This window comes from Bacillus sp. DC4300-2b2 (assembly GCF_049895685.1).
Lineage (GTDB): Bacteria > Bacillota > Bacilli > Bacillales > Bacillaceae > Bacillus > Bacillus safensis.
The window spans coordinates 1-55,378 of sequence record NZ_JAFCSW010000009.1 but is presented as its reverse complement, the minus strand read 5'-3'; the positions used below and the strand labels follow the sequence as shown (position 1 = coordinate 55,378).

Annotated in this window: 58 protein-coding genes, 2 tRNA genes, 2 rRNA genes and 1 pseudogene; 62 read left to right on the top strand and 1 reads right to left on the bottom strand. The window is 41.6% G+C overall.

From position 1 onward, the window contains the following. The 14 genes from rrf to rsmI all read left to right on the top strand — a co-directional run. Window positions 1-78, top strand: a 5S ribosomal RNA gene (gene rrf / locus ACP69X_RS18690); the annotation flags it as partial. A 171-nt stretch (window positions 79-249) separates the two neighbouring features. Next, entirely contained in the window at window positions 250-441 is a 192-nt protein-coding gene (locus ACP69X_RS18685; protein WP_024425620.1) for a sigma factor G inhibitor Gin, read from the top strand. 129 nt (window positions 442-570) lie between these two features. After that, on the top strand, window positions 571-1,185 hold the full coding sequence (locus ACP69X_RS18680) for a 5-bromo-4-chloroindolyl phosphate hydrolysis family protein (protein ID WP_024425621.1): 615 nt from the start codon (window positions 571-573) through the stop codon (window positions 1,183-1,185). 18 nt (window positions 1,186-1,203) lie between these two features. Then, the gene (locus tag ACP69X_RS18675; protein ID WP_305961035.1) at window positions 1,204-2,268 is read left to right on the top strand and encodes a toxic anion resistance protein; all 1,065 of its coding nucleotides are present in this window, start codon (window positions 1,204-1,206) and stop codon (window positions 2,266-2,268) included. 75 nt (window positions 2,269-2,343) lie between these two features. Next, window positions 2,344-3,753 (top strand): aminotransferase class I/II-fold pyridoxal phosphate-dependent enzyme, encoded by a 1,410-nt coding sequence (locus ACP69X_RS18670; protein ID WP_073979328.1) that lies wholly within the window; start codon window positions 2,344-2,346, stop codon window positions 3,751-3,753. Further along, entirely contained in the window at window positions 3,750-4,388 is a 639-nt protein-coding gene (gene tmk / locus ACP69X_RS18665; RefSeq protein ID WP_039175875.1) for a dTMP kinase, read from the top strand. The genes ACP69X_RS18670 and tmk overlap by 4 nt, the downstream gene beginning before the upstream one ends. Window positions 4,389-4,467: 79 nt before the next feature. Further along, window positions 4,468-4,797 (top strand): cyclic-di-AMP receptor, encoded by a 330-nt coding sequence (locus tag ACP69X_RS18660; RefSeq protein WP_024425625.1) that lies wholly within the window; start codon window positions 4,468-4,470, stop codon window positions 4,795-4,797. Between the two features lie 12 nt (window positions 4,798-4,809). Beyond that, window positions 4,810-5,250 (top strand): YaaR family protein, encoded by a 441-nt coding sequence (locus tag ACP69X_RS18655; protein ID WP_073979327.1) that lies wholly within the window; start codon window positions 4,810-4,812, stop codon window positions 5,248-5,250. An 11-nt stretch (window positions 5,251-5,261) separates the two neighbouring features. Next, entirely contained in the window at window positions 5,262-6,251 is a 990-nt protein-coding gene (holB, locus tag ACP69X_RS18650) for a DNA polymerase III subunit delta' (protein WP_041085337.1), read from the top strand. Between the two features lie 2 nt (window positions 6,252-6,253). After that, complete coding sequence (locus ACP69X_RS18645; protein ID WP_024425628.1) at window positions 6,254-7,081, top strand: PSP1 domain-containing protein; 828 nt, start codon at window positions 6,254-6,256, stop codon at window positions 7,079-7,081. Between the two features lie 14 nt (window positions 7,082-7,095). Then, the gene (gene yabA, locus ACP69X_RS18640) at window positions 7,096-7,449 is read left to right on the top strand and encodes a DNA replication initiation control protein YabA (RefSeq protein WP_024425629.1); all 354 of its coding nucleotides are present in this window, start codon (window positions 7,096-7,098) and stop codon (window positions 7,447-7,449) included. A 55-nt stretch (window positions 7,450-7,504) separates the two neighbouring features. Continuing rightward, complete coding sequence (locus tag ACP69X_RS18635; protein ID WP_269104269.1) at window positions 7,505-8,248, top strand: tRNA1(Val) (adenine(37)-N6)-methyltransferase; 744 nt, start codon at window positions 7,505-7,507, stop codon at window positions 8,246-8,248. Then, the gene (locus ACP69X_RS18630) at window positions 8,235-8,534 is read left to right on the top strand and encodes a GIY-YIG nuclease family protein (protein ID WP_426052963.1); all 300 of its coding nucleotides are present in this window, start codon (window positions 8,235-8,237) and stop codon (window positions 8,532-8,534) included. The genes ACP69X_RS18635 and ACP69X_RS18630 overlap by 14 nt, the downstream gene beginning before the upstream one ends. Beyond that, window positions 8,509-9,390 (top strand): 16S rRNA (cytidine(1402)-2'-O)-methyltransferase, encoded by an 882-nt coding sequence (gene rsmI, locus ACP69X_RS18625; RefSeq protein WP_073979324.1) that lies wholly within the window; start codon window positions 8,509-8,511, stop codon window positions 9,388-9,390. Before ACP69X_RS18630 ends, rsmI begins: the two co-directional genes overlap by 26 nt. A gap of 45 nt (window positions 9,391-9,435) precedes the next feature. Here the strand turns inward: rsmI and ACP69X_RS18620 are convergent, their stop codons facing one another. Then, window positions 9,436-9,726 (bottom strand): AbrB/MazE/SpoVT family DNA-binding domain-containing protein, encoded by a 291-nt coding sequence (locus ACP69X_RS18620; RefSeq protein ID WP_087975202.1) that lies wholly within the window; start codon window positions 9,724-9,726, stop codon window positions 9,436-9,438. A gap of 514 nt (window positions 9,727-10,240) precedes the next feature. Between ACP69X_RS18620 and metG the strand changes: the two genes are divergently transcribed. The 48 genes and pseudogenes from metG to ACP69X_RS18380 all read left to right on the top strand — a co-directional run. Further along, on the top strand, window positions 10,241-12,241 hold the full coding sequence (metG, locus tag ACP69X_RS18615) for a methionine--tRNA ligase (protein WP_073979322.1): 2,001 nt from the start codon (window positions 10,241-10,243) through the stop codon (window positions 12,239-12,241). Window positions 12,242-12,322: 81 nt separating this feature from the next. Further along, entirely contained in the window at window positions 12,323-13,090 is a 768-nt protein-coding gene (locus ACP69X_RS18610; RefSeq protein ID WP_426052962.1) for a TatD family hydrolase, read from the top strand. A gap of 244 nt (window positions 13,091-13,334) precedes the next feature. Further along, window positions 13,335-14,537, top strand: coding sequence for a G5 and 3D domain-containing protein (locus tag ACP69X_RS18605; RefSeq protein WP_073979321.1), 1,203 nt, complete (start codon window positions 13,335-13,337; stop codon window positions 14,535-14,537). A gap of 161 nt (window positions 14,538-14,698) precedes the next feature. After that, window positions 14,699-15,259 (top strand): ribonuclease M5, encoded by a 561-nt coding sequence (gene rnmV / locus ACP69X_RS18600; RefSeq protein ID WP_411243262.1) that lies wholly within the window; start codon window positions 14,699-14,701, stop codon window positions 15,257-15,259. Then, the gene (gene rsmA, locus ACP69X_RS18595; protein WP_039175905.1) at window positions 15,252-16,130 is read left to right on the top strand and encodes a 16S rRNA (adenine(1518)-N(6)/adenine(1519)-N(6))-dimethyltransferase RsmA; all 879 of its coding nucleotides are present in this window, start codon (window positions 15,252-15,254) and stop codon (window positions 16,128-16,130) included. Before rnmV ends, rsmA begins: the two co-directional genes overlap by 8 nt. Before the next feature lie 134 nt (window positions 16,131-16,264). Beyond that, window positions 16,265-17,149, top strand: a complete 885-nt coding sequence (yabG, locus tag ACP69X_RS18590; protein WP_041085323.1) for a sporulation peptidase YabG — start codon at window positions 16,265-16,267, stop codon at window positions 17,147-17,149. Between the two features lie 212 nt (window positions 17,150-17,361). Further along, a complete protein-coding gene (gene veg, locus ACP69X_RS18585) occupies window positions 17,362-17,619 on the top strand; it encodes a biofilm formation stimulator Veg (protein WP_024425637.1) in 258 nt (85 codons plus the stop codon). A gap of 163 nt (window positions 17,620-17,782) precedes the next feature. Further along, entirely contained in the window at window positions 17,783-17,968 is a 186-nt protein-coding gene (locus ACP69X_RS18580) for a small, acid-soluble spore protein, alpha/beta type (protein ID WP_012008653.1), read from the top strand. A 146-nt stretch (window positions 17,969-18,114) separates the two neighbouring features. Further along, complete coding sequence (gene ispE, locus ACP69X_RS18575; RefSeq protein ID WP_041085320.1) at window positions 18,115-18,984, top strand: 4-(cytidine 5'-diphospho)-2-C-methyl-D-erythritol kinase; 870 nt, start codon at window positions 18,115-18,117, stop codon at window positions 18,982-18,984. A 55-nt stretch (window positions 18,985-19,039) separates the two neighbouring features. Beyond that, window positions 19,040-19,873 carry a pur operon repressor gene (purR, locus tag ACP69X_RS18570; RefSeq protein ID WP_024425638.1) on the top strand — a complete coding sequence of 278 codons (834 nt, stop codon included), beginning with the start codon at window positions 19,040-19,042 and terminating at the stop codon, window positions 19,871-19,873. 38 nt (window positions 19,874-19,911) lie between these two features. Then, window positions 19,912-20,289, top strand: coding sequence for a 2-iminobutanoate/2-iminopropanoate deaminase (ridA, locus tag ACP69X_RS18565; protein WP_024425639.1), 378 nt, complete (start codon window positions 19,912-19,914; stop codon window positions 20,287-20,289). A gap of 225 nt (window positions 20,290-20,514) precedes the next feature. Then, complete coding sequence (gene spoVG / locus ACP69X_RS18560; protein WP_008357439.1) at window positions 20,515-20,811, top strand: septation regulator SpoVG; 297 nt, start codon at window positions 20,515-20,517, stop codon at window positions 20,809-20,811. 198 nt (window positions 20,812-21,009) lie between these two features. Beyond that, on the top strand, window positions 21,010-22,380 hold the full coding sequence (glmU, locus tag ACP69X_RS18555; protein ID WP_426052961.1) for a bifunctional UDP-N-acetylglucosamine diphosphorylase/glucosamine-1-phosphate N-acetyltransferase GlmU: 1,371 nt from the start codon (window positions 21,010-21,012) through the stop codon (window positions 22,378-22,380). Window positions 22,381-22,402: 22 nt separating this feature from the next. Continuing rightward, window positions 22,403-23,356 carry a ribose-phosphate diphosphokinase gene (locus tag ACP69X_RS18550; protein ID WP_024425641.1) on the top strand — a complete coding sequence of 318 codons (954 nt, stop codon included), beginning with the start codon at window positions 22,403-22,405 and terminating at the stop codon, window positions 23,354-23,356. Between the two features lie 137 nt (window positions 23,357-23,493). Beyond that, on the top strand, window positions 23,494-24,120 hold the full coding sequence (locus ACP69X_RS18545) for a 50S ribosomal protein L25/general stress protein Ctc (protein ID WP_426052960.1): 627 nt from the start codon (window positions 23,494-23,496) through the stop codon (window positions 24,118-24,120). Between the two features lie 140 nt (window positions 24,121-24,260). Beyond that, window positions 24,261-24,827 carry an aminoacyl-tRNA hydrolase gene (gene pth, locus ACP69X_RS18540; RefSeq protein WP_024425643.1) on the top strand — a complete coding sequence of 189 codons (567 nt, stop codon included), beginning with the start codon at window positions 24,261-24,263 and terminating at the stop codon, window positions 24,825-24,827. Window positions 24,828-24,882: 55 nt separating this feature from the next. Next, the gene (locus ACP69X_RS18535; protein WP_003217967.1) at window positions 24,883-25,113 is read left to right on the top strand and encodes an anti-sigma-F factor Fin family protein; all 231 of its coding nucleotides are present in this window, start codon (window positions 24,883-24,885) and stop codon (window positions 25,111-25,113) included. Between the two features lie 68 nt (window positions 25,114-25,181). Then, a complete protein-coding gene (mfd, locus tag ACP69X_RS18530; protein WP_041085314.1) occupies window positions 25,182-28,715 on the top strand; it encodes a transcription-repair coupling factor in 3,534 nt (1,177 codons plus the stop codon). Between the two features lie 139 nt (window positions 28,716-28,854). Continuing rightward, window positions 28,855-29,391 (top strand): stage V sporulation protein T, encoded by a 537-nt coding sequence (spoVT, locus tag ACP69X_RS18525; protein WP_003217990.1) that lies wholly within the window; start codon window positions 28,855-28,857, stop codon window positions 29,389-29,391. Window positions 29,392-29,581: 190 nt separating this feature from the next. Next, window positions 29,582-31,186 carry a putative polysaccharide biosynthesis protein gene (locus tag ACP69X_RS18520; protein ID WP_426052959.1) on the top strand — a complete coding sequence of 535 codons (1,605 nt, stop codon included), beginning with the start codon at window positions 29,582-29,584 and terminating at the stop codon, window positions 31,184-31,186. Continuing rightward, a complete protein-coding gene (mazG, locus tag ACP69X_RS18515; RefSeq protein WP_426052958.1) occupies window positions 31,176-32,660 on the top strand; it encodes a nucleoside triphosphate pyrophosphohydrolase in 1,485 nt (494 codons plus the stop codon). Before ACP69X_RS18520 ends, mazG begins: the two co-directional genes overlap by 11 nt. Continuing rightward, a complete protein-coding gene (locus ACP69X_RS18510) occupies window positions 32,657-32,917 on the top strand; it encodes an RNA-binding S4 domain-containing protein (protein ID WP_008341839.1) in 261 nt (86 codons plus the stop codon). Before mazG ends, ACP69X_RS18510 begins: the two co-directional genes overlap by 4 nt. A gap of 73 nt (window positions 32,918-32,990) precedes the next feature. After that, window positions 32,991-33,299 carry a sporulation protein YabP gene (gene yabP / locus ACP69X_RS18505; RefSeq protein WP_024425646.1) on the top strand — a complete coding sequence of 103 codons (309 nt, stop codon included), beginning with the start codon at window positions 32,991-32,993 and terminating at the stop codon, window positions 33,297-33,299. Then, window positions 33,296-33,934: a spore cortex biosynthesis protein YabQ gene (gene yabQ, locus ACP69X_RS18500; protein WP_041085305.1), complete on the top strand. Its 639-nt coding sequence runs from the start codon at window positions 33,296-33,298 to the stop codon at window positions 33,932-33,934. The genes yabP and yabQ overlap by 4 nt, the downstream gene beginning before the upstream one ends. Window positions 33,935-33,952: 18 nt before the next feature. Continuing rightward, window positions 33,953-34,327: an FtsB family cell division protein gene (locus ACP69X_RS18495; RefSeq protein WP_003217952.1), complete on the top strand. Its 375-nt coding sequence runs from the start codon at window positions 33,953-33,955 to the stop codon at window positions 34,325-34,327. A gap of 82 nt (window positions 34,328-34,409) precedes the next feature. Further along, window positions 34,410-34,805 carry a S1 domain-containing RNA-binding protein gene (locus ACP69X_RS18490; protein WP_008357409.1) on the top strand — a complete coding sequence of 132 codons (396 nt, stop codon included), beginning with the start codon at window positions 34,410-34,412 and terminating at the stop codon, window positions 34,803-34,805. A 177-nt stretch (window positions 34,806-34,982) separates the two neighbouring features. Then, a tRNA-Met gene (locus tag ACP69X_RS18485) sits at window positions 34,983-35,056 on the top strand. Window positions 35,057-35,081: 25 nt separating this feature from the next. Continuing rightward, window positions 35,082-35,153, top strand: a tRNA-Glu gene (locus ACP69X_RS18480). Between the two features lie 203 nt (window positions 35,154-35,356). Beyond that, entirely contained in the window at window positions 35,357-37,840 is a 2,484-nt protein-coding gene (gene spoIIE / locus ACP69X_RS18475; RefSeq protein WP_041085302.1) for a stage II sporulation protein E, read from the top strand. A gap of 76 nt (window positions 37,841-37,916) precedes the next feature. Further along, window positions 37,917-38,654, top strand: a complete 738-nt coding sequence (locus ACP69X_RS18470) for a vWA domain-containing protein (protein ID WP_034325063.1) — start codon at window positions 37,917-37,919, stop codon at window positions 38,652-38,654. Beyond that, the gene (locus ACP69X_RS18465; RefSeq protein ID WP_041085345.1) at window positions 38,638-39,645 is read left to right on the top strand and encodes a protein kinase domain-containing protein; all 1,008 of its coding nucleotides are present in this window, start codon (window positions 38,638-38,640) and stop codon (window positions 39,643-39,645) included. The genes ACP69X_RS18470 and ACP69X_RS18465 overlap by 17 nt, the downstream gene beginning before the upstream one ends. A 96-nt stretch (window positions 39,646-39,741) precedes the next feature. Continuing rightward, a pseudogene (tilS, locus tag ACP69X_RS18460) lies at window positions 39,742-41,164 on the top strand (tRNA lysidine(34) synthetase TilS). Next, window positions 41,161-41,700: a hypoxanthine phosphoribosyltransferase gene (hpt, locus tag ACP69X_RS18455; RefSeq protein WP_008357399.1), complete on the top strand. Its 540-nt coding sequence runs from the start codon at window positions 41,161-41,163 to the stop codon at window positions 41,698-41,700. Before tilS ends, hpt begins: the two are co-directional and overlap by 4 nt. Window positions 41,701-41,795: 95 nt before the next feature. Then, entirely contained in the window at window positions 41,796-43,697 is a 1,902-nt protein-coding gene (gene ftsH / locus ACP69X_RS18450; RefSeq protein ID WP_034284252.1) for an ATP-dependent zinc metalloprotease FtsH, read from the top strand. Between the two features lie 161 nt (window positions 43,698-43,858). Then, entirely contained in the window at window positions 43,859-44,635 is a 777-nt protein-coding gene (locus ACP69X_RS18445) for a type III pantothenate kinase (protein ID WP_039175940.1), read from the top strand. Between the two features lie 14 nt (window positions 44,636-44,649). After that, window positions 44,650-45,525 carry an Hsp33 family molecular chaperone HslO gene (gene hslO, locus ACP69X_RS18440; protein WP_041085295.1) on the top strand — a complete coding sequence of 292 codons (876 nt, stop codon included), beginning with the start codon at window positions 44,650-44,652 and terminating at the stop codon, window positions 45,523-45,525. A gap of 46 nt (window positions 45,526-45,571) precedes the next feature. Continuing rightward, the gene (locus tag ACP69X_RS18435) at window positions 45,572-46,480 is read left to right on the top strand and encodes a peptidyl-prolyl cis-trans isomerase (protein WP_075612256.1); all 909 of its coding nucleotides are present in this window, start codon (window positions 45,572-45,574) and stop codon (window positions 46,478-46,480) included. A gap of 77 nt (window positions 46,481-46,557) precedes the next feature. Beyond that, entirely contained in the window at window positions 46,558-47,481 is a 924-nt protein-coding gene (gene cysK, locus ACP69X_RS18430; RefSeq protein ID WP_426052957.1) for a cysteine synthase A, read from the top strand. A gap of 124 nt (window positions 47,482-47,605) precedes the next feature. After that, on the top strand, window positions 47,606-49,024 hold the full coding sequence (locus tag ACP69X_RS18425; RefSeq protein WP_426052956.1) for an anthranilate synthase component I family protein: 1,419 nt from the start codon (window positions 47,606-47,608) through the stop codon (window positions 49,022-49,024). Window positions 49,025-49,037: 13 nt separating this feature from the next. Continuing rightward, entirely contained in the window at window positions 49,038-49,631 is a 594-nt protein-coding gene (pabA, locus tag ACP69X_RS18420; RefSeq protein WP_426052955.1) for an aminodeoxychorismate/anthranilate synthase component II, read from the top strand. Next, entirely contained in the window at window positions 49,628-50,476 is an 849-nt protein-coding gene (pabC, locus tag ACP69X_RS18415; protein ID WP_073980045.1) for an aminodeoxychorismate lyase, read from the top strand. Before pabA ends, pabC begins: the two co-directional genes overlap by 4 nt. A 9-nt stretch (window positions 50,477-50,485) precedes the next feature. Next, window positions 50,486-51,343, top strand: coding sequence for a dihydropteroate synthase (gene folP, locus ACP69X_RS18410; protein ID WP_024425658.1), 858 nt, complete (start codon window positions 50,486-50,488; stop codon window positions 51,341-51,343). Continuing rightward, on the top strand, window positions 51,336-51,698 hold the full coding sequence (gene folB, locus ACP69X_RS18405; protein ID WP_024425659.1) for a dihydroneopterin aldolase: 363 nt from the start codon (window positions 51,336-51,338) through the stop codon (window positions 51,696-51,698). Before folP ends, folB begins: the two co-directional genes overlap by 8 nt. After that, window positions 51,695-52,198, top strand: a complete 504-nt coding sequence (gene folK / locus ACP69X_RS18400; RefSeq protein WP_107164244.1) for a 2-amino-4-hydroxy-6-hydroxymethyldihydropteridine diphosphokinase — start codon at window positions 51,695-51,697, stop codon at window positions 52,196-52,198. Before folB ends, folK begins: the two co-directional genes overlap by 4 nt. Then, entirely contained in the window at window positions 52,150-52,383 is a 234-nt protein-coding gene (locus ACP69X_RS18395) for a helix-turn-helix domain-containing protein (protein WP_024425661.1), read from the top strand. Before folK ends, ACP69X_RS18395 begins: the two co-directional genes overlap by 49 nt. Next, window positions 52,376-53,377 carry a tRNA dihydrouridine synthase DusB gene (dusB, locus tag ACP69X_RS18390; RefSeq protein ID WP_041085283.1) on the top strand — a complete coding sequence of 334 codons (1,002 nt, stop codon included), beginning with the start codon at window positions 52,376-52,378 and terminating at the stop codon, window positions 53,375-53,377. The genes ACP69X_RS18395 and dusB overlap by 8 nt, the downstream gene beginning before the upstream one ends. Before the next feature lie 90 nt (window positions 53,378-53,467). Beyond that, window positions 53,468-54,967 carry a lysine--tRNA ligase gene (lysS, locus tag ACP69X_RS18385; protein ID WP_426052954.1) on the top strand — a complete coding sequence of 500 codons (1,500 nt, stop codon included), beginning with the start codon at window positions 53,468-53,470 and terminating at the stop codon, window positions 54,965-54,967. A gap of 344 nt (window positions 54,968-55,311) precedes the next feature. Further along, window positions 55,312-55,378: ribosomal RNA gene (locus ACP69X_RS18380) — 16S ribosomal RNA — on the top strand; the annotation flags it as partial.

The following is a 55,378-nucleotide window of genomic DNA, read 5'->3' as shown; positions in this document are numbered from 1 at the left end:
ACCGAACACGGAAGTTAAGCTCTTCAGCGCCGATGGTAGTTGGGGGTTTCCCCCTGTGAGAGTAGGACGCCGCCAAGCTTCTATAAGGATCAGTTCCAGTCGGAACTGGTCTTTTTTGTTTTTTAAGAAAAGGAACAAACACTCGATCTGACATGGATACATATACTAAACTACCATCTAAAACATTCTTAATTTTGTATACAATTGAAAGCGCTAGGGCATACTGAAGCTATAAGTGGAGGTGTCACAATGAGCAAAAAAGAGCGAGAAGCGATTTGTTTGATTTGTGAAGAGAAAAAAACAAAGGGAATTTATTTATATCATCAGTTTTTGTGCCGAGAATGTGAGCGAAAGTTAATTTCTACATCGACCTCGGATCCTAGCTATGCCGATTATGTTAGAAAGCTTAAAAATCTTCATACGCCGCCTTTGTATTCATAGACCATTAGATGGTCTTTTTTTATGAGCCATGAAGGATTGGGCCTGTTTTTTTGGAACTTAGTTTGGACATCATCCGTAATTAATAATAAGATAAACAGAGAGCCTGATTATTCATAGGAGTCGATGAACATGAAATCAATTTTTTATACATTTATATGGGCCATCCTCTCTACTTTTTTTTCGCTTGTTATTTTAACCGTCAGTATTGGGGTTTTCCATCATCATGTTGGATTATCGATACTGTATGCGATGATGGGATGGGGCGTGATGTTTGCAGGGAGCAGATGGGTTGCTTTCCAGTTGTTTTTAAAGAAACACGGACTGTCTCGTAGTGATTATGTATATATCAAACAGCATTTAAAAGAAGCAGGACAAAAGCTTGTACGTTTAAAGAAAGCTTTATTTGCTGTGAAAAACGTACAAACGATCAAACATAATTATGAAATTCTCCGACTTGCACGACGAATCTATACGATTACAAAAAAAGAGCCGACTCGGTTTTATGATGCACAGCGTTTTTATTTCGAAAGCTTGGATTCTGTTGTTGAACTAACTGAAAAATATGCACTATTGTATAATCAGCCTGATCGCAGTCACGAGCTGGAAATGACACTGAGCCAAACTCGAGTAACGCTGACAGAGCTGCAAAAGCAATTGACGAACGATTTGCAGCAAGTATTAGGAAGAGACATAGAAGCCCTTCATATTGAGCTTGAAGTGGCAGATAAAATGATAAAGAAATAATGAAAGGAGTCAAACGCAATGAAACCAGAAGATCACATACGATCATCACCTGCTTCCACTACAGATCTTCAGTTTCGGGTGTTTGATACCTTATCTGATGAGGAGAAACAAGAAGCCATACAGCGTGCCGAGCAGATCCCTGACAATCCGCAAAAGCTGCTTTTCTATGGTACACGTGTTCAGGAACGATTATTGAAACAATCACAACAAATGATGAAATATGTTGAGAAAAAAGATATCGATCAAATAGGAGATGTGCTTGAGGCCTTTTTGCACCAGCTGCATATAGTAGAACCTGAGGATTTACTGCCAAAGAAGCAGGGCTTTTTTTTGAAGTTGTTTCAGCGGGAGAAGCGTTCTACTCAGGAAATCATATCGCGTTTTCAACATGCAAAATCACAGATCGAGAGATTATCAGCAAGACTTCGTTACGCAAAAGGCGGATTAATCTCGGATCATATGTTATTAGAGCGTTTATTTGAAGAAAATCAAACTTATTTCCAAGAGATGACGATGCAGGTTGCAGCAGTTGAAGCGAAAATGACAACTTTAGAAAAGCAGATCATATCAGAAACTCAGCATATTGGTAATCGGACTATAGAGGAGCAATTGATGAGTCAGGAATTCAATGCAGAAGAGTATATGGAGAGGTTGAAGGAACGGAAATATGATTTGCTGTTAAGCCGGCAAATTGCGTTGCAATGTAATGCCCAAATTCGAATGATCCAGCATACGAATCATACATTGGCCAATCACATTCAATCAACTGTTTCTGCATCCATTCCTCTATGGATCAACCAAATGTCGATTGCGTTAACGCATATTCAGCAGCGTGCCAATTCAGCTCTTCAGAATCGTATCCAAAAAACATACGAAAAGGTATCAAAGCAGCAGGGAGAACTTCTTGAAGAAGCAGCTTTTGCACCTATAGATACGTTGAAAAAGGTTCAACGCCAATTAGCAGAAACCTTACAGGAAACGCTACAGGTGAAAGAGCATGGAAGCCAAGAGCGAGCTCAATTGAAAAATAGCATGTTTGAGGCAGAACAGCAGCTGACAAATCACCAGCCAATAAAGGAATGAGAATCCATCTTTCGGTTCCCTTGTATGAACGTTATAATAGACTTAAGATATCGAAAGTGAAAAGGATCGATTTGTTTGAAAACACCTTTATATACAGCATTAGTACAACATGCGGAAAAGAAACCTTATTCTTTCCACGTTCCAGGACATCACAATGGAGATGTCTTTTTTGATGAGGCACGGACTTATTATGACTCAATTCTTCAGCTGGATGTAACAGAGCTTGAAGGATTAGATGATCTTCATCATCCAACTGGTGTGATTCAAGAGGCTGAACATTTATTGGCAAAGCTATATGGATCAGATCAAAGCTTTTTCCTTGTGAATGGGACAACTGTCGGAAATTTAGCGATGGTGATGACAGCCTGTCGTGCGGGAGATGAGATTTTCGTCCAGCGAAATTGTCATAAGTCTGTTTACCATGCGATTGAGCTTGCAGGAGCAACGCCTATTATGGTAGAAGCTGAGATAGATCAACACCTGCATGTTCCAACACATGTGACAGATGAAACAGTCAAAAAAGCCATAGCCAAACATCCTAATTGCCGGGCGATCGTTTTGACTTATCCGAACTACTATGGTCATGCAGCTGATTTATCAAAACTGATTCACATGTGCCACGAAGCAGGCATGATCGTTTTGGTTGATGAGGCACATGGTGCACATTTTGTATTAGGCGGCGCTTTTCCTCCATCTGCTCTTTCCTATGGAGCTGACGTGGTGGTACAATCAGCACATAAAACCCTTCCAGCCATGACAATGGGTTCCTACCTTCATCTTCAGGGGGGGCGAATGGATGCAAAACGTTTGAAAACATTCCTCACGATGCTTCAAAGCAGTTCTCCATCCTATCCAATTATGGCCTCATTAGATGTGGCAAGGGCCTATGTCGAGGAGATCAAGAAAAAAGGGATCCTGGATGGAACGATGAAAGGGCTGGCAGAGCTGAAAAATGAGTTCAACCGTATACCTCAGCTTGAAGTAGTCGAGTCTGAATTGCTTTCTAACGATCCATTAAAATGTGTGATTCGATCAACAAAAGGGCTGACGGGTTATGAACTAAAACGAGTGCTTGAATCAGTGGAGGTTCACCCAGAGCTTGCGGACGAACATCAGGTTTTACTTGTCTTTGGTTTAGAACAGAAGAAGGATATTCCTTTTAACCGAATAGAGCAGGCCCTTAATCAAAGCAATTCATTTCTCAAAGGAAAAGATCATATCCAAAGAGAGGCACTGGCTATTGAGAACAATGAGCATAGACAGGATATAGAAGCCGTCCCATTTGAACATGCAGCAGGCCGGATTAGTGCAGAATCGGTTATACCATATCCACCGGGTATTCCTTTGATCGTAAAGGGAGAACGTATTGAAATCGATCAAATCGCGGCTTTAAGCCGTTTGCTTGGACATCAGGTTCATGTTCAAGCGAGTCAGGTGATTCATCAGAGAAAATTATATGTTTATATAGAAGAGGAGACACTATGAGCGGTATGTTTATTACGTTTGAAGGGCCAGAGGGTGCCGGAAAAACGACAGTGATTCGAAAAGTGTATGAAGAAATGGAACGCCAAGGATATGCAGTCATGGCGACACGTGAGCCCGGCGGCATTGACATTGCAGAGCAGATTCGTGAAGTCATTTTAAATGAAAAAAACACAAAAATGGATGCGAAAACGGAAGCTTTGCTATATGCAGCGGCGAGAAGGCAGCATTTGGCTGAGAAGGTAGAACCGGCATTACAGCGCGGGCAGACAGTTTTATGTGATCGTTTTGTTGATAGCTCCCTTGCTTATCAAGGCTATGCGAGAGGGCTTGGGATTGAAGCAGTAAAATCAATTAATGATTTTGCTATCAATGGCACGATGCCGCAAATGACCATTTATTTTTCTATTACACCTGAGGAAGGGCTAAAGCGAATTGATGCCAACCAGGGAAGAGAAAAGAATCGATTAGACATGGAGACGCTGAATTTCCACCAGCTGGTCAGAGAAGGCTATGAACTGCTTATTGCACAATCACCAGAACGATTCCGTGTAGTGGATGCGTCTCAGCCGATGCAGGCTGTCTATGAAGAAGTCCTTCAATTGATTCAGGACACATTAAAACAAAATCAAATATGACCTAATTCCCAATCGTTGTTATAATATAGAGGAAGACATCGGCATGTCATCTGTGCCTAAAATAAAGGAGGCCAATCAAATGAAATTAATTGTTGCCGTTGTACAGGACCAAGATAGCAGCAAGTTGTTGAAAATATTGACTGAACATCATTTCGGCGTGACAAAATTAGCTTCAACTGGTGGGTTTTTAAAGTCTGGGAATACGACTTTTATTATTGGTTGTGATGATGTCCGAGTGGATAAAGCATTACAGCTTATAAAAGAAAATTGCCGTAAACGTGATCAGATGATCGCGCCTGTATCGCCAATGGGTGGAAATGCAGATTCATACGTACCATACCCTGTTGAGGTTGAAGTTGGCGGAGCTACTGTTTTTATTCTGCCAGTTGAACAATTTCATCAATTTTAAGGATGGGTTGCTGTGAAAATTAATCAAGATATGCGGCTGCGTTTAGAAAAGCGTGAACTTCAAGCGATGAAAGGAAACCAGACATCTGCTTCCTTTAAATCTTCGATGGAGACGCAAAGCGGCAAACTGCGCTTAGAACAGCTGACGGTCATGCTCAGTGATATCGAAGTGTTCGGTAAAAAGCTGGCGAAGTCACGAAACCTAAAGGATTTGGCAAGGTTTAAAGGACTGGTGAAGCGCTTTGTGAAAGAGACAGTCGATAATGGATTAAATATAGAAACATCAAGGAGCTTTGACATTTATGGCAACACACGTACACTTGCTTTAGTCAAAGCCTTAGATGAAAAGCTGATTGAATTAACCGAGGAAATGATGGATCAAGAGAAACCATCTATTGATTTGCTTGAACGTATTGGAGAAATAAAAGGTTTATTGATTAACCTTTACACATAGAGAGTGATAACATGGCAATTAGCTGGGATGACATGAATGATTTGCAGCCGCGCGTCATGCGGCTGATTTTTAATAGTATTGAAAAAGACCGACTTGCGCATGCCTACTTATTTGAAGGGAAAAAAGGAACCGGTAAGCTGGATGCAGCGATGCTTTTGGCTAAGAGCTTTTTTTGTATGGAATCAGGAGTGAAACCATGTGAATCCTGTCAAAACTGCAAAAGGATTGAATCAGGAAACCATCCCGATTTACATCTTGTGCAGCCCGATGGCCAATCAATTAAGAAGGCACAAGTGCAGGCACTGCAGGAGGAATTTACAAAAGCGGGTGTAGAATCTCACCGGAAAATGTATATTATTCTTCATGCGGACAAAATGACGGTCAATGCCGCGAACAGTTTATTGAAGTTCCTAGAGGAGCCCAATCGGGAAACGATGGCGGTTTTAATCACTGAGCAATCGCATAAAATGCTGGATACGATTATTTCAAGATGTCAGATGCTCAGCTTTCAGCCGCTGCAGCCACAATCCTTGGAGCAGCAGCTTTTACAAGAAGGCGTATCTCAGCATCTCGCAAGGCTTTTGTCGAATTTAACCAATAATTTAGCAGAAGCACTCGAATTAAGTCGAAATGATCAGTTTGCAGAGTCTAGAGCGAAAGTGATAAAATTGTATGAAGTCTTACACCAGCGAAAAGAACATGCATTTTTTTATATACAGGATCAATGGATGCCTTTTTTCAAAGAGAAAGACCTTCAAGAAACAGGTCTGGATATGCTTTTATTTATATATCGTGATGTATTGTCGATTCAAATAGGAAATGAAGATAAAGTCATTTATCAAGACTTATTCCAGACAATGAAGCAGCATGCGCTGCATTCCACACAGCAGATGGTGACCAGCCAGATCCTTGCTGTATTAGAAGCGAAAAAGAGACTTCAATCCAACGTGAATGCCCAAGGGCTGATGGAGCAATTGGTGTTGATGTTGCAGGAGGGATAAGCTTGTACAACGTAATTGGTGTTCGCTTTAAAAAAGCGGGCAAAATCTATTATTTCGATCCTAATGGATTTCATATAGAAAATGATAGTTGTGTCATTGTAGAAACGGTCAGAGGGGTTGAGTACGGACAAGTGGTCATCGCCAACAAAAAAGTAGATGAGCACGATGTGGTTCTCCCTCTGCGTAAAGTCATTCGTGTAGCAGACGAACGAGACCGGCTCATCGTTGAGGAAAACAAAGAAGCAGCGATGACAGCCTTTGATACTTGTCTTCAGAAGGTAAGTGAACATGGGCTGGAAATGAAACTGGTCGATGTTGAGTTTACATTTGACCGCAACAAGGTCATCTTCTACTTCACAGCAGATGGCAGAGTTGATTTCCGTGAGCTAGTGAAGGATCTTGCATCAATCTTCAAAACGAGAATTGAACTTCGCCAGATTGGTGTAAGAGACGAGGCAAAAATGCTTGGAGGCATTGGTCCTTGCGGGCGAATGCTCTGCTGTTCGACATTCTTAGGAGACTTTGAACCAGTGTCGATTAAGATGGCAAAGGATCAAAATCTATCGTTAAATCCTACAAAAATTTCAGGACTATGCGGCCGTTTGATGTGCTGCTTGAAATATGAGAATGATGAGTATGAAACAGCGAAGGAACAATTACCGGATATCGGCGAAACGATTCAGACGTCTAATGGCTCTGCAAAGGTAGTAGGGCTCAATATTTTAGAACGAATTTTGCAAGTTGAATTAACCGGGCAAGAAAAAGTGATAGAATATACATGGGAAGAATTATTACAAGAAGGCGTTGTATCTGCACAAACAACTGAGTAACGAGGTGTGCCACCTTGGATAAAAAGGAACTATTTGATACGGTGATTAATTTAGAAGAACAAATCGGTTCTCTTTATCGCCAGTTAGGTGATTTGAAAAATCATATCGGTGAAGTGATTGAAGAAAATCATCAGCTGCAGATGGAGAATCAGCACTTGCGTGAACGTCTGGATCAGTCCGATCGAGACAAATCGTCTGAGGCAGAGAATGATTCTGCCCAGAAGCCAAGTCATTCTGATATAGGAGAAGGTCATGATAACCTGGCTCGGTTATATCAGGAGGGCTTCCATATTTGTAATGTACATTATGGGAGCATTCGTAAAGAGGGAGACTGTTTGTTCTGTCTGTCATTTTTAAATAAAAAATGAGAAAAGGCTTCCGCTGAATCGGGAGCCTTTTTCACAGGAAAAGAAAGGATACATCATGGTTTCGTTAAGAGAAGATGAACGTTTAGATTACCTGCTCGCCGAAGATATGAAGATTATTCAAAGTAAAACTGTGTTTGCCTTTTCATTGGACGCAGTGTTATTAGCTAAATTTGCTTATGTGCCAATTCAAAAAGGGGAAATCATTGACCTTTGTACTGGAAATGGCATTGTGCCATTGCTGCTTTCGACTCGATCTAAGGCCTCGATTACGGGTGTTGAAATTCAAGAACGGCTGTTTGATATGGCAAAAAGAAGTGTGGAGTATAATCAACTTGCGCACCAGATCGAATTGATTCATGGTGACTTGAATGATATGCCGGAACGATACGGCAACCATAAAGTTGATGTGATTACATGTAACCCGCCATATTTTAAAACACCTTCTAAGGATGAAATCAATGAAAATGAGTATTTGGCGATTGCCCGGCATGAAATTCATTGTACATTAGAAGATGTCATTCGTGTTTCTTCCACGCTGCTAAAGCAAGGGGGGAAACTGGCGATGGTTCATCGACCAGGACGGCTGCTTGAGATTGTGGAATTAATGAAGAAATACCGAATTGAGCCAAAACGTATTCAATTTGTTTATCCCAAACAAGGGAAAGACGCCAATACCATCTTGGTAGAGGGCATAAAAGATGGAAAACCAGATCTGAAAATTCTCCCGCCTCTTTTTGTTTATGGGGAAGATCAGGAGTATACAGATGAAATCAGGACGATACTGTATGGAGAAGCATAATCATTACTTCTATGTATTAAAATGTGCAGATGGCAGTCTGTATGCAGGTTATACAAATGATTTACGAAAAAGACTGATGACTCACAATAGTGGAAAGGGAGCAAAGTATACAAGAGCGAGACGGCCGGTTGAGCTTTTTTATCATGAATGTTTTGCAACCAAAAGAGAAGCCATGCAGCAAGAATACCGTTTCAAAACGTGGACACGAAAAAAGAAAGACATGTATATAGAAGAAATGCGAATGGAAAAGGAGGCGGCACATGAAAAAGACACAGAAAAGCTTTGATGGTCAATCTAACATGGGCATTCTTTATCTCGTCCCAACCCCGATTGGAAATCTAGAAGATATGACGTTCCGAGCGATACAAACATTAAAAGATGTAGACTATATTGCCGCAGAAGATACAAGGCAAACGAAAAAGCTTTGTCATGTATACGAGATTGATACACCCTTAACGAGTTATCATGAGCATAACAAAGACAGCAGCGGCCACAAGTTAATCGAATGGCTAAAAGAAGGGAAAAGTATCGCACTCGTAAGTGATGCCGGTTTACCGACGATTTCAGATCCAGGGGCTGAAGTGGTTCGAGATTTTACTAGCATCGGAGGCTATGTCATTCCGTTACCTGGCGCAAATGCTGCACTAACGGCACTCATTGCATCAGGAATCGCGCCTCAGCCATTTTTCTTTTACGGTTTTCTCGACCGTCAAAAAAAAGAAAAGAAAAAGCAGCTTGAAGCCTTGAAGAAACGCCAAGAAACGATCATTTTCTATGAAGCGCCCCATCGGTTAAAAGAAACGCTGACTTTGATGAAGGAAGTGTGGGGAAATCGGAACATCGCCATTACGAGAGAACTAACGAAAAAATTCGAAGAGTTTATTCGTGGAGATTTAGAGTCTGTGCTGACATGGGCTGCGGAGAATCAAATCCGCGGTGAGTTCTGTCTTGTGGTGCAAGGAAATGATCAAGCTGAAGAAGAGCTGAATGAAGAAGCATGGTGGACGTCCTTATCTGAAAAAGAACATGTGATTCATTACATAGAGGAAGGATTAACGTCAAAGGAGGCCATTAAACGTACAGCTGTCGAACGTGGTGTGCCAAAGCGCACGATATACGATGCTTATCATATTGAACAATAAAGAAAGGTTCTTGCAAACGGTGCAAGAACCTTTTTTATATGAAACTTATTTTTGTGATTGAAGTTGGTTTTGGATTTCGTTAATGATTTGCTCTGCACCTTCACGGCTAAGAACTAATTTACCATTAGCAAGTTTAAGGTTATCGTCTGATACTTCACCTGTTACTTGGCAAGTCATGTTTGGTTTATATTTTTTTAGGATAATTTTTTCATCATCAACATAAATTTCCAAAGCGTCTTTTTCAGCGATTCCTAGCGTACGGCGAAGTTCGATTGGAATCACCACGCGTCCTAATTCGTCAACTTTACGTACAATACCTGTAGATTTCATCTTCATTCTCCTCCCAAAAAGTTCTTATTCTTAAAATAATATTATCTTCGTCATTATTCGACAAATTCCTTACATTCCTAGCATAACAAGGTTTCCATAAATCGTCAATCATTTTGTTTACTATTGTTTGTAAAATATGACTCTTAAAGTCAAAAGACCTTGAAACTACTGATGTATAAGGATTTTGTAGGCTTTTTCTATGAAAATGTATGAAATGACGAGATCAGATTAACAAGACTTTTGCCCTAATTTAGCCAATTGTAAATCTGGAAATAGATTTCATACGACAATATTCGACAAAATGTCGACGGGTTTGTCGTTTTTTTCGAAAAACTCATCTTTTTCGATCATTTCATCTTGTTCTATGTATATATGCTTGATCTTAAAGGCTAAGATGGTATCATAGAGAAAGTACAAGCGCAACAAATAATTTAATAATGCACATTTTAATGATTTCATAACCGCTCTCGTCCATTGGGCGGGAGTTTTTGACATTTACACACACGCAGGAGGTTCCGACATGCCGGAAAAGAAAAAAACGTTTTATCTGACGACACCTATTTACTATCCGAGCGGAAAATTACATATTGGACATGCTTATACGACAGTAGCAGGAGATGCTATGGCTCGTTATAAACGTCTTCAAGGCTATGATGTGATGTATTTAACAGGTACAGATGAGCACGGACAAAAAATTCAGCAAAAAGCTGAAGAACAAAATATCACACCAATCGAGTATTTAGATCCTGTCGTTGAAGACATTAAATCATTATGGAAGAAACTCGACATTTCGAATGATGACTTCATCCGTACAACAGAAAAAAGACATACGAAAATCATTGAGCAGGTCTTCCAAAAATTGCTTGATCAAGGCGATATTTATTTAGATCAATATGAGGGCTGGTACAGTATTCCTGATGAGACATTCTATACGGAAACACAGCTTGTTGATGTTGAGCGTAATGAGAAAGGTGAAGTCATTGGCGGGAAAAGCCCTGACAGCGGACACCCTGTTGAATTAATTAAAGAGGAATCATATTTCTTCCGTATGAGTAAGTATGCGGATCGTTTGCTTGATTATTACGAAAAGAATCCATCGTTTATTCAGCCTGAATCAAGAAAGAATGAAATGATTAATAACTTCATTAAACCAGGTTTAGAGGATTTAGCCGTATCAAGAACAACCTTTGATTGGGGAATTAAAGTTCCTAACAATCCAAAACACGTCATTTATGTATGGATTGATGCGTTATTCAACTATTTAACTGCGATTGGCTATGGAACAGATCAAGATGAGAAATATAAAAAATATTGGCCTGCCAACGTACATCTTGTAGGAAAAGAAATTGTACGCTTTCATACGATTTATTGGCCGATTATGTTAATGGCATTAGATCTGCCTCTACCGAAGCAAATTTTCGCACACGGCTGGCTGCTCATGAAAGATGGCAAAATGTCTAAATCAAAAGGGAATGTGGTAGATCCGGTCACATTAATTGATCGCTATGGCCTCGATGCCCTCCGTTATTATCTGCTTCGCGAAGTACCATTTGGTGCGGATGGTGTGTTTACACCAGAAGGATTCGTGGAACGTGTAAACTATGACCTTGCCAATGATTTAGGTAACTTGCTTAATCGTACAGTTGCGATGGTCCAAAAATATTTTGACGGCACATTAAGCAGCTATAAGGGCCCTGTTAATGGGTTTGATGAAGAGCTGAAAGCAGTTGCTGAGCAAACAGTCAAAGCCTATGAAGAGGCGATGGAAAACCTTGAATTCTCGGTGGCTCTTTCAAATGTTTGGACATTAATCAGCAGAACCAATAAATATATTGATCAAACAGCTCCATGGGTGCTGGCAAAGGATGAAACAAAACGAAAAGAATTGCATTCTGTTATGTATCATTTAGCAGAATCACTTCGAATCACAGCAGTCCTCTTAACGCCATTCCTAACGAAAACACCTGAGAAAATCTTCTTCCAGCTTGGAATTGAAGAAGAGAAGCTTAAGAGCTGGGATAGTATCCTATCATTTGGTGCGATTCAACATGCGACGGTACAAAAAGGCGAGCCTTTGTTCCCGCGTTTAGAGGTTGAAGAAGAAGTAGCCTACATTAAAGAAAAAATGCAGGGAAGTGCACCTAAGGTAGAAGAAGAGAAAGTGGAAATCGAAGAAACGGAATTACCTGAGCTGGGAGCAGAAATTGCATTTGATGATTTCTCAAAAGTCGATCTTCGAGTCGCTCAGGTTTTGGAAGCAGCCCCAGTGAAAAAAGCAGATCGTCTTTTAAAGCTTCAGCTTGATTTTGGATTTGAAAAAAGACAAATAGTCTCAGGGATTGCCAAGCACTATCAACCAGAGGAATTAGTAGGGAAAAAGCTCGTTTGCGTAGCGAATCTTACACCAGTTAAACTCAGAGGGGAAATTTCCCAGGGAATGATTTTAACTGGAGAAACAGGCGGGAAATTGCAGGTTCTTGAAGTAGATCAATCTCTAGCAAATGGAACAAAAATTTTATAAAGCAACAAAGGTGTTCCACGTGTAACATTTCGTCGAACACCTTTTGTTTTTTAGCAGAATTGTCGAAAGGAGCAATCAACAATGTTATTTGATACACATGCCCACTTAAATTCACAACAATACAAAGAAGACTTAGAGCAGGTGATCGAAAGAGCAAAAAGCGAAAAAGTTGAGAAAATCGTGGTGGTGGGGTTTGACCGTCCGACAATTATGAGAGCGATGGAATTAATTGAAGAGTATGATTTCATATATGCAGCTATTGGCTGGCATCCAGTCGATGCTATTGATATGACAGATGAGGATTTGGCTTGGATTAAAGATTTATCTCAACACGAAAAAGTGGTTGCGATTGGAGAAATGGGTCTGGATTACTATTGGGACAAGTCACCAAAAGATGTACAAAAGGAAGTCTTTAGACGCCAAATTGCTCTTGCGAAGGAAGTGAATCTTCCAATCGTTATTCATAACCGTGACGCAACGGAAGATGTCGTGACAATTTTAAAGGAAGAGGGAGCAGCTGAGGTTGGAGGTATTATGCACTGCTTTACGGGTAGCTTAGAAACTGCAAAAGCGTGTATGGATATGAATTTTTACATCTCATTCGGTGGACCCGTGACATTTAAAAATGCCAAGAAGCCAAAGGAAGTTGTAAAAGAGATACCAGGTGACCGGCTTTTGATTGAAACAGACTGCCCATACTTAACGCCAGTGCCATTTAGGGGGAAACGTAACGAGCCAAGTTATGTCAAATATATCGCAGAACAGATTGCGGAGCTGAGAGAAATCAGCTTTGAAGAGCTTGCCGAATTGACAACAAAAAATGCAAAAAAAGTTTTCCGTATAAACTGACAGTATATGATGTCAATCCTTGTTTAAGCTTGTCCAATTGTGAAACATAACGAAAAAGTTCTACACGTTTGCGCCTCCTCATAGGATAAGTTGTCGATAAGTCTTTCTTCCCTTCTTTCCATAAATCTCCCATAATAGGTTTACAATCGAGCATTTTTGTACAGTGGGTGGAAGGGTTGACAGGTTTTGAGATACTCTATATAATCTCTCCGAGGAGAAGGAGGCGTTTTTCATCGTACAAAAAATGAAAAATCTGTTTTCTGTTAAGCTAGGAAAAGGCAAGGTTTTATTACTAGTTGTTTGCTTGCTTTTAGCTGGAACTGGGACGGCTTACGGTGCGCATGAGCTCACTAAGCAGTCTATTACCATTTCAATCAATGGTAAAGAGAAGACAATTCGTACACATGAAGAGACAGTAGCACAGCTGCTTTCAGACCTTGGCATAAGGACCAAGGCGGAGGATCATATCACTCCAAGTCTAAATACAAAGATTCAAGACAACATGAACATTGTGTATGATGCGGCTATACCGGTTCATCTGACCCTAGATGGGAAAGAGAAAACGATATGGACAACAGATCAGACGGTTGGAGCATTATTGAAGAATGAGAAGATAGATATTGGGAAGCACGATCAAGTCACTCCAGGAAAGAATGACAAGTTAAAAAAGGATATGAATCTTGTGGTTCAGCAGGCCTTCCAGGTCAGCTTAAATGATGGAGGAAAAGATAAAAAAGTGTGGACCACTTCGACTACGGTCGCTGACTTTTTAAAGCAACAAGAGCTGAAGCTCAAGAAGCACGATAAGATCAAGCCTGCGTTACATAGTAACCTTTCTAAAAAGAGCGCAGATATAAAGATCACTCGGGTGGAAAAAGTCACCGATGTAGTGGAAGAGAAAATTGCTTTTGATACCAAACATAAAAAGGACCATTCTCTTGAAAAAGGGAAAGAGAAGGTACTTAAAAAAGGTGAAGAAGGTAAATTAAAGAAGCACTATGCCATTGTGAAAGAAAACGGCAAAGTGGTGTCTAAAGAATTGATTAAAGAAGTGACCGAAAAAGATAGTAAGGACCGTTTAGTGGCTATTGGTACACAAGTGACCAAAAAGGAGCCTACAGCGTCCCCTGTGGTTTCACGAAGCAATGAGTCTTCAGGAAAAGAATTTTATGTGGCGTCAACAGCCTATACAGCGAGCTGTGCTGGATGTACGGGCAGAACGTCTACAGGTTTTGATTTAAAAGCGAATCCGGGTGCAAAGGTCATAGCAGTTGATCCGAGTGTCATTCCGCTGGGCTCAAAAGTGTATGTGGAAGGCTATGGATATGCCGTTGCATCAGACACTGGATCTGCTATAAAAGGGAATAAAATTGATGTGTTCGTCCCAAGTAAGTCGGCAGCTTATCAATGGGGAAATAAACGAGTGAAAATTAGAGTACTCAAATAAACACATCAAATCATTTATATGAACAGAGGGCTTTGCGCACCCTCTGTTTTTTTGGTTATAATAGAAGCACTGTTTTCTAATTAATTAGACGCAAAAACAGCATGAAAGGTTTCGTTTTTTTAACCAAAAAATGTAGATTGTTTTTGCAAGCGGAGGAATACATGAAAATCAAAGAAATCATTGTGGTGGAGGGTCGTGATGACACTGCCAGAGTGAGGATGGCGGTTGATGCAGATACGATCGAAACAAACGGATCTGCCATTGGCGATACAGTTATTCAACAAGTGCGTCTTGCTCAGGAGACGAGAGGGGTCATTATTTTAACAGATCCTGATTTTCCTGGGGAGAAGATCCGTAAAACCATCGCAGAGGCGGTTCCTGGCTGTAAGCACGCCTTTTTGCCAAAACATCTTGCGAAGGCGAAGCGGGATAAAGGAATTGGCGTCGAGCATGCTTCCTTGGACAGTATTCGGGAATGTCTTGCCCATGTCCATGAAGAAATGGAAGAATCGGAAAGTGACATTACATTAGACGACTTATTTGACGCAGGCCTTATCGGAGGCGAAGCATCGAAACGCCGCCGCGAACGACTAGGAGTGCTTTTAAATATAGGATATACCAATGCGAAGCAGCTGCAAAAGCGCCTTCACATGTTCCAAATAACCAAACATGATTTTATTGCGGCCTTAAAGACCGTCATGCAGGAGGAAGCCGATGAATAAAGATATTGCGACACCCGTCAGAACGAAGGAAATACTGAAGAAGTACGGTTTCTCTTTTAAAAAGAGCTTGGGGCAGAACTTCTTAATTGATACAAATATTTTAGATCGCATTGTCGATCACGCAGAGGTTACAGATGAGACCGGCGTCATTGAAATTGGGCCTGGTATCGGCGCATTGACAGAGCAGCTCGCTAAACGTGCAAAGAAAGTCACCGCTTTTGAAATCGATCAGCGTTTATTGCCTATTTTAAACGATACGCTTTCTCCATATGATAATGTCACGATTATTCATCAAGATGTATTAAAGGCGGATGTGAGAAAGGTCATCGAAGAAAATTTTGCTGACTGTAAAGAAGTGATGGTCGTAGCCAACCTTCCGTATTACGTGACAACACCGATTATTATGAAATTGCTTGAAGAAAACCTTCCATTGAAAGGGATCGTGGTCATGCTGCAAAAAGAAGTAGCAGATCGTATGGCAGCTGTCCCTTCATCAAAGGAATACAATTCATTGTCTATCGCAGTTCAATTTTATACGGAAGCAAAAACGGTGATGGTTGTGCCTAAAACGGTTTTTGTTCCTCAGCCAAATGTTGATTCGGCTGTGATTAAGCTGACTGTTCGTGAAACGCCTGCTGTCTCAGTAGAAAATGATGCGTTTTTCTTTCAATTGATCCGAGCGAGCTTTGGCCAGCGCCGGAAAACATTGATGAATAATTTGATGAACAATTTTCCTGATGGAAAAAAACATAAAGCGATCATCGAGGAAGCTCTTCAAACGGCAGATATTGATGGAAAGCGCCGCGGAGAATCATTATCCATTGAGGAATTTGCCAGATTGTCGAATGTTTTACAAAAAGCCCTATCGTAAGGGCTTTTTTCTTTTGTTTTTCACCACTTCAACTGTTCGGGCATAGGCTAGAAAGAACAGCACATATGAAAGAAGAACATGTTTAGTGTAAGACGATACCAACAGGATATGAGCCTGATTGTGGAGTGAAAAGCATGCAATTTCAAATAGGAGATATGGTGACGAGGGCATCCTATCAAATGGATATTATGTTTCGAATCATTCGAATTGATGAGACAGATCAGCACGAAGCCACTGCCATATTGCATGGGAATGAAGTGAGGCTGATTGCTGATGCTAAGATGTCGGATCTCGTCTTGATTCAAAAAGAGGAGCAGCTGACAAGGGAGAAGGACGACGAACGGAAAATTAATGAATCGCTCGACTTACTAAGGCAGGATTATCAGCTGCTGCGTGAAAAACAAGAGTATTATACTTCTGGCCAATATCACCATCAGGAGCAGTATTTTCACATGCCTGGAAAGGTCCTTCATTTAGATGGAGATGCTTCATACTTAAAGAAATGCTTAGATGTATATGAACGAATTGGTGTGCCTGTATACGGAGTACATTGTCATGAGAAGAAAATGCCAAGCGTGATCGATTCGTTACTTGATCAATATCGGCCTGATATTTTGGTCATTACAGGGCATGATGCGTATTCCAAGCAAAAGGGCGGCGTAAATGATATCGGTGCCTATCGCCATTCTCGTCATTTCGTTGAAACGGTTCAAAAAGCAAGAAAGAAAATTCCTCATTTAGATCAGCTTGTGATCTTTGCGGGTGCCTGTCAATCCCATTTTGAATCATTGATCCAAGCAGGTGCCAATTTTGCAAGCTCACCTTCACGTGTGAACATCCATGCGCTCGACCCCGTCTATATCGTTGCGAAGATCAGCTTCACTCCTTTTGTAGATCGAATCAATGTGTGGGATGTGCTTCGTAATACATTAACAAGAGAAAAAGGTCTCGGAGGCATCGAGACGAAGGGTGTTTTAAGGGTAGGTATGCCATATAAAAAAGACCATGAATCGACATAACCCGACTGATTTCAGTCTGGTTTTTTTATGTGTAAAAAGAAATTTCAAATGGATACATAATTCACCGGAATTTGAGAAAAATAGGGAGGAGAAAAGGTAGAAGTTTGTCAAAATTATTTTGTTGACAATGGCTCGTGTTGGTTGATATAATTTAATTTTTATTTGACAAAAATGGGCCGTTGTTGTATAATTATCTCAGTGAGGTGGATGCAATGGCGAAGACTTTGTCCGACATCAAAAGATCGCTTGATGGTAACTTAGGTAAACGTTTGACGTTAAAGGCTAACGGAGGCCGCCGTAAAACAATTGAGCGTTCGGGCATTTTAGCTGAAACGTACCCTTCTGTATTTGTGATTCAATTAGATCAAGATGAGAATTCGTTTGAAAGAGTTTCTTACAGTTATGCAGATATACTGACTGAGACGGTCGAATTAACGTTCGATGATGCCGCTAGCTCAGTCGCCTATTAATGGGCAGTGAACTTCTTGTTTACTGCTTTTTGTTTTGCCTTTTTTTCTGAATGGGAGTCTGACCATTTTTTGAAAGGGGTAAAAGAAAGGATTCGATACAAAATAAGAAAGCCACAAAAACAGTGGCACTGATTCGAATTCTCGACTAAAGGGGCTGTTTCGTTTGGGTAGACGCCGAGGCATTATGTCAGATGAGTTCAAATACGAGCTGGCGAAGGATCTTGGATTTTATGATACCGTCAAAAATGGAGGCTGGGGAGAAATTCGTGCGCGTGACGCAGGTAATATGGTCAAACGTGCCATCGAATTAGCTCAGCAGCACATGGCTCAGGATGAGAATCAACGATAGAAAAATGGTCAGGGATACCACGGGTGTCTCTGGCTTTTTTTGTTGAAAAAGTCAGTGTGCTGGGCGTAAAAGCCAATATTCATCAGATCCATCAAATGTGATACAATATTGATACTTATGTTTAGATGGAGAAGTAGGTGAAATGTTTGCGTATTTTAGAAAAAGCACCGGCAAAAATTAATCTCTCACTTGATGTTCATGGAAAAAGACCGGATGGATATCACGAAGTGGAGATGGTGATGACAACAATAGACCTTGCAGATCGACTTGAGCTGACGGAGCTGGACAAAGATGAAATCCGTGTATCATCTCATAATCGATTTGTGCCAGATGATCAGCGTAACTTGGCTTATCAGGCGGCTAAATTACTCAAAACAAGGTTCGGTATTCAAAAAGGAGTATCGATTGTCATCACAAAAGCAATTCCTGTGGCAGCAGGTTTAGCTGGAGGCAGCAGTGATGCTGCAGCAGCGCTTCGCGGTTTAAACCGTTTGTGGAAGTTAAATCTCACGTTAGATGAACTAGCTGAGCTCGGAGCGGAGATCGGCTCAGATGTGTCTTTTTGTGTACACGGAGGCACAGCACTAGCGACAGGACGTGGAGAAAAACTGAAGCATATCGCGACACCGCCGCATTGCTGGGTGATTTTAGCGAAGCCGGTGATTGGGGTATCTACAGCTGAAGTTTATAGACAATATGACGCAAGCAAAGTAGAACACCCAAATGTACAGCGTATGATTGAAGCCATTGAAGCGAAAGATTATAAAGAGATGTGCAGCTCACTCGGTAACGTTCTGGAGTCTGTGACATTAAAGATGTATCCGGAAGTAGATATGATCAAAAGACAGATGAAGCGTTTCGGTGCTGATGCTGTATTAATGAGTGGAAGCGGCCCAACTGTATTTGGCCTGATTCAATATGAATCGAAGGTACAAAGAATATATAACGGACTGAGAGGATTTTGTGATCAAGTATACGCTGTCCGCATGATTGGCGAACAAAATGCCCTTGATTAAATCCGTATATTAAGTTATATTATTCATAAATTATTCGGGTTCTGGGGGTAAGTTCATGAAGTTTCGTCGAAGCGGCAGATTGGTGGACTTAACAAATTATTTGTTAGCCCACCCGCACGTACTAGTACCTTTAACTTTTTTTGCAGAACGTTATCAATCTGCAAAGTCCTCCATTAGTGAAGACTTAACGATTATCAAACAGACCTTCGAACAGCAGGGAATCGGCACATTGCTTACTGTACCTGGCGCTGCTGGCGGAGTGAAATATATTCCAAAAATTCACCTAAAAGAAGCAGATGACGTAGTAAACGATATCGGAGAGGCATTATCAACTCCTGAACGTGTACTTCCTGGCGGTTATTTATATTTAACCGATGTTTTAGGCAATCCATCGATTCTTGCGAAAATCGGTAAGCTTTTTGCGACCATCTTTGCGGACCGTGCGATTGATGTCGTCATGACTGTTGCGACAAAGGGGATTCCAATTGCCTATTCTGTTGCGGGTTATTTAAATGTGCCTGTTGTGATCGTTAGAAAAGATAATAAGGTAACCGAAGGATCAACTGTCAGTATTAATTATGCGTCAGGTTCTTCTAACCGAATTCAAACCATGTCCCTTGCAAAGCGCAGCTTAGATAAAGGCTCCAATGTGTTGATCATTGATGACTTTATGAAAGCGGGCGGAACCATTAACGGCATGATGAATTTGCTTGAGGAATTTAATGCAAATGTTGCAGGAATCGGTGTTCTTTTAGAAGATGAAGGCGTAGATGAACGTCTTGTCGATGAATATGTCTCGTTGTTAAAGCTTTCGACCATTGATATGAAGCAAAAAATCATTGAGATCAATGAAGGTAATTTCCACGAGTTTTTTCATTCGAAAGCGTAAGCTTTAATTAAACATGTATTTGAATGGGAGAGATTGATATGACAAAAGTTGTTCAAACCAAACATGCACCAGCAGCCATTGGACCTTACTCTCAAGGAATTATTGTCAATAACATGTTTTACAGCTCAGGGCAGATTCCATTAACTCCAGCTGGAGATTTTGTAAATGGAGATATTAAAGAACAAACACATCAAGTATTCCGTAATCTTGAGGCTGTACTTGAAGCAGCAGGTGCTTCCTTTGAAACAGTCGTGAAAGCAACTGTTTTCATCAAAGATATGGAACAATTCGCTGAAGTGAATGAAGTGTACGGTGAGTATTTCCATACACATAAGCCAGCTCGTTCATGCGTGGAAGTGGCAAGACTTCCAAAAGATGCGCTTGTAGAAATAGAAGTAGTTGCACTAGTAAAATAAAACAGGCACTCTCGATGAAAGCCGTTTGGTTTCATCATATGCAGGGAAAGACATCATCATGATGTCTTTTTTCATGCTGAGGATGTAAGCGTCGTCACGAATATGACAAATAATGTATAAATATCCCGATATTTCAAAAAAAGTTTAAAAAAAGAGCAGGAGAATCACCACGATCGTTGAATACCTAAGTAATGCTTTTATATTGGGAAAAGGTGGTGAACTACTGTGGAAGTTACTGACGTAAGATTACGCCGCGTGAATACCGATGGTCGCATGAGGGCGATTGCATCCATCACGCTGGACCACGAATTTGTTGTTCATGATATTCGTGTGATTGATGGAAACAATGGGTTGTTTGTTGCAATGCCTAGCAAACGCACGCCTGATGGAGAGTTTCGCGATATTGCACATCCAATTAATTCAAGCACTCGGGGTAAAATCCAAGATGCTGTATTAAATGAATATCATCGCTTAGGCGAAGAGGAAGAAACAATTGAATATGAAGAAGCTGGAGCTTCTTAATCATACTTAAACCTAAAAAGACGGCTTTAAGAGAAAATGAATGTTTTCTTTTAAATGCTGTCTTTTTTGCGTTCTTTCTCTTGTTTCTTATGTCTTTCATCTGTTAGAAAATTATTGTACTTCCTTATGTATCCTTGAAATCAGTCTTTATTTAGGATATATTTTTCTATGGATAATAGGGATATTGGAGGCCAATCAATGGATAAGCGGTTCGCAGTGATTTTAGCAGCGGGAAAAGGAACGAGAATGAAGTCGAAGCTATATAAAGTACTTCATCCAGTTTGCGGAAAGCCAATGGTCGAGCATGTGGCAGATGAAGCGTTAAAGCTTTCTTTAGCCAGGCTAGTGACGATTGTCGGTCATGGAGCAGAGGACGTCAAAGAGCAGCTTGGAGACAGAAGTGAGTATGCACTTCAAGAAGAACAGCTGGGAACAGCCCATGCCGTCAAACAAGCAAAGTCGTTCCTCGCGCAGGAAAAGGGAACAACCATTGTCATTTGTGGTGATACGCCATTATTGACAGCGGAAACAATGGAAGCCATGTTAAGCGAGCATCAAAAACATCAAGCGAAAGTCACTATTTTAACAGCACATGCGGATGATCCGACAGGCTATGGCCGAATTATTCGTGACGAAACAGGTGCTGTCGTAAAAATTGTGGAGCATAAAGATGCGAACGATGCAGAGCGTCAAGTGAATGAAATTAATACAGGGACTTATTGCTTTTCAAATGAAGATCTCTTCCGTGTGATTGAGCAAGTGTCGAATGAAAATGCACAGGGTGAATACTACTTGCCAGACGTCATTGAAATTTTAAAAAATGAAGGGCAAACAGTTGCAGCTTATCAAACACCGCATTTTGAAGAAACACTTGGAGTTAATGACCGTATCGCTCTATCACAAGCAGAGCAATTCATGAAGCAACGTATTAATCATCAGCATATGAAGAATGGTGTGACCTTGATTGATCCTGAGAACACGTATATTTCGCCAGATGCTGTCATCGGTGAAGATACAGTTATTTATCCTGGGACGGTCATCAAAGGGAATGTAAAAATCGGTGCAGACGCCACTATTGGGCCAAACACTGAAATTGTTGACAGCATCATCGGAGATCGAACAGTCATTAAGCAATCTGTCGTCTGCGATAGTGAGGTTGGAGTTGATGTGACAATTGGACCGTTTGCTCATATTCGCCCGTTGTCGAAAATTGGCGATGAAGTAAAAATTGGGAATTTTGTCGAAATCAAGAAAACAGTTTTCGGAGACCGCAGCAAAGCATCTCATCTAAGCTACATTGGAGACGCAGAGGTCGGAACTGATGTAAATCTTGGCTGTGGTTCCATTACAGTCAACTATGATGGGAAAAACAAATTCTTAACGAAGATTGAAGACGGCGCATTTATTGGCTGTAATTCTAATCTCGTTGCACCAGTCACTGTCGGAAAAGGGGCATATGTTGCAGCCGGTTCAACGGTTACAGAAGATGTACCGCAGGATGCATTGTCTATTGCTAGAGCAAGACAAGTCAATAAAGAAGATTATGTGAAAAATATTCATAAAAAATAATCCAAATACCCGGAGGTTTACCATGTCTAATCGTTATGCTGATGCGAATTTAAAGATATTCTCTTTGAATTCAAACCCTGAACTTGCCAAAGAAATTGCCGATCGTATCGGAGTTGATGTAGGAAAGAGCTCTGTTAAACGCTTTAGTGACGGTGAAGTCCAAATCAATATTGAAGAAAGTATCCGCGGCTGTGATTGTTATGTCATTCAATCAACAAGTGCGCCAGTCAATGAGCATATTATGGAACTACTCATTATGGTGGATGCGCTAAAACGTGCTTCTGCGAAAACTGTCAATATTGTGATCCCTTATTACGGATATGCACGTCAAGATCGTAAGGCAAAACCTCGTGAGCCAATCACTGCGAAGCTTTTTGCAAACTTGCTTGAAACAGCAGGTGCTACACGTGTTATTGCACTTGATCTTCATGCGCCGCAAATCCAAGGTTTCTTTGATATTCCAATCGATAACTTAATGGCTGTGCCAATCTTAACAAACTATTTCGAACAGAAGAACTTGAACGATATCGTTGTTGTGTCTCCTGACCACGGTGGTGTGACACGTGCGCGTAAAATGGCAGACCGCCTGAAAGCGCCAATCGCAATTATCGACAAACGCCGTCCAAAGCCAAACGTTGCTGAAGTCATGAACATTATTGGTAACATTGAAGGCAAAACGGCGATTCTGATCGATGATATCATTGATACAGCTGGTACTATTACACTTGCAGCAAATGCGCTAGTCGAAAATGGAGCAGCTGAAGTATATGCATGCTGTACGCACCCAGTATTGTCTGGACCAGCAGTAGAACGTATCACAAACTCTAAAATAAAAGAATTAGTTGTGACAAACAGTATTCAATTAACTGATGACAAGAAAGTTGGAAAATTCATTCCGCTTTCAGTTGGACCTTTGCTAGCAGAAGCCATCATCCGTGTACATGAAGAAGAATCTGTGAGCTACCTTTTTAGCTAATTTTTTATTGAAAAAGGCCCTAGGCATCAGCTTAGGGTCTTTTTGCTTTCATCAATCACAGGCAAACATGTTTAAAATGATTCGGTTATGGGTAATTATGAGAGTAGTGACAAAAAAGAAATAGGATGGTGCTGAATATGGCAACTTTAAAAGCAAATAAAAGAACTGATTTCAAACGTTCCACACTGCAAAAAATCCGTCATTCAGGACACGTTCCTGGTGTCATATACGGAAAAAATACAGACAGCCTGGCTGTTTCATTAGACAGCATTGATTTATTAAAAACCTTACGTGATGAAGGGAAGAATACAATCATCACCTTAGACGTGGGTGGTGAAACGAAATCTGTAATGGTGACAGAGTTACAAACAGACCCGCTGAAAAACGAGCTTGTCCATGCTGATTTCCAAGTGGTTGACTTACAGCGTGAAATTGACGCGGATGTACCAATACAGTTGATTGGCGAGTCTAAAGGGGTAAAAGATGGCGGTGTGCTTCAGCAGCCACTATTTGAATTATCTGTTACAGCGAAACCAAAAGATATCCCTCAGAATATTGAAGCTGATATTACAAACTTAGAAGTCAATGATGTCTTAACAGTTGCCGATCTGCCTGTTCAGTCATCTTATCAAATCAATAACGATCCAGAAGAAGTCGTTGCATCCATTCTGCCGCCTCAGCAATCAGAGGTTCCTGAGCCAGATAGCGAAGAGGAGCCGCAAGAGCCTGAGGCCATTAAAGAAAAGGATGACGATGGAGAATAACTGGTCATTTAGAGACGTAACCCTCCCGCGGTTGCGTCTTTTGTGCTAGAATGAAAAGAATTCATACGTTTTTCCATGAGGCAATCTGATTGGCTCATTTTTTAGGCGTGTGCTGTGTGACAAAGGAGGTTATTGGTTTCATGATTGCATTCGTTGGATTAGGTAATCCAGGAAAAGAATATGAAAAAACAAGACATAATGTCGGGTTTATGACAATAGATGAACTATCGAAAAAATGGGACATTCCTTTAAATCAGTCAAAATTCCATGGACAATTTGGAACTGGGTTTGTTTCGGGGCAAAAGGTTCTACTTGTAAAGCCGCTTACATATATGAACTTATCAGGAGAATGTGTGCGTCCGCTGATGGACTATTACGATATTCCCCTTGAACATTTGAAAGTGATCTATGATGATCTTGATTTGCCAACTGGCCGGATTCGCTTACGTACAAAAGGAAGTGCAGGGGGGCATAATGGAATCAAATCATTGATTCAGCATTTAGGGTCACCTGAATTTGACCGATTCCGTATCGGCATTGGACGTCCTCAAAACGGCATGAAGGTCGTTGATTACGTATTAGGACGTTTCTCAGAAGAGGAACAGCCTGACATCGCATCAGCCATTCAATCGTCTGTTGAGGCCTGTGAAGCGGCTTTAAAAAAGCCATTTTTAGAAGTGATGAATGATTTTAACAAGAAGGTATAAGAATGATAAGCAAAGCACATACTGATCATAAAATCTCAGCATGGGAGGATCACGTATGGCTTTGCATTATTACTGCCGCCACTGTGGTGTAAAGGTTGGCAGTCTAGATGAATCCGCTGTCCAAAGTGAAGCACTTGGATTTCATCACTTAACAAATGAGGAAAGAAACGATATGATTTCTTATAGGGAAAATGGTGATTTACATGTACAAACCATTTGTGAGGATTGCCAAGAGGCGCTCGAAAGAAATCCTGATTACCATCAGTATCATACTTTTATTCAATAAAAAAGCTTTGGTGTAGATATTAGACCAAAGCGTTTTTCTGTTTTAAACAAACAGGGAGGAGGAGCCAAATGAAAAACATACAATCATTTATCAAACAAAGTGATGATTTTCAGTCCATTTTTAATGGACTAAAGGAAGGGTTAAAAGAACAGCTGCTTGCCGGACTATCAGGCTCCGTCAGATCTTTATTTACAGCCGCGATATCAGACGAACTGAAGCGGCCAATGTTTATTGTGACTCACAATTTATATCAGGCACAGAAGGTAACAGATGATCTAGCAAGTGTGATGCCGGATCGCTCGGTTCTTCTTTATCCTGTCAATGAACTTATCGCTTCAGAAATTGCAGTGGCAAGCCCTGAGCTGAGAGCACAGCGTTTAGATGTCCTGAACCGGCTTGCGAATGGAGAAAATCCCATTATCGTCACTCCCGCTGCTGCGGTGCGCAGGATGCTTCCGCCAGTTGAGCTCTGGAAGGAGAGTCAGATCCATTTAAAGATCGGTGAAGAAATTGATTTGGAGGCGTTTTCAAAACAACTCGTACAAATTGGTTATGACCGGACGTCAATGGTTGCTGCGCCCGGAGATTTTAGTGTGCGCGGAGGAATCATCGACATCTATGCGTTAACAGAAGATCATCCAATCCGTATTGAACTGTTTGATACAGAAGTAGACTCGATTCGAACGTTTCATTCGGATACACAGCGTTCATTAGAAACCCTTCAAGAAATCAAAATAGGTCCTGCAAAAGAGCTGATTGTGAGAGGTCCTGAACGAGTGAGAGCCATTGAAGAGCTTGATCAAGGGCTGGCAAAGAGCTTAAAAAAATTCAACTCAGATCAGCAAAAAGAGCTGCTTCATCAAAATATTTCTGCTGATCGCGAGAAGCTGCTAGAAGGCATCGTGACACAGGAAATGACGAAGTACCTGTCCTATTTCTATGAAAAGCCTGCTAGTTTGCTAGATTACACATCGCAGGATACGATTATTATTTTAGATGAAATCAGCAGAATTCAGGAGATGGAAGAACAGCTTGAACAGGAGGAAGCCGATTGGACAATTAGTCTTCTTGAAGAAGGCAATATTCTTCATGATTTATCTCTTTCTTTCCCGTTCCAAGAACTGATCAATCATCAATCGAGGTCCATTCTGTACTACTCCTTGTTCCTGAGACATGTCCAGCAGACAAATCCGCAAAATATCGTCAATGTATCTAGTAAGCAAATGCAGAATTTCCACGGGCAGATGAATGTGCTAGCGAGTGAAATTGAACGCTATAAAAAACAACAATACACGGTTGTCTTCTTAGGTGCGGATGAAGAGCGGACAGAAAAGCTATCGTCTGTTCTGCATGATTATGACATTGAAGCTGCTCTTGCTAAAACGGATGCTGAGCTTGTGAGCGGACAGGTGTATATTTTACAAGGTGAGCTGCAAACAGGCTTTGAACTGCCGTTATCAAAAATTGCTGTGATCACAGAAGGTGAACTCTTCAAGAAACGTGTGAAAAAGCAGGCACGTAAGCAAAAGCTGACCAATGCAGAGCGAATCAAGAGCTATTCAGAGCTTCAAGTCGGCGATTATGTGGTGCACATTAACCACGGGATCGGTAAATATTTAGGAATTGAAACGCTTGAAATCGGCGGCATTCATAAAGATTATTTAAATATTCATTATCAAGGAAGCGACAAGCTTTATGTACCAGTTGAACAAATTGATCAGGTGCAGAAATATGTAGGATCAGAAGGTAAAGAACCAAAGCTGTACAAACTTGGCGGCAGCGATTGGAAACGCGTGAAGAAAAAAGTTGAAACATCTGTACAGGACATCGCAGATGATCTGATTAAGCTATACGCAGAACGCGAGGCTAGCAAAGGATATGCCTTCTCGCCTGACCATGAGATGCAGCGCCAGTTTGAATCTGCGTTTCCTTACCAGGAAACAGATGATCAAATCCGTTCGATTCATGAAATTAAACAGGATATGGAGCGGGAACGTCCAATGGACCGTCTGCTTTGTGGAGATGTGGGCTACGGAAAAACAGAGGTGGCTATTCGTGCGGCCTTCAAAGCGATTGCTGATGGGAAGCAGGTAGCCTTGCTTGTTCCGACAACCATCTTAGCGCAGCAGCATTTTGACACAATCATGGACCGATTCCAAGACTACCCTGTCAAAATCGCGCAACTGAGCCGTTTCCGTACAAGAAAAGAAACAACTGAAACGTTAAAAGGGCTGAAAAATGGAACGATCGATATGGTTATCGGTACACACCGTCTTCTTTCAAAAGACATCGTCTACAAGGATTTAGGGCTGTTGATCATTGATGAGGAACAGCGTTTTGGTGTGACGCATAAAGAGAAAATTAAGCAGATGAAAGCCAATATCGATGTACTGACACTAACGGCTACTCCAATTCCGCGTACGCTTCATATGTCCATGCTTGGCGTGCGGGATTTATCGGTTATTGAAACACCGCCTGAAAACCGATTCCCTGTTCAAACCTATGTGGTCGAGTATAATGGCGCTTTAGTCAGAGAAGCGATTGAGCGAGAATTAGCACGCGGCGGTCAAGTGTACTTCCTATACAACCGTGTTGAGGATATTGAACGAAAAGCAGATGAAATCTCCATGCTAGTCCCAGATGCAAAAGTCAGCTATGCGCACGGGAAAATGAGCGAGAATGAGCTGGAATCAGTCATGATCAATTTCCTTGAAGGTGAATCAGATGTATTGGTCAGTACCACCATCATTGAAACGGGAGTCGATATTCCAAATGTGAACACGCTCATCGTCCACGATGCCGATAAAATGGGGCTTTCTCAGCTGTACCAGCTAAGAGGACGAGTCGGACGTTCGAACCGTGTCGCTTATGCTTATTTCACGTATCGAAAAGATAAAGTTCTTTCTGAAGTTGCGGAGAAAAGACTTCAAGCTATTAAAGAATTCACAGAGCTCGGATCCGGGTTTAAAATTGCGATGCGTGATTTAACGATTCGAGGAGCAGGGAACTTACTTGGGGCTCAGCAGCATGGCTTCATTGATTCGGTTGGATTCGACCTCTATTCTCAAATGCTGAAAGAAGCCATTGAGGAAAGAAGAGGCGATACAACGGCTCAAGATAAATTCGAGCCAGAAATTGATCTGCAAATTGATGCGTACATCCCAGACACTTATATTTCGGATGGCAAGCAGAAGATTGAAATGTATAAACAGTTCAGAGCAATTGGATCGATTGAAGAGCGAAAAGAGCTTCAAGATGAAATGATCGACCGATTTGGTGAATATCCGCAAGAAGTGGCTGACTTGTTTACGATTGCGACAATGAAGGTGTATGCTGTCCAGGAACGTGTCGAGCTGATCAAGATGGAGAAAGGCATTGTCAGAATGACCCTTGATGAGCAAGCAAGCAGTGAAATCGACGGTCAAAAATTATTTGAGCTCGGCAGTAAATATGGACGTGAAATTGGGTTGGGAATGGAAGGCAGCAAGCTGATTATTTCTGTCCAAACGAAAGGCAAGAAAACGGAGGAATGGCTTGAGGTTGTTCTTAACATGCTTCGAGGCCTTCAAGATGTGAAAAAAGAAACCATTCCATCTTCATAAAATTTTGTTTGTCTCTCGTGTATATTACGTTTGATGTGACGGATACTAAACTCAGGGTCAAGTGGTGAATGTTGCATAAAGTGGACGCTTTTGTTCCATTCACCCAACACATCATCAAACGAAAGAGAGGCAGCAGTGAATGAAAGCAACTGGAATTGTACGCCGCATCGATGATCTAGGTAGAGTGGTTATTCCGAAGGAGATTCGCAGAACATTGCGCATCCGGGAAGGAGATCCGCTTGAGATTTTCGTCGACCGCGATGGAGAAGTGATTTTGAAGAAGTATTCGCCGATTAGTGAGCTAGGAGACTTTGCGAAGGAATATGCTGATGCATTATTCGACAGTTTGGGTCATTCCATCCTGATCTGTGATCGAGATACGTATATTGCTGTATCCGGCAGTTCGAAAAAAGAGTACTTAAACAAATCCATCAGTGATTTACTTGAACGAACAATGGATCAGCGTAATTCTGTGTTAGAAGAAAGCAAAAAAGAAATTCAACTTGTCGATGGTATTGATGATGACGTATCTGCTTATACCATTGCACCTATTGTTGCAAACGGAGATCCGATTGGCGCCGTCGTCTTATTTTCTAAAGAGCGTTCAATGGGAGAAGTGGAGCATAAAGCGGCAGAAACGGCAGCTGGCTTCTTAGCCCGTCAAATGGAACATTAGGTCTAATAACTCTATATCATTTTGATAAAACGAAAAAATGCCGATGAAATCATTTGATTTTGTCGGTTTTTTATATGGGATGAAACAAATCGGGACATGTGCCGTCTACTCCTTAGAAAGAAACGGCTTTTCATTCACGTATGATATAATGAGTTCGTTTAACTGTAGATCTATTTTAAAGGAGTCATCCATGAAAAATGCTGTGAATCAGCCGCATTGGCTTTTCCAGGGTGCGGTGATTTTGACCATCGCAGGCTTGTTATCAAAGATATTAAGTGCTGTTTACCGTGTCCCGTTTCAAAACATCGTAGGGGACACAGGGTTTTATATTTATCAGCAGGTATATCCTTTCCTTGGCATTGCCATCATGCTTGGTACAACAGGTTTTCCTGTCATGGTGTCCAAGCTTCTGAGTGAGCATGGGGAAGAGAATCGAGGGATCATTACAAGGGTATCCTTGGTATATATTACTTTACTGAGCCTAGTCTTATTTCTTTGTCTTTACATAGGAGCAGGCACAATGGCGAGCCTTATGGCAGATAGTCAATTAATTCTGCTCATCCAGATGAGTGCTTTTGTGTTTCTATTTCTGCCGCTCACTGTGATGCTGAGGGGAGTTTTTCAGAGTGACGGTCTGATGCTTCCAACGGCTGTTTCTCAGTTGATTGAGCAGCTCATCAGGGTAGGCGTCCTGCTTGTTTTATCTTTTTATTTCGTGAGGCACGGCTATTCGCTTTATGAAACAGGGGCGGGCGCGGTGTTCTCTTCTATCGCAGGAAGTGCGGCCTCGCTCATTTTGCTTCTTTTCCTTTGGCTGATCTATCGAAAGCAGTCTGCTGCAAGTATGTCAGGCAAACAGGCGACACTTCAAAAAAAAGATATTTTGAAGAGTTTGGTGCTGTATACATTGACGATTTGTGTCAGCGGTTTGCTTATTTTATGGATGCAAATGATTGATGCTTTTCATCTGTATGCGTTGCTGCGCAGTGAGGGTCTCAGTGAAGCGGCGGCAAAGGCGGCAAAAGGTGTGTATGACCGAGGTCAGCCGTTCTTGCAGCTAGGGACGGTGTTTGCCATCAGCATCGGAACCTCTCTTGTGCCATTTTTATCGGCAGCCATGAGAAATGGGGAGCATGAAACGATACGGCAAAAAGTGCGGTCATCGGTTAAGACCACGTCTGTATTAGGGATTGGGTCAGCTGTTGGGCTGATTTGTATTTTATCACCAGTAAATACAATGCTTTTTCGTAATGATTTAGGCACAGATGCCCTGCAAATATTCTGTATATCGATTGCGTTTACGTCGATTGCCATTACGCAGGCGGCTTTACTGCAAGGGCTCGGACATACTGTGTATCCCGCTGTTGTGGTGATCATCAGCGTGCTGGTGAAATGGATTTTAACGATTGCGCTTGTTCCATTATTTGGCATCCACGGTGCCGCATGGTCAACTGTATGTGGTTTTCTCACAGCAGCCGTGCTCAATGCCTTTTATTTGAAGCATAAAGGATGGATTTCATTGAGAGAGCTATTCCCAGTGAAAATTCTTTTATCAGCCGCCTTCATGGCTGTGGTCTTAATGGGATATCAGGCTTTGTTTTCCTGGGTAATCCCTTTTGAAAAACGTCCGTTTTCCGTTTTAGAGAGCCTGACATCAGTTTTTATTGGTGGTTTCGCCTTTTTATATAGTATTCTTAAGCTAGAAGTATTCACGGAAGAGGAATGGAGACTCATTCCATTAGGAAAAAAGATTTTATATTTTAAACAGATGAGAGGGAATCAAAATGGCAGGTAAGATTACCGTCGTCGGTCTCGGGGCAGGCGACATGGATCAGCTGACGCTCGGTGTATATAAGCAGCTGAAGCAGGCGAAAGAAGTATATATGAGAACGCAGGACCATCCGCTTACCGCAGAGTTAATGCAGGAGGTCCCATCTCTCACCTTCTTTGATGAAATTTATGAAAAGCACGATCAGTTTGATCAGGTGTATCAGGAAATTACCGAAATATTATTTGCAGAGGCAGCGGAAAAAGACATTGTGTACGCAGTACCTGGTCATCCGTTTGTGGCAGAAAAGACCGTACAGATGCTCGTCGCTGGGCAGAAAGAGCGCGGGATCGAGGTGTCTGTCGCTGGTGGACAAAGCTTTTTAGATGCGACATTCAACTCCTTGCAGATTGACCCCATCGAAGGATTACAATTCGTTGATGCAGGGGATATGAGAGCGGATGATCTGAAATTAACCCAGCACGTCCTGATTTGTCAGGTATATGATCAGATGACAGCATCGAATGTGAAGCTCACGCTGATGGAAAAGCTTCCTGACGATTATGAAGTTTATATTGTGACTGCAGCTGGAAGCAGTCAGGAACAGATTACTGCCGTTCCTTTATTTGAACTTGATCGAGATGTGTCGATAAATAACTTAACAAGTGTTTATGTTCCTCCGATTCAAGATGAACAGCTGCTTTATCAACAATTTGACACTTTCCGTGACGTTATACGTACATTAAGAGGTCCGGGCGGCTGTCCATGGGATCAAAAACAAACCAATGAGTCACTTAAACCATATTTAATTGAAGAATGCTATGAGCTGCTTGAAGCGATAGATGAAGATGACCCAGATCATATGGTGGAAGAGCTTGGCGATGTGCTGCTACAGGTGCTACTTCACGCTCAAATTGGCGAAGATGACGGTTATTTCTCAATCGATGACGTCATTCAGCATGTCACAGAAAAAATGATTCGGCGACACCCCCATGTGTTTGGTGACACGAATGTTTCTGAGGCAGCAGATGTGGTGGCCAACTGGGAAAAAATCAAGCAGCAGGAGAAGCCAGAGCGGACCGGTTCTATTTTGCAATCGATTCCGGCGACACTTCCAGCACTAACAAAGGCATATAAGCTCCAAAAGAAAGCCGCCAAGGTAGGCTTTGATTGGACAGATGTTCAAGATATTTGGAACAAATACGAAGAAGAAAAGCAGGAATTTCTCGTTGAAGTGGCAGAGAAGACGGACGAAGGTGCAACGAAGCAGATGAAAGATGAATTTGGAGATCTTTTGTTTGTTCTCGTCAATATTGGACGCTTCTATCACCTAGAGCCTGAAACGGCGCTCGCTTCTGCCAACACAAAATTCATGCGGCGCTTTCAGCATATCGAACAAAAAGCAAAGGACATGGGACGTTCATTAGATGACTTAACGCTAGAGGAAATGGACGATCTCTGGAACGATGCGAAACGTATAGAAAGAGGTGAACATACATGAGATTAGATAAGTTTTTAAAAGTGTCCCGTTTAATTAAAAGAAGGACATTGGCAAAAGAAGTAGCTGATCAAGGCAGGATTTCTATTAACGGAACACAGGCGAAAGCAAGCTCTGACGTGAAAGAAGGAGATGAGCTGCAAATCCGCTTTGGTCAAAAGCTAGTGACTGTTCAAGTCAACGAGTTAAAGGACACGACGAAAAAAGAAGAAGCGGCTGGCATGTATACTGTGCTAAAAGAAGAAAAAACAGCAGAATAGGGCTTGTTCTAAATGCCCCTCTTATCACATACAATGCAGTAACATGCAAGTATGAGATATGGGGGATGTATAAATGAATCAATATTATAATCAACCTCAAGGCACGAAGCTGTCATCAGACGCGGAGCACAATGTCACAATGCGAAACAGAAAGCATTTAGATATCACTGGTGTCAAACAAGTGGAAAGCTTTGATAGTGAGGAATTTCTGCTGGAGACGGTCATGGGGATTCTCGCCATCCGCGGAGAAAATCTGCAAATGAAGAACCTAGACGTCGAAAAGGGCGTTGTGTCGATCAAAGGGCGTGTCTTTGATTTAATCTATGTTGATGAACAGCACGGGGAGAAAGCTAAAGGATTTTTTAGCAAGCTGTTTAAATGACGCTGACAGTCCAGTTTTATACGATGCTTTCCATGGCGGCGATGGGCATCTGGCTGGGCGCATCGCTTGATACGTACAAGCTGTTTGTGAACCGGGAAAAAACAACAAAATGGCTTTTGGCTATACACGATCTTCTTTTTTGGATGGTACAGGGTCTCTTGTTCTTTTACGTCCTGCTGCTGACAAATGAGGGAGAATTCAGGCTTTATATTTTTCTAGCCGTTGCTCTAGGTTTCTCGATGTATCAGGCATTGATGAAATATCTGTATCTCAAGATTCTCAAGTTTATCATGATGTGTGTATATCAGACCGTTCTCTTCCTGAAAAGGCTGGTCATGTCGATTGTCTTCCAGCCGATCCGCTGGATGATCACATTGGTCATAAGTGCTATTCTGTTCTTGCTCCACTCGCTCTTACGTCTAGTTCGTTTTACGTTTCGGCTCGTGTGGAAGGTGCTGTCGATTGTTTGTTATCCGCTCATCTGGTTACTCAATGTGACCATTATTCATCGGATTCCCGAAAAATGGCGAACATCAATGAGATTGTTTTTCTCAAAAGGAGCAGGAATTTTACGAGGGGCCAAGAAATTATCTGGTACCATCAAAACGAAATGGAAACAATTCTGGACAAAGTAAGAGAGGAGGCCTTCAACCTTGAACAAGAGAAAAAGAAATATCGCACAAATTCAAAATGATTATCAAAAACAAATGGAACAGCAAGCACAGCGCTTAAAACGCAAACGTCGCGGACTCCTTAGAAGGCTTACCGTGTTTGGTGTGATCGTGCTCATGTTTGCTGTCTTGGTGACAAGTGCCCTCTGGTCGCAATCGTCTTCACTAAAGGAAAAAGAAGAGAAGAAGGTTGCACTCGAAAAAGAGTTGAAGCAATTACAAACAAAGCAGGAAGATATTTCTGATGAAATTAAGAAGCTGAAAAGCAAGGAATACGTACTCGAACTGGCACGACGGGACTATTATATGTCCAAAAAAGGCGAAAAAATCTTTGATGTGGGCAATAAGAGCGATTAGCCTTGTTGACACTTAAAATTCAGTTTATGTATAATTGAACAAATGAGATTTTTTTATAAGTCTAAGGAGGAGCACTTTTTTTATGTCGATTGAAGTTGGCAGCAAGTTACAAGGGAAAGTTACGGGCATTACAAATTTTGGAGCTTTTGTGGAGTTGCCAGGCGGTTCAACTGGTCTCGTTCATATCAGTGAGGTAGCCGATAACTATGTAAAAGATATTAATGAGCATTTAAAAGTCGGTGAACAAGTTGAAGTGAAAGTGATTAACGTTGAAAAAGACGGTAAAATCGGCTTGTCCATTAAAAAAGCAAAAGATCGTCCTCAACAACAATCAAGACCAAGCAGAAATGATTTCCGTCCGAAGGAATCGTTTGAACAAAAAATGAACAAATTCTTAAAAGATAGCGAAGATCGCTTAACATCTTTAAAACGTAACACGGAATCAAAACGTGGGGGGCGCGGAGCAAGAAGAGGTTAACTTGTTGCTGCTTTCTATATATTTTCACAACAAAGCATCTGCTGTTCAGCAGGTGCTTTTTTTCATGATCTATCCTACATTTTTTGAGATTTCGTCATTTAATTTAAAACTTTCTATTGACGGACAAGCGAATCCTTTGTATTATAGTTCTTGTGCTTCTTAGCGCATTATTATTATGGCGGTGTAGCTCAGCTGGCTAGAGCGTACGGTTCATACCCGTGAGGTCGGGGGTTCGATCCCCTCCGCCGCTATCCTTTTAACTAGAACATAAAGCAAGGCCCGTTGGTCAAGCGGTTAAGACACCGCCCTTTCACGGCGGTAACACGGGTTCGAATCCCGTACGGGTCATCTTCGAAACAGCTTTCTATAGGAAAGCTGTTTTTTTGTGCTTTCGTAAAATTCTGATGAAAGACATCGACTTTCATGAAAGTATGCCTCTTTGACGAATAAAGCGTCGAACGTTTTATGGAAACGACAACTTCTTTTGACAAAATTTCTTTTTCACATTCGCTATAATGACAAGCAACGAATATCAGGTGGGGGATGAGAAGATGGAAAAACTAGAAAGAAGAACTGATTTAACAGGAGCGGGGTTTGAAAGAATCAGTGCGGGGTTAAAAAAGATGAAAAACCTGTTTCTTCATCACACGCATTCTCTTTTTTTCTATAAAGGGTTTATTTATGTTGTTCTAGGCTTTTTATTAGGACGAGCCTTTATATTATCTGAAATTATGCCGTTTGCTCTGCCTTTCTTTGGTTCCATGCTGCTTATTAAAAGAGATAAGGCAATGCTTGCTTGTCTCGCTTTACTCGCTGGGGCGATGACGATATCACCTCAAAATGCATTGTTTGTGTTTGCATCGCTGCTCATGTTTCTCCTTGTGTCAAAGGTGGTTTCTTTCATCATCAAAGACCCAGTGAAAACATTACCGGTTGTCATTGTTCTCTCAATGCTGATCACCCGAGGAGCGTTTGTTTACCTAGAGCAAGGTGCTGTGCAAAGCTATGATTACGTCATGGCGGGTGTCGAAGCAGGACTTGCCTTCATTTTGACACTGATTTTTCTTCAAAGCCTGCCGATTTTTACAGTCAGGAAAATGAAACACTCTTTAAAGGTCGAAGAAATTATTTGTTTTATGATTTTAATTGCCTCAGTTTTAACTGGACTTGCTGGGATCTCATTTCAAGGGATGCAGGCAGAGCATATTTTGTCACGTTATGTAGTGCTGACCTTTGCTTTTATTGGCGGAGCCAGTATTGGTTGTACGGTCGGTGTCGTGACAGGATTAATTCTCGGTCTCGCCAACATTGGAAACCTTTATCAGATGAGTCTTCTTGCCTTTTCAGGTTTATTAGGCGGATTGCTGAAAGAAGGAAAGAAAGCAGGGGCAGCCATCGGCTTAATTGTGGGTTCCTTACTCATTTCACTGTATGGGGAAGGGTCAGCAGGTCTCATGACCACATTGTATGAATCACTTATAGCGGTTGCACTCTTTTTACTCACGCCACAATCAGTCACCTCCAAGGTAGCGAAATACATTCCTGGTACGGTAGAGCATGTACAAGAACAGCAGCAATATGCTCGGAAAGTACGAGACGTGACAGCAAAAAAGGTAGACCAATTCTCTAATGTATTTCATGCGCTGTCTGAGAGTTTTGCGACATTTTACGAATCCATTCCTGAAGAGAAGAAGCAGGAAGAGGATGTAGATCTTTTTTTAAGTACGATCACAGAACGATCCTGTCAAACGTGCTATAAGAAAAATAAATGCTGGGTGCAGAACTTTGATACAACCTATGAACTAATGAAACAAGTTATGCATGAATCTGATGAAAAAACATATGAGCATAACCGAAAATTGAAAAAGAAATTTAGTCAGCACTGCTCGAAATCAAAACATGTCGAAGAATTGATTGAAGAGGAAATCGCTTACTATAAAGCCAACCAGACACTGAAGAAAAAAGTCCAAGACAGCAGACGTCTTGTGGCTGAACAGCTGATGGGGGTCTCGCAAGTGATGGAGGATTTTTCCCGGGAAATAAAACGAGAAAGAGAACAGCATTTTATTCAAGAAGAGCAGATGATAGAAGCGCTTCAGCACTTTGGCATTGAAATTCAGCAAGTAGAAATCTATAGCTTGGAGCAGGGGAATGTCGATATTGAAATGAGAATCCCATATTGCCAAGGTCATGGGGAATGTGAAAAAATCATTGCTCCAATGCTTTCCGATATTTTAGAAGAACAGATTTTAGTCAAAGCAGAGCAGTGTGCAGAGCATCCAACAGGCTATTGTCATGTTGTGTTTGGTTCTGCTAAATCATATCGAGTGGCTACAGGTGTGGCGCATGCAGCAAAAGGCGGAGGACTGGTATCAGGAGACAGCTACAGTATGATGGAGCTTGGTGCGGGCAAGTATGCCGCAGCTATTAGTGATGGAATGGGCAACGGAGCACGTGCTCATTTTGAAAGCAATGAAACGATTAAGCTGTTAGAAAAAATATTGGCGTCAGGTATCAATGAAAAAGTGGCGATTAAAACCATTAATAGTATTTTATCTTTACGAACGACGGACGAGATCTATTCAACATTGGATTTATCGATCATTGATTTACAGGATGCGAGCTGTAAGTTCCTTAAGATTGGTTCAACACCCAGCTTTATTAAACGGGGTGATCAGGTGATGAAGGTACAAGCAAGCAACTTGCCTATTGGCATTATTGATGAATTCGAAGTCGAGGTTGTGAGCGAACAGATGAAAGCAGGAGATCTATTGATTATGATGAGTGACGGCATTTTTGAAGGGCCAAAGCATATTGAAAATCATGATCTGTGGGTGAAACGGAAAATGAAAAGCTTTAAAACAGAAGATCCACAAGAAATTGCTGATTTATTAATGGAAGAGGTCATTCGAACAAGAGCAGGCCAAATTGACGACGATATGACGGTTGTTGTCATCAGGCTCGACCACAACACACCAAAATGGGCTTCCATTCCGACAGGTACATTCTATCTTGAGAAACAAGAGATTTCTTAAAATATCGTATAATATGAATTTCTTCTGGCGATGATGGGGATATAAGCATTCAGTTACAATCCCAGGAGGAATGAAGATGCGAAAAGGTCACGTCAACCAAATCTTATTGATTACAGATGGCTGCTCAAATCACGGGGAAGATCCGCTTGCGATTGCCTCATTGGCAAAGGAACAAGGGATTACAGTCAATGTCATTGGCATTATGGAAGAAAACAGACACGATCATGAAGCGATGAAAGAAGTAGAGGGGATTGCTCTCGCAGGCGGAGGCATCCATCAAGTTGTCTACGTCCAGCAATTATCTCAAACAGTACAAATGGTCACGAAAAAAGCGATGACACAAACCTTACAAGGTGTTGTGAATAAAGAATTGCAGCAAATACTCGGCAAAGACACTGAAATTGAAGAGCTTCCACCTGATAAGCGCGGGGAAGTAATGGAGGTTGTTGATGAGCTAGGAGAGACTGTTCACCTTCAAGTACTCGTGCTTGTTGATACAAGTGCAAGTATGAAACCGAAGCTGCCGACTGTCAAAGAAGCACTTATCGACCTTTCCATCAGTTTAAATTCAAGAATTGGAGAAAATCAGTTTGGGATGTGTGTATTTCCCGGGAAAAACTCAGATGCTGAAATTGTGTTGAATTGGACGCCTCGATTCGATTCATTATCATCTATTTTCCCAAAACTGACCACTGGAGGAATCACCCCAACGGGACCAGCACTTCGGGAAGCACTTCAGCATTTCAAATCAGTTCGCTCACGTAAAGGGCTGCTTGAAGCAAAGGAAGAGCATGATGATGAATTCGGTTTCTAACATCCCGTTAGGCACGGTGATTCAAGGGAAATGGCACCACCATCATTACCGTATTGTAAAAGAGCTTGGAAAAGGGGCGAACGGTGTTGTCTATCTGGCCGAATCGCCACATGGGCAAGCGGCCCTTAAAGTGAGTGATGACAGTATGCTCATTGCATCTGAAGTCAATGTATTAAAATCCTTTTCAAAGGCTCCTGTGAAAACCATGGGGCCTTCTTTTTATGATATGGATGATGCGATTTATCCCGGTATGCCTCAAAAACGCTCCTTTTACGTGATGGAATATGTTAGAGGCCCATTACTGCTTGAGTTTGTAAAACAAAAGGGTGATGAATGGATCGTTGTTTTGATGATTCAGCTTTTATCTAGCCTGGCTCATTTACATCAGGAAGGATGGATTTTTGGTGACTTAAAGCCTGATAATCTCATTGTTTCTGGTCCCCCTGCCACGATCCGGTGCATTGATGTGGGAGGAACGACAAAAGCGGGCAGGGCAATTAAGGAGTATACCGAGTTTTTTGATCGAGGCTATTGGGGATTCGGCTCACGAAAAGCTGAACCAACTTATGATTTATTTGCCCTGACCATGGTGATGGTTAACTGTGCGTATAAGAAAGAATTCAAAAAAGGAGCAGAACCAGAAAAGCAGCTTTATCGAGCCATTGAAGGACATCCTTTATTAAAGCGATATGAAAGGGTGTTAAAGGCTGCTTTACAAGGTAAATATCAATCAGCAGCAGACATGAAAAGTGCGATGCTGAAAGAAGGACAGCTGATTGAATCAAGAAAATCGCGCCAAAAGAAGCAACAGCAAAAAAACGCGCCAAAACCCGCTGTTAATCAAAATCAACAAGTGGCTTCACGATCGCGGGCTGCAGCAGCAAAAAGAACGTCAGTACGTAAAAAATCAGGCGGACTTTTTGAAACCATTCTTATCGTGTGCAGTGTACTCGCCCTTTACTGTGCATATGTGGTTTTGTTCCTGTTGTAGAGCTGTAAAAAAGCAGGCTTCTTCTTTGCTTGGAGCTACTGAAAGTGATAGGATATGTATATCTTTAAATTACCTGCTCTTTGTGAGGAGGAAGTTGTGAATAGAATTGAATCTTTTTTGAAAAAACATGATGTTTACCTTGAAAATACGACAGTCATTGTCGGGGTTTCCGGCGGACCGGATTCTATGCTCTTACTGCATGAACTTAACAAGCGTCGCAAAGGTTCCTATCAGCTGATTGCAGCCCATGTAGATCACATGTTCAGAGGAGAAGAGTCCTTTGCTGATTTGGCATTTGTTGAGGCTTACTGTAAAGAGCACGAGATCCCTTTTGAATCGTCCCGCATACAGGTCACCCAATATGCAAAAGAAAACCGCTTAAACAAACAGGCAGCTGCAAGGGAGTGCAGATATGCTTTCTTTCGTCAATTGATGGAGCAATACAACGCTCAATTTATAGCGCTTGCACATCATGGAGACGACCAAGTAGAAACAATGATGATGAGACTTGCGAGAGGAACTGTTGGTATAGGACTCGCGGGTATCCAAGCAAAACGTCCTTTTCAAAATGGATGGCTGATTCGTCCGCTCATTGGATACTCTAAGGACGACGTGCTAAAAGCTTGTGAAAAAGAACATGTTCCCTATGTCATTGATCAAAGCAATCATACAGATGACTACTTGAGAAACCGGGTAAGAAGACACATTCTTCCCGTGTTAAAAGAAGAGGCACCTCATGTACATGAAAGCTTTCAGTTTGTAAGTGACATGCTGACTGAGGATGAGCAATACTTGCAGGCTTTAACAAAGGAACAAATGAACCAAGTGATAACGAGTCAATCGCCTAAGCAAATTGAGATCAAAACGAAGCCTTTGCTTGACCTGCCTTTGCCTTTACAAAGAAGAGGCATTCAACTAATATTAAACTATCTTTATGAAAACACTCAATCAGCGTTTTCAAATCAGCATATTCTAGGGACTTTAGACTGGTTATCTCATACTGATCAACCGTCTGGATCATTAGATTTGCCAAAAGGTTTACAAGCTGTCAAGTCTTATGATCACTGTATGTTTACCTTTGAACGATCGCATGTAGTAGACCAGTCTTATGCTCTTCACTTAAAGGTTGAGCTCGGAGAAGAGCTTTTTCTCCCAAATGGACAGTCTATCGTCGTATCAAATCATGTTCCGAAGGATGCACGGAACGGAAACCATTTTTTCTTGCTTCAAAAGGATCATGTTCGTCTCCCTTTGATCATTCGCTCACGAAAAAATGGTGATCGAATCAAACTTAAAGGGATGAATGGATCAAAAAAGGTGAAGGATATATTTATTGATAAAAAAGTGCCTCTTGCAGAAAGAGACAGCTGGCCGATCGTCACTGACTCGGATCATCAAATCATCTGGATCCCAGGTCTGAAAAAATCTGTTTTTGAAGAAATTGATATGACAAACAGCGATCTCATTGTATTACAATATAGACAGCACGAAAATTTGTAGGGGGCAAGCAAAAGCATGAAACAAGATATTGAAAAGATTTTGATCTCAGAAGAAGAGATCCAGCAAAAAGTGAAGGAGCTGGGTGCAACATTAACCAGCGATTATGATGGTAAATTTCCCCTGGCTATTGGTGTTTTGAAAGGGGCTCTTCCATTCATGGCAGACCTGATCAAACACATTGATACATATTTAGAGCTTGATTTTATGGATGTATCTAGCTACGGAAAGTCTACCGTATCTTCTGGAGAAGTAAAGATCATTAAGGATCTAGATACTTCTGTTGAAGGAAGAGATATTTTGATTATGGAAGATATCATCGACAGTGGGTTAACTTTGAGCTATCTGGTAGAGCTTTTCCGATACCGTAAAGCAAATTCCATTAAAATTGTGACATTGCTTGATAAACCAAGCGGCCGCAAAGCAGACATCAAAGCAGATTATGTTGGATTTGAAGTACCAGATGCATTTGTTGTCGGCTATGGATTGGATTTCGCTGAACGTTACCGAAACCTCCCGTATATTGGAGTGTTAAAACCATCTGTTTACGAAGGCTGATCAGCATACGTATACATGAGGTTATTGGTTGTGTTGGAATGATTTTCTATGATACTATTGAACATAGTTGTGCTTACTGTGGGAGGAGGTAAGGAATGAATCGGGTTTTTCGTAATACGATTTTTTATATACTTATTTTATTACTTGTGATAGGGGTCGTTAGTTGGTTAGGATCCCCAAATCAAAAGCCTGAGAACATGTCTTACAGCAAATTTTCGCAAAATCTAAGTGCGGGAAAAGTGGAGAGTATCTCCATTCAGCCTGTAAGAGGGGTTTATGAAATTCGTGGTCAATTAGATGGCGCGAAGAAAGATCAATACTTCATTACCCATGTTCCAGATGGTCAAGGTGTTGACCAAATTTACAGTGCACTGAAGAATACAGATGTAAAAGTAGAACCAGCACCTGAAACAAATGGATGGCTGCAAGTTCTGACAACCATCATTCCGTTTATCATCATCTTTATCCTGTTCTTCTTCTTATTGAACCAAGCTCAGGGCGGCGGAAGCCGAGTCATGAACTTTGGTAAGAGTAAGGCGAAGCTTTACACAGAAGAGAAGAAACGTGTGAAATTTAAAGATGTTGCTGGTGCAGATGAAGAAAAGCAAGAGCTTGTAGAAGTGGTTGAATTCCTGAAGGACCCACGTAAATTTGCGGAGCTTGGCGCAAGAATCCCTAAAGGGGTTTTGCTAGTAGGACCTCCAGGTACAGGTAAAACATTGCTTGCGAGAGCATCTGCAGGAGAAGCAGGCGTTCCTTTCTTCAGCATCAGTGGTTCTGACTTCGTCGAGATGTTCGTCGGTGTCGGTGCATCACGTGTACGTGATTTATTCGAAAATGCAAAAAAGAATGCACCTTGCTTAATCTTTATTGATGAGATTGATGCAGTGGGTCGTCAGCGTGGAGCCGGTCTTGGCGGTGGTCATGACGAGCGTGAACAAACGCTTAACCAGCTTCTTGTCGAAATGGATGGTTTTAGTGCCAACGAAGGTATTATTATCATTGCTGCGACGAACCGTGCAGATATTCTAGACCCTGCATTGCTGCGTCCGGGACGTTTTGACCGTCAAATTACGGTTGACCGCCCAGATGTTATTGGCCGTGAAGAAGTACTGAAAGTTCATGCGAAAAACAAACCGCTTGACGAGTCAGTCAACTTAAAAGCCATTGCAAGCAGAACACCAGGGTTCTCTGGGGCAGATCTTGAGAACTTACTAAACGAAGCAGCACTTGTTGCTGCCCGTCAAAACAAAAAGAAAATCGATATGCGTGATATCGACGAAGCGACTGACCGTGTCATCGCTGGGCCGGCGAAGAAAAGCCGCGTCATTTCGAAGAAAGAACGTAATATCGTGGCTTACCATGAAGCAGGTCATACCGTCATTGGTCTTATCTTAGACGAAGCGGACATGGTGCATAAAGTAACGATCGTTCCTCGTGGTCAGGCAGGCGGATATGCGGTCATGCTTCCAAGAGAAGACCGTTATTTCCAAACGAAGCCAGAGCTTCTTGATAAGATTGTCGGCTTGCTCGGTGGTCGTGTTGCAGAGGAAATTACGTTTGGTGAAGTAAGTACAGGCGCTCACAACGACTTCCAGCGTGCAACAGGCATTGCAAGAAGAATGGTCACAGAGTTCGGTATGTCTGATAAACTTGGTCCGCTTCAATTCGGTCAATCACAAGGAGGTCAAGTATTCCTTGGCCGTGATTTCAACAATGAGCCGAATTATAGTGAAGCGATCGCTTACGAAATTGACCAAGAAGTTCAGCGCTTCATTAAGGAGAGCTACGAACGTGCGAAACAAATTCTCACTGAGAATAAAGATAAGCTAGAAATCATCGCACAAGCCCTTCTAGAAGTTGAAACATTAGATGCTGAACAAATTAAATCTCTTTACGAAACTGGAAAGCTTCCAGAGCGTGTATACGCAGATGACGAAGAGAAAAACGATGATGTGAAAGTAAACATCAAGAAAAAAGAAGATGAGGAGATCTAATCTCCTTCTATGAAAGCTGCCGGGATCACCGGCAGCTTTTTTATTTCGATTCATGAATGGATCGGTTTCGAATTGTTTACAAATGGAACTCAATTCGTGTATGGTATGATAGAAAGTCGAAAAATGCTCTTTTTGAGAAACTATTCAAAGTGGTGATGAAGTTGTTACTCGTGATAGATGTAGGAAACACAAATACCGTTTTAGGTGTTTATCATAATGGCGATCTAAACTACCATTGGCGAATTGAAACAAGCCGTCATAAAACAGAAGACGAATTTGGTATGTCCATTAGGGCTTTATTCGATTATGTGGGGCTGATGTTTGATCAAATAGAAGGGATTATCATCTCGTCTGTGGTCCCGCCAATGATGTTCGCACTTGAAAGAATGTGCGAAAAGTATTTTCACCTAACACCCCAAATTGTAGGGCCTGGAATGAAGACTGGATTAAACATTATGTGTGACAATCCAAAGGAAGTCGGTGCAGATCGAATTGTCAACGCAGTAGCAGCAATTCACCTCTATGGGGCGCCTCTTATTGTGGTAGACTTTGGAACAGCAACAACCTACTGTTATATCAATGAACAAAAACAATACATGGGTGGAGCGATTGCACCGGGTATTACCATCTCAACTGAGGCTTTATATACAAGAGCGGCGAAGCTGCCGAGAATTGAAATTGTCCGTCCAGATCACATTGTTGGAAAAAACACCATCAGTGCGATGCAATCCGGCATTCTTTATGGATATGTTGGCCAAGTCGAGGGAATAGTGAAACGGATGAAGCAGCAAGCCAAACAAACACCGAAAGTCATTGCAACAGGCGGTTTGTCTACATTGATTGGAAATGAATCAGACTGTATTGATATTGTCGATCCATTCCTGACATTAAAAGGACTGCAGCTCATTTATGAACGTAATCGTGTCGGTGTATTATAGGAGGTTTAAATCAAATGGATTACTTAGTTAAAGCGTTAGCATATGACGGAAAAGTCCGCGCATATGCTGCAAACACAACAGATACAATCAACGAAGCGCAAAGAAGACATCATACGTGGCCGACTGCATCAGCAGCTATCGGCAGAACGATGACAGCAACAGTCATGATGGGTGCTATGCTGAAAGGTGAGAATAAGCTAACTGTCAAAATAGAAGGCGGTGGACCAATCGGCGCCATTATTGCTGATGGAAATGCAAATGGCCAGGTGCGAGGATATGTCTCAAACCCACAAGTTCACTTTGACTTAAATGAACATGGCAAGCTGGATGTTAGACGTGCAGTCGGAACATCTGGAACGTTAAGTGTTGTCAAAGATATCGGGCTGAAGGACCACTTTACAGGACAAACGGAAATTGTCTCAGGTGAAATTGGAGATGACTTCACTTATTATCTTGTTTCTTCTGAGCAAGTGCCTTCTTCTGTAGGCGTAGGCGTCCTTGTCAATCCAGATAATTCGATTCTCGCAGCGGGCGGTTTCATCATTCAATTGCTGCCTGGTACAGAAGATGCTGTCATTGAAAGACTAGAAAAGCGTCTGTCAACCATTGAACCAATCTCTAAACTCATTGAAAAAGGGATGACACCAGAAGAAATATTAGAAGAAGTACTCGGTGAAAAGCCTCAAATTTTAGAAACTGTACCCGTCGAATTTTCTTGTAACTGCTCAAAAGAACGGTTTGCAAATGGCATTATCAGCCTAGGGAAAGCCGAAATTGATGATATGATTGAACAAGACGGACAAGCAGAAGCTCAATGCCATTTTTGTAACGAAACGTATGTATTTACAAAAGAAGAGCTAGAAGAGCTACGTGAAGAATTAACCCGCTAAGCTCTAAGCAGCGGGTTTTCTTTTTAGAATGGAAAGGAGACGAAAGATGAGATTAAAAGCAAGAGTGGTATGGACATTTATCCTCGTGTTGCTCATGATTAATGCCGTTGTCATTGCATATGTATTAACAAAGTCACAAATGTCACAGGCTTCTTCTAACGGGAAGAGCGGTGAAGAAATTGCATCGATTGGAAAAGAGAAGGTAACGCGTCAAGAATGGTTAAAGAAGATGGAAGACCGCTACGGAAAGGCAACACTTGAACAAATGATCAATCAGAAGGTGGTCAATCAGCTTGCCAAGCAAAACAAGCTGGACGTGTCTTCGGAAGAGATCAATCGTGAATTGCTTATGCTCAAAGCAGTATCTAATAATTTCTACGAAGATGGACATACAAGTGAGAAAGAATGGAAAGAACAGATTCGTTATCAAATTTTATTAGAGCAGCTTTTAACAAGAGATGCCGTCGTTTCTGAAAAAGAAGCGAAATCGTTTTATGAAAAAAACAAGGACTTATATCAATATGACGATTCATACCGCATTCGCCATATCGTCGTGAAGACAAAGAGCGAGGCTGAAAATGTATTGAAAGATTTAAAAGGTGGATCTAGCTTTGAAGCCGTGGCAGCTGAACGTTCAATCGACCGTTACACCTCACCATACGGCGGAGATCTTGGATTTGTGACAGAAGAGCAGGAAAGTATCCCAGCCCTATACATACAAGAAGCTCAAAAGCTTCAGCCAGATGAATGGACGAAAGAGCCGATTCAGACCAAAAACGGGTATGCCATTATTCAGTTAAAAGAAAAATTAAATGGCCGCTCTTTCTCCTATGACGAAGTCAAAGATCAGATTAAAAGGCAGATTGCGATGGAAGATCTAGGTGAAAAGGCGAATGTCAAAACCCTGTGGAAAGAAGCAAAAGTCACATGGTTTTACGATGGCGAGCAGGACTAAAAGCATTGACAAAATTTTTTGAAATTGATAATTTAATATTAATACAATAAAATTACTCGGAGATAGAGGTGTTAGTGATGGCTCGTATTGCAAATTCAGTTTTTGAACTAATAGGAAATACACCAGTCGTTAAATTAAACCGTTTAGTAGATGAAGACAGTGCGGATGTCTACTTGAAACTTGAATATATGAACCCGGGAAGCAGTGTCAAAGATCGTATTGCTTTAGCGATGATCGAAGATGCTGAAGCAAAAGGTACACTAAAAGCTGGCGATACGCTTATTGAACCTACAAGTGGAAACACAGGGATCGGCCTTGCGATGGTAGCAGCTGCTAAAGGAATCAATGCGATTTTGGTTATGCCAGACACAATGAGTCAGGAGCGCCGCAACCTTTTACGTGCTTATGGTGCGGAGCTTGTCTTAACACCAGGTGCAGAAGGAATGAAAGGTGCCATCAAAAAAGCAGAAGAATTGGCAGAAGAGCATGGTTACTTCATGCCTCAGCAATTTAGCAACGAAGCCAATGCGGAGATTCACCGTCGTACAACTGGGAAAGAAATTCTTGAACAGTTTGACGGCGAGCTTGATGCATTTATTGCAGGTGTCGGTACGGGCGGTACGATTACAGGTGCTGGTGAAGTCCTAAAAGAAGCCATCCCATCGATCCAGCTTTATGCGGTAGAACCGACAGATTCCCCTGTATTGTCAGGTGGAAAGCCGGGTCCGCATAAAATTCAAGGAATTGGAGCAGGTTTTGTTCCTTCAATCCTGAACACAGAAATATATGACGGCATCATCCAAGTGAAAAACGAAGATGCATTTGAGCTTGCAAGAAAAGCAGCGAAAGCAGAAGGAATCCTTGGCGGTATTTCTTCCGGAGCAGCTATTTACGCAGCACTTCAAACAGCGAAAAAGCTTGGTAAAGGGAAAAAGGTTCTCGCAATCATCCCAAGTAACGGTGAGCGTTACCTCAGTACACCTCTTTATCAATTCGATTAAACCAATCACCCCAGCATTTGCTGGGGTTTTTTCATGAATTCTGAAGATGGAAAGCAAATACTATTTTCTAAATAAATTGGATTGCATTACAATAAGATTAATGAAAATGAAAAAGGATGATAACATGACACAACGCAGGCCGATGGGCATCAAAATTCCTTTTACGAAAGATGCATTCTTAAAAAGATACGAAGAATTAACTGCTCGTGAAACACATCATGTGCTTCTTGAAAGTGCACGCGGCGGTTCATATAGCATTGCTGGTATTCACCCGATCGCTAAAGCGAAGGGGAAAGATGGGATGACGACCATCCATTATCAAGATGAGGTATTGTTCAAAGAAGGTGATCCATTCAGAGCGTTTACGGATTGGTTTCAATCCCTTCAAACCGAAACAAACGACGAATACCCCGACTTCCAAGGTGGAGCGATTGGGTTTTTAAGCTACGATTATGCTAGATACATCGAGCATTTTAAGATGCTGGCAATTGATGATCTTAAAACACCAGACCTTTATTTCCTCGTGTTTAACGATGTTGCAGTTTTTGATCATGAAGAGAATGCACTGTGGCTGATTACTCACACAGAGGAAGCAGAACCAATGAGTGAAGCGAATCAAAGGCTTGAAGAATGGAAGCGAAAGTGGACAAGCTCTTTTGAAGAATCAGCACAATCACCTGTCAATGAATCTTCCACAGAATTTGTACCAGCAGCACCTTTTACTGAAGAAACCTTTGGAGAAGCAGTAGAGAAAATTAAGCAATATATCGCAAACGGTGATGTGTTCCAAGTGAACTTATCTATCAGACAAGATGAACAGCTTCACACTCATCCGTATGATTTATACAAAACGTTACGTCAAGTGAATCCTTCTCCTTATATGTCTTACCTGCATACGCCTGACTTCCAGATTGTTTGTGGATCTCCAGAGCTGCTTATTAAGAAAAAAGGGACTCAGCTAGAAACAAGACCAATTGCTGGAACAAGATCACGAGGCAAAGACGACGCTGAGGATCAAGCGCTGGCAAAAGAACTGATTGAAAATGAAAAAGAACGCGCAGAGCATGTGATGCTCGTTGACCTTGAGCGGAATGACCTTGGACGAGTATCCACTTATGGATCCGTAAAAGTGAACGAATTTATGGCGATTGAGAAATATTCACACGTGATGCATATTGTATCCAATGTACAAGGGGAGCTGCGTGATGAATGTGACGCGGTAGATGTCATGAGAGCTGTATTCCCAGGTGGAACAATTACAGGTGCTCCAAAAGTGAGAACAATGGAAATCATAGAAGAACTTGAGCCAACAAGACGTGGGCTTTATACTGGATCTATAGGCTGGTTTGGATTCAATCAAGATATGCACTTTAATATCGTTATTCGTACGGCGTATTGTACAGAAGGAAAAGCCTTTATGCAGTCAGGTGCGGGAATCGTCATAGATTCTGTCCCAAAACACGAATACAAAGAATCGATTAAAAAAGCCTATGCAGTGAAAAAAGCAATACAGTTGAGCAAAGAAGAGACTATTTTGAGTTAGAGGTGAGCAGAGTATGATTTTAATGATTGATAATTATGATTCATTTACGTACAACCTGGTCCAGTATTTAGGTGAGCTTGGGGAAGAATTGATCGTGAAACGGAATGATCAAGTGACCATTCAGGAAATTGAAGAGCTCAAGCCGGATTTTCTCATGATTTCTCCAGGGCCATGCAGTCCTGATGAAGCGGGAATTAGTATGGAGGCGATCAAGCACTTTGCAGGAAGTATTCCGATCTTCGGTGTGTGTTTAGGTCACCAATCCATCGCACAAGTCTTTGGCGGGGATGTTGTTCGAGCAGAGCGCTTAATGCACGGTAAAACGTCAGAGATTAAACATGACGGAAAAGGTGTCTTCACAGGACTTCAAAATCCGCTCGTTGCAACGAGATATCACTCATTAATTGTCAAAAACGAGACGCTGCCAGAGTGCTTTGACGCAACAGCCAGCACAAAGGAAGGCGAGCTTATGGCGATTCGCCATAAAGAATTGCCGATTGAAAGTGTGCAATTCCATCCTGAATCAATTATGACGTCCTTCGGAAAAGAAATGCTGAAAAATTTCATTGAAACCTATCGTAAAAAGGGGCATGAAGCAAACGCATGATCATTTATCTGAACGGTCAGTATATAGAGGAGAAAGACGCGACTCTTTCTCCTTTTGATCATGGTTTTCTATATGGCATCGGTGTATTCGAAACATTTACCAGCCTGGCAGGACAAGTCTTCCTGTTGGATTGGCATCTTGAAAGGCTCAATCAATCATTACGTGACCTTTGCATCGAATCCACAATAGAGAAACCATTTGTACTCGACATCATTCATACCTTACTGAATAAAAACCAAATAGCCGGCGGCCATGCGAGAATTCGCTTGAATGTTTCTGCGGGCAGAGGCAATGGGTTTTCTGCAGATCCTTATGAAGAGCCTGTCGTTTTTGTCATGATCTCTCCTTTCCGTCCAGAATCTATTTTGGATGAGAAAAAGGGAGTCATTCTTCAAACGAGAAGAAATACACCGGAAGGCCCAAGACGCCTCAAGTCTCATCATTATATGAACAACCTGCTCGCGAAAAGAGAAGTGGGGAATGACCCGTCGTTAGAAGGCATCTTTTTAACAAAAGAAGATGATGTGGCAGAAGGCATTACCTCGAATATATTTTGGCGAAAAGATGATGTGATCTATACACCGTCACTTGATACAGGCATTTTAAATGGGGTCACTCGTCGATACTGTATGGAAACGCTCCGCGCTATGGGGGCTTCGCTAAAGGAAGGGCGATACCCAGTCTCACATTTGCTCTCAGCTGATGAGGCATGGATGACCAATTCTGTTCAGGGAGTTGTACCGTTCAGAGGAATAGGAGAAATCCACTTTCCCAAAAACAGCCGGACAATTTCAACAAAGTTAAGAATGCAATACACTAAAGAACGTCAAGACCATAAAGAGTAGGTGGACACAATGACACAACAATTGATAAAACAGCCTAAAATCATACAGGCCAAGCACCATACCCTTAGTTATGAAGAAAAGACATTAGTCATGGGCATTTTAAATGTCACACCTGACTCTTTTTCAGATGGAGGAAAGTTTAATCAAGTAGATAAAGCGCTGGCTCATGCAGCGCAACTGATAGAAGACGGGGCACATATTATTGATATTGGCGGAGAATCCACTCGTCCGGGAGCGGCACTTGTCTCGGAAGAAGAGGAGCTTTCAAGAGTCATTCCGGTCATTGAGAAGATCACAAAAGAATTAGATGTACCTATCTCTATTGATACGTATAAAGCCCGTGTTGCAGATGAAGCGGTGAAAGCTGGAGCCTCCATCATTAATGATGTATGGGGAGCGAAGGCAGATCCCCAAATGGCACATGTGGCAGCGAAGCACAATGTCCCAATCATATTAATGCACAATCGGCCAGAACGAAACTACACACATCTGATTTCAGATATGATCGCCGATTTGAAAGAAAGTGTCCAAATTGCCCAGCAAGCAGGTGTCCGCGATGACATGATCATATTAGATCCAGGTGTAGGATTTGCAAAAAATAAAGAGGACAACCTGAAGGTCATGAATGAACTCGAACATTTTTGTCACCTTGGGTATCCACTGCTGTTAGCTACATCTCGAAAACGATTCATTGGTGCTGTCTTAGACCTGCCGCCTGAAGAACGTACTGAAGGAACAGGTGCGACGGTTTGCCTTGGAATTCAAAAGGGCAGTGCGATGGTCCGTGTACATGATGTAAAAGAAATAGCAAGAATGGCAAAAATGATGGATGCCATGCTGAATAAGGGAGGCGCTTATCATCGATAAAGTATATGTAAACGGAATGGAATTTTACGGGTACCACGGTGTATTTGCAGAAGAAAATAAATTAGGGCAGCGATTCCGCGTGGACTTAACAGCTTCACTTGATTTAAGTAAAGCCGGACAAACTGATGACCTCAATGAGACCATCAACTATGCAGAGCTTTACCAAATTTGCAAAAGCATCGTAGAAGGTGAGCCAGTCAATCTCGTTGAAACACTGACAGAAAGAATTGCAAACCAAGTGTTAAAGGACTTTCCGACAGTCCAGGAATGTACAGTGAAGGTGATCAAGCCAGATCCGCCAATTCCAGGTCACTATCAGTCCGTTGCAATTGAAATGACGAGATCACGCACATGAATAACACGGCATACATCGCACTAGGCTCAAACATAGGTAAAAAAGAAACCTATTTAAAAGAAGCCGTCAAAAAACTGCATGAACATCCAGAGGTTCAAGTGGAATTAATCTCATCGATATATGAAACAACACCTGTAGGCTATGAAAACCAAGATGACTTTTTAAATATGGCCGTGAAAATTGTCACTTCACTTCGTCCGGAGGAACTACTGTCTCTTACTCAGAAAATTGAGCAAGAGTTAGGCAGAACAAGAGAAGTGAGATGGGGGCCGCGAACGGCTGACCTTGACATTTTACTTTATAATCGTGAAAATATTGAAACAGAACAACTTGTAGTGCCGCATCCTAGAATGTACGAACGTTTATTCGTTCTTGTTCCGATGAGTGAGATTTGCCCAGAAATCGGCGAAGTACAAATAAATGCCGTAACAGACCAAGAAGGTGTAAGCATATGGAAAAAGACATGTGGGGTAGAAGAATTCGTGCATACCGAAAGCTAAAAGGGTATACTCAGGAAGGGTTCGCGAAAAGACTGGGCATCTCTGTCTCTGTCTTAGGAGAAATTGAGCGAGGCAATCGATTACCAACAAACCAATTGGTTGGTCAAATAGCAGATGCTTTAAATATAACGGTGGAAGAACTTTCGCCAATTCTTGAAGAAGAAAGGAGGGGGAAAAATGTTTAAAATCGGAGATATCGAGATTAAAAACAAAGTAGTGCTCGCACCAATGGCTGGTGTGTGCAACTCTGCCTTCAGACTGACGGTGAAAGAGTTTGGAGCGGGCTTAGTCTGCGCTGAAATGGTCAGTGACAAAGCGATCCTGATCAACAATGCAAGAACAATGGGTATGCTATACATTGATGAACGGGAAAAGCCTTTGAGCCTTCAGATATTTGGAGGGGAGAAAGACACACTCGTCGAAGCGGCAAAGTTTGTAGACAAGAATACCACAGCGGATATTATTGATATCAACATGGGCTGTCCTGTGCCGAAGATTACGAAATGTGATGCAGGAGCGAAATGGCTGCTTGATCCAAACAAAATTTATGAAATGGTCTCTGCTGTCGTAGAAGCTGTAGACAAACCAGTTACAGTGAAAATGAGAATGGGCTGGGACGAAGACCATATCTTTGCTATTGATAATGCCCGTGCTGTTGAACGAGCAGGTGGACAAGCGGTTGCGCTTCACGGACGGACACGCGTGCAAATGTACGAAGGAACAGCGAATTGGGATATTATTAAAGAGGTTAAACAATCTGTATCCATTCCTGTCATTGGCAATGGCGATGTCAAAACCCCTCAAGATGCAAAACGTATGCTTGATGAAACAGGTGTGGACGCTGTCATGATCGGAAGAGCCGCACTAGGAAACCCGTGGATGATTTATCGAACGGTTCATTATTTAGAAACGGGTGAACTGAAAGAAGAGCCAAACGTGCGTGAGAAAATGTCAGTGTGCAAGCTTCACTTAGACAGACTCATTGAACTAAAAGGCGAGCATGTGGCTGTCAGAGAAATGAGAAAGCACGCGGCATGGTACTTAAAAGGTGTTCGAGGCAATGCGGACGTGAGAAATCAAATCAATCAAAGTGAAACGAGAGCGGAGCTTGTACAAGTTCTTGATGACTTTACGATCGAAGCCGAGGCAAAAGAGCTTCAAAGTATAAAAGTAGGATAAGACTATCTTTCTTTTTGTAGCTCACTGCTAGTGCATGTACTGGCAGTTTTTCTGCTTTTCTCTGCAAAATACATTATTGGAGTGATATAAATGAGTAATGAAGGGCTTAATAACGAAGAATTAAATGACCAATTCCAGGTCAGACGTGACAAAATGAACAAAATGAGAGAAGAGGGTATCGATCCATTCGGTGAACGATATGACCGTTCTCATCAATCTGCGCAAATTATCGCTGAATATGACGAGTTTTCTAAAGAAGACTTAGAAGGAAAAGTGGCTCAAGTAACAATCGCTGGACGTATGATGACAAAGCGCGGAAAAGGAAAAGCTGGCTTTGCACATATTCAAGACCTAGAAGGACAAATTCAAATCTATGTTCGTAAAGATAGTGTAGGGGAAGAAGCTTACGAATTATTCAAAAGCTCAGACCTAGGCGATATCATCGGTGTAACAGGAACTGTTTTTAAAACAAATGTAGGAGAACTTTCTATTAAAGCGACCAGCTTTGAGGTTCTTACGAAAGCACTTCGCCCGCTTCCTGATAAATATCATGGATTAAAAGATGTTGAACAACGCTATCGTCAGCGCTACCTTGACCTCATTGTAAATCCAGAAAGTAAGCAGACGTTCATCATGCGAAGCAAAATCATTCAATCCATGAGAAGATACTTAGATTCTAAAGGATACTTAGAAGTTGAAACACCAACAATGCACAGCATCCCTGGTGGTGCATCAGCGCGCCCATTCATTACTCATCACAATGCACTTGATATGCCGCTTTATATGCGTATTGCGATCGAGCTGCACTTAAAACGCCTAATTGTCGGTGGTCTAGAGAAAGTATACGAGATTGGCCGTGTATTCCGTAATGAAGGTGTATCGACTCGTCACAACCCAGAATTCACTATGATCGAGCTGTATGAAGCATACGCAGACTACAAAGACATCATGAATCTGACTGAAAACCTAATTGCTCATATTGCCCAAGAGGTGCTAGGAACAACAACCATTCAATATGGAGAAGATGAAATTGATCTCAAACCTGAATGGAAGAGACTTCATATGGTTGAAGCGGTCAAAGAAGCAACAGGTGTAGACTTCTGGCAGGAGATGTCTGTAGAAGAAGCAAAACAGCATGCTGCTGATCATGGTGTTGAAATCACGAAAAATATGACAGTAGGTCATATTATCAATGAGTTCTTCGAGCAAAAAGTAGAAGAAACATTGGTTCAGCCTACATTCATTTACGGACATCCAGTGGAGATTTCTCCATTAGCTAAGAAAAATCCTGAAGACCCTCGCTTTACTGATCGCTTTGAGCTGTTTATCGTACGCCGCGAGCATGCAAATGCATTCACAGAGCTAAACGATCCAATCGATCAAAGAGAACGCTTTGAAGCTCAATTAAAAGAACGTGAAGAAGGAAACGACGAAGCACATCTAATGGATGACGATTTTGTTGAAGCGTTAGAATACGGTATGCCTCCAACAGGTGGTCTAGGAATCGGAATCGACCGATTAATCATGCTTTTAACAAATTCACCATCAATCAGAGATGTACTGCTTTTCCCACAAATGAGAAACCGCTAATACATCAACCAAAGCGCCATTTTATCTATGGCGCTTTTTATTTTTCATAAAATGAAACTTTTTTTAAAAAAACTATTGCAAGGAAAGAATCCAGATGGTATATTATTATTCGTTGCCGCAAAACAGCAACGAGGTTAAAAAAAGAAATTGAAAAAAGTTCTTGACTTTAACTGATGAAAAATGGTAAGATATTAAAGTCGCTTACGAGCGATAACGAAAATGATCTTTGAAAACTAAACAAGACAAAACGTACCTGTTAATTCGAGTTTTTATAAAAAAATCCTATGATACATCATAGGTAGTCAGTCAAACGCTGACGAAAAACAAAACTTCGGTTTTGTACTTTTTCGGAGAGTTTGATCCTGGCTCAGGACGAACGCTGGCGGCGTGCCTAATACATGCAAGTCGAGC

What these genes read in the sequence shown, in the direction of transcription:
- ACP69X_RS18685 (WP_024425620.1), top strand. Translation starts at nt 250, where the DNA reads ATGAGCAAAAAAGAGCGAGAAGCGATTTGTTTGATTTGTGAAGAGAAA.
- ACP69X_RS18680 (WP_024425621.1), top strand. Translation starts at nt 571, where the DNA reads ATGAAATCAATTTTTTATACATTTATATGGGCCATCCTCTCTACTTTT.
- ACP69X_RS18675 (WP_305961035.1), top strand. Translation starts at nt 1,204, where the DNA reads ATGAAACCAGAAGATCACATACGATCATCACCTGCTTCCACTACAGAT.
- tmk (WP_039175875.1), top strand. Translation starts at nt 3,750, where the DNA reads ATGAGCGGTATGTTTATTACGTTTGAAGGGCCAGAGGGTGCCGGAAAA.
- ACP69X_RS18660 (WP_024425625.1), top strand. Translation starts at nt 4,468, where the DNA reads ATGAAATTAATTGTTGCCGTTGTACAGGACCAAGATAGCAGCAAGTTG.
- holB (WP_041085337.1), top strand. Translation starts at nt 5,262, where the DNA reads ATGGCAATTAGCTGGGATGACATGAATGATTTGCAGCCGCGCGTCATG.
- ACP69X_RS18635 (WP_269104269.1), top strand. Translation starts at nt 7,505, where the DNA reads ATGGTTTCGTTAAGAGAAGATGAACGTTTAGATTACCTGCTCGCCGAA.
- ACP69X_RS18630 (WP_426052963.1), top strand. Translation starts at nt 8,235, where the DNA reads ATGGAGAAGCATAATCATTACTTCTATGTATTAAAATGTGCAGATGGC.
- rsmI (WP_073979324.1), top strand. Translation starts at nt 8,509, where the DNA reads ATGAAAAAGACACAGAAAAGCTTTGATGGTCAATCTAACATGGGCATT.
- ACP69X_RS18620 (WP_087975202.1), bottom strand. Translation starts at nt 9,726, where the DNA reads ATGAAGATGAAATCTACAGGTATTGTACGTAAAGTTGACGAATTAGGA.
- metG (WP_073979322.1), top strand. Translation starts at nt 10,241, where the DNA reads ATGCCGGAAAAGAAAAAAACGTTTTATCTGACGACACCTATTTACTAT.
- ACP69X_RS18610 (WP_426052962.1), top strand. Translation starts at nt 12,323, where the DNA reads ATGTTATTTGATACACATGCCCACTTAAATTCACAACAATACAAAGAA.
- ACP69X_RS18605 (WP_073979321.1), top strand. Translation starts at nt 13,335, where the DNA reads ATGAAAAATCTGTTTTCTGTTAAGCTAGGAAAAGGCAAGGTTTTATTA.
- rnmV (WP_411243262.1), top strand. Translation starts at nt 14,699, where the DNA reads ATGAAAATCAAAGAAATCATTGTGGTGGAGGGTCGTGATGACACTGCC.
- rsmA (WP_039175905.1), top strand. Translation starts at nt 15,252, where the DNA reads ATGAATAAAGATATTGCGACACCCGTCAGAACGAAGGAAATACTGAAG.
- yabG (WP_041085323.1), top strand. Translation starts at nt 16,265, where the DNA reads ATGCAATTTCAAATAGGAGATATGGTGACGAGGGCATCCTATCAAATG.
- veg (WP_024425637.1), top strand. Translation starts at nt 17,362, where the DNA reads ATGGCGAAGACTTTGTCCGACATCAAAAGATCGCTTGATGGTAACTTA.
- purR (WP_024425638.1), top strand. Translation starts at nt 19,040, where the DNA reads ATGAAGTTTCGTCGAAGCGGCAGATTGGTGGACTTAACAAATTATTTG.
- ridA (WP_024425639.1), top strand. Translation starts at nt 19,912, where the DNA reads ATGACAAAAGTTGTTCAAACCAAACATGCACCAGCAGCCATTGGACCT.
- glmU (WP_426052961.1), top strand. Translation starts at nt 21,010, where the DNA reads ATGGATAAGCGGTTCGCAGTGATTTTAGCAGCGGGAAAAGGAACGAGA.
- ACP69X_RS18550 (WP_024425641.1), top strand. Translation starts at nt 22,403, where the DNA reads ATGTCTAATCGTTATGCTGATGCGAATTTAAAGATATTCTCTTTGAAT.
- ACP69X_RS18545 (WP_426052960.1), top strand. Translation starts at nt 23,494, where the DNA reads ATGGCAACTTTAAAAGCAAATAAAAGAACTGATTTCAAACGTTCCACA.
- pth (WP_024425643.1), top strand. Translation starts at nt 24,261, where the DNA reads ATGATTGCATTCGTTGGATTAGGTAATCCAGGAAAAGAATATGAAAAA.
- ACP69X_RS18535 (WP_003217967.1), top strand. Translation starts at nt 24,883, where the DNA reads ATGGCTTTGCATTATTACTGCCGCCACTGTGGTGTAAAGGTTGGCAGT.
- mfd (WP_041085314.1), top strand. Translation starts at nt 25,182, where the DNA reads ATGAAAAACATACAATCATTTATCAAACAAAGTGATGATTTTCAGTCC.
- spoVT (WP_003217990.1), top strand. Translation starts at nt 28,855, where the DNA reads ATGAAAGCAACTGGAATTGTACGCCGCATCGATGATCTAGGTAGAGTG.
- ACP69X_RS18520 (WP_426052959.1), top strand. Translation starts at nt 29,582, where the DNA reads ATGAAAAATGCTGTGAATCAGCCGCATTGGCTTTTCCAGGGTGCGGTG.
- mazG (WP_426052958.1), top strand. Translation starts at nt 31,176, where the DNA reads ATGGCAGGTAAGATTACCGTCGTCGGTCTCGGGGCAGGCGACATGGAT.
- ACP69X_RS18510 (WP_008341839.1), top strand. Translation starts at nt 32,657, where the DNA reads ATGAGATTAGATAAGTTTTTAAAAGTGTCCCGTTTAATTAAAAGAAGG.
- yabP (WP_024425646.1), top strand. Translation starts at nt 32,991, where the DNA reads ATGAATCAATATTATAATCAACCTCAAGGCACGAAGCTGTCATCAGAC.
- yabQ (WP_041085305.1), top strand. Translation starts at nt 33,296, where the DNA reads ATGACGCTGACAGTCCAGTTTTATACGATGCTTTCCATGGCGGCGATG.
- ACP69X_RS18490 (WP_008357409.1), top strand. Translation starts at nt 34,410, where the DNA reads ATGTCGATTGAAGTTGGCAGCAAGTTACAAGGGAAAGTTACGGGCATT.
- spoIIE (WP_041085302.1), top strand. Translation starts at nt 35,357, where the DNA reads ATGGAAAAACTAGAAAGAAGAACTGATTTAACAGGAGCGGGGTTTGAA.
- ACP69X_RS18470 (WP_034325063.1), top strand. Translation starts at nt 37,917, where the DNA reads ATGCGAAAAGGTCACGTCAACCAAATCTTATTGATTACAGATGGCTGC.
- ACP69X_RS18465 (WP_041085345.1), top strand. Translation starts at nt 38,638, where the DNA reads ATGAATTCGGTTTCTAACATCCCGTTAGGCACGGTGATTCAAGGGAAA.
- hpt (WP_008357399.1), top strand. Translation starts at nt 41,161, where the DNA reads ATGAAACAAGATATTGAAAAGATTTTGATCTCAGAAGAAGAGATCCAG.
- ftsH (WP_034284252.1), top strand. Translation starts at nt 41,796, where the DNA reads ATGAATCGGGTTTTTCGTAATACGATTTTTTATATACTTATTTTATTA.
- hslO (WP_041085295.1), top strand. Translation starts at nt 44,650, where the DNA reads ATGGATTACTTAGTTAAAGCGTTAGCATATGACGGAAAAGTCCGCGCA.
- ACP69X_RS18435 (WP_075612256.1), top strand. Translation starts at nt 45,572, where the DNA reads ATGAGATTAAAAGCAAGAGTGGTATGGACATTTATCCTCGTGTTGCTC.
- cysK (WP_426052957.1), top strand. Translation starts at nt 46,558, where the DNA reads ATGGCTCGTATTGCAAATTCAGTTTTTGAACTAATAGGAAATACACCA.
- ACP69X_RS18425 (WP_426052956.1), top strand. Translation starts at nt 47,606, where the DNA reads ATGACACAACGCAGGCCGATGGGCATCAAAATTCCTTTTACGAAAGAT.
- pabA (WP_426052955.1), top strand. Translation starts at nt 49,038, where the DNA reads ATGATTTTAATGATTGATAATTATGATTCATTTACGTACAACCTGGTC.
- pabC (WP_073980045.1), top strand. Translation starts at nt 49,628, where the DNA reads ATGATCATTTATCTGAACGGTCAGTATATAGAGGAGAAAGACGCGACT.
- folP (WP_024425658.1), top strand. Translation starts at nt 50,486, where the DNA reads ATGACACAACAATTGATAAAACAGCCTAAAATCATACAGGCCAAGCAC.
- folK (WP_107164244.1), top strand. Translation starts at nt 51,695, where the DNA reads ATGAATAACACGGCATACATCGCACTAGGCTCAAACATAGGTAAAAAA.
- ACP69X_RS18395 (WP_024425661.1), top strand. Translation starts at nt 52,150, where the DNA reads ATGGAAAAAGACATGTGGGGTAGAAGAATTCGTGCATACCGAAAGCTA.
- dusB (WP_041085283.1), top strand. Translation starts at nt 52,376, where the DNA reads ATGTTTAAAATCGGAGATATCGAGATTAAAAACAAAGTAGTGCTCGCA.
- lysS (WP_426052954.1), top strand. Translation starts at nt 53,468, where the DNA reads ATGAGTAATGAAGGGCTTAATAACGAAGAATTAAATGACCAATTCCAG.